This window comes from Afifella sp. JA880 (assembly GCF_025379905.1).
GTDB lineage: Bacteria > Pseudomonadota > Alphaproteobacteria > Rhizobiales > Afifellaceae > Afifella > Afifella aestuarii.
This window is the reverse complement of sequence record NZ_JAOANH010000001.1, coordinates 795367-851872: the sequence shown is the minus strand read 5'-3', so window position 1 is coordinate 851872 and position 56506 is coordinate 795367. Positions and strand designations below refer to the sequence as shown.

Annotated in this window: 54 protein-coding genes and 1 riboswitch (2 of these 55 running past the window's edge); of the genes, 31 read left to right on the top strand and 23 right to left on the bottom strand. The window is 62.7% G+C overall.

Annotation, left to right across the window (positions count from 1 at the left end; genetic code table 11):
- The 3 genes in view from NYQ83_RS03955 to NYQ83_RS03945 are tightly spaced (at most 1 nt apart) and all read left to right on the top strand, a layout consistent with a single transcriptional unit that may run on beyond the window.
- Positions 1-316: the 3' end of an ABC transporter permease gene (locus NYQ83_RS03955; RefSeq protein WP_261212619.1), read on the top strand. Its footprint begins 539 nt before the window's first position; the window shows 316 of its 855 coding nt (coding positions 540-855); the start codon falls outside the window, past its left edge; it ends in the stop codon at positions 314-316.
- Positions 313-1104: an ABC transporter permease gene (locus NYQ83_RS03950; RefSeq protein WP_261212618.1), complete on the top strand. Its 792-nt coding sequence runs from the start codon at positions 313-315 to the stop codon at positions 1102-1104. The genes NYQ83_RS03955 and NYQ83_RS03950 overlap by 4 nt, the downstream gene beginning before the upstream one ends.
- A gap of 1 nt (position 1105) precedes the next feature.
- Positions 1106-2173: an ABC transporter ATP-binding protein gene (locus tag NYQ83_RS03945; RefSeq protein WP_261212616.1), complete on the top strand. Its 1068-nt coding sequence runs from the start codon at positions 1106-1108 to the stop codon at positions 2171-2173.
- A 44-nt stretch (positions 2174-2217) separates the two neighbouring features.
- Here NYQ83_RS03945 and NYQ83_RS03940 read toward each other — a convergent pair whose 3' ends face one another.
- Positions 2218-3612, bottom strand: a complete 1395-nt coding sequence (locus tag NYQ83_RS03940) for a hypothetical protein (RefSeq protein WP_261212614.1) — start codon at positions 3610-3612, stop codon at positions 2218-2220.
- Positions 3613-3835: 223 nt separating this feature from the next.
- Between NYQ83_RS03940 and NYQ83_RS03935 the strand changes: the two genes are divergently transcribed.
- Positions 3836-4795: a complex I NDUFA9 subunit family protein gene (locus NYQ83_RS03935; RefSeq protein WP_261212612.1), complete on the top strand. Its 960-nt coding sequence runs from the start codon at positions 3836-3838 to the stop codon at positions 4793-4795.
- Between the two features lie 70 nt (positions 4796-4865).
- Here the strand turns inward: NYQ83_RS03935 and NYQ83_RS03930 are convergent, their stop codons facing one another.
- The 6 genes from NYQ83_RS03930 to NYQ83_RS03905 all read right to left on the bottom strand — a co-directional run bounded on the left by NYQ83_RS03930 (position 4866) and on the right by NYQ83_RS03905 (position 10865).
- The gene (locus NYQ83_RS03930; RefSeq protein WP_261212610.1) at positions 4866-6311 is read right to left on the bottom strand and encodes an aldehyde dehydrogenase family protein; all 1446 of its coding nucleotides are present in this window, start codon (positions 6309-6311) and stop codon (positions 4866-4868) included.
- Positions 6312-6338: 27 nt separating this feature from the next.
- On the bottom strand, positions 6339-7508 hold the full coding sequence (locus NYQ83_RS03925; protein WP_261212609.1) for a M20 aminoacylase family protein: 1170 nt from the start codon (positions 7506-7508) through the stop codon (positions 6339-6341).
- Positions 7509-8351: an ABC transporter permease gene (locus NYQ83_RS03920; RefSeq protein ID WP_409976953.1), complete on the bottom strand. Its 843-nt coding sequence runs from the start codon at positions 8349-8351 to the stop codon at positions 7509-7511.
- Complete coding sequence (locus NYQ83_RS03915) at positions 8348-9061, bottom strand: ABC transporter permease (protein WP_128293568.1); 714 nt, start codon at positions 9059-9061, stop codon at positions 8348-8350. The genes NYQ83_RS03920 and NYQ83_RS03915 overlap by 4 nt, the downstream gene beginning before the upstream one ends.
- 166 nt (positions 9062-9227) lie before the next feature.
- The gene (locus tag NYQ83_RS03910; protein WP_261212607.1) at positions 9228-10001 is read right to left on the bottom strand and encodes a transporter substrate-binding domain-containing protein; all 774 of its coding nucleotides are present in this window, start codon (positions 9999-10001) and stop codon (positions 9228-9230) included.
- A 60-nt stretch (positions 10002-10061) separates the two neighbouring features.
- A complete protein-coding gene (locus NYQ83_RS03905) occupies positions 10062-10865 on the bottom strand; it encodes an ATP-binding cassette domain-containing protein (protein ID WP_261213933.1) in 804 nt (267 codons plus the stop codon).
- 381 nt (positions 10866-11246) lie between these two features.
- Here NYQ83_RS03905 and NYQ83_RS03900 point away from each other — a divergent pair, with 381 nt between their 5' ends.
- Genes NYQ83_RS03900 through NYQ83_RS03890 form a run of 3 tightly spaced genes read left to right on the top strand, consistent with a single transcriptional unit; the run spans position 11247 to position 14746 of the window.
- Positions 11247-11876 carry a TetR family transcriptional regulator C-terminal domain-containing protein gene (locus NYQ83_RS03900; RefSeq protein WP_261213932.1) on the top strand — a complete coding sequence of 210 codons (630 nt, stop codon included), beginning with the start codon at positions 11247-11249 and terminating at the stop codon, positions 11874-11876.
- 45 nt (positions 11877-11921) lie between these two features.
- Positions 11922-13121: a pyridoxal phosphate-dependent aminotransferase gene (locus NYQ83_RS03895; protein ID WP_261212605.1), complete on the top strand. Its 1200-nt coding sequence runs from the start codon at positions 11922-11924 to the stop codon at positions 13119-13121.
- Positions 13118-14746, top strand: coding sequence for a 5-guanidino-2-oxopentanoate decarboxylase (locus NYQ83_RS03890; RefSeq protein ID WP_409976952.1), 1629 nt, complete (start codon positions 13118-13120; stop codon positions 14744-14746). The genes NYQ83_RS03895 and NYQ83_RS03890 overlap by 4 nt, the downstream gene beginning before the upstream one ends.
- A gap of 59 nt (positions 14747-14805) precedes the next feature.
- On the opposite strand, the gene NYQ83_RS03885 is transcribed toward NYQ83_RS03890, so the two are convergent.
- The 3 genes from NYQ83_RS03885 to NYQ83_RS03875 are packed head-to-tail and all read right to left on the bottom strand — an operon-like array spanning position 14806 to position 17928.
- Complete coding sequence (locus NYQ83_RS03885; RefSeq protein WP_261212603.1) at positions 14806-15624, bottom strand: ABC transporter permease; 819 nt, start codon at positions 15622-15624, stop codon at positions 14806-14808.
- Positions 15621-16874, bottom strand: a complete 1254-nt coding sequence (locus NYQ83_RS03880) for an ABC transporter permease (protein WP_261212600.1) — start codon at positions 16872-16874, stop codon at positions 15621-15623. The genes NYQ83_RS03885 and NYQ83_RS03880 overlap by 4 nt, the downstream gene beginning before the upstream one ends.
- 7 nt (positions 16875-16881) lie before the next feature.
- Positions 16882-17928 carry an ABC transporter substrate-binding protein gene (locus NYQ83_RS03875; protein ID WP_261212598.1) on the bottom strand — a complete coding sequence of 349 codons (1047 nt, stop codon included), beginning with the start codon at positions 17926-17928 and terminating at the stop codon, positions 16882-16884.
- A gap of 316 nt (positions 17929-18244) precedes the next feature.
- Between NYQ83_RS03875 and NYQ83_RS03870 the strand changes: the two genes are divergently transcribed.
- Entirely contained in the window at positions 18245-20026 is a 1782-nt protein-coding gene (locus tag NYQ83_RS03870) for a M10 family metallopeptidase C-terminal domain-containing protein (protein WP_261212595.1), read from the top strand.
- 106 nt (positions 20027-20132) lie between these two features.
- On the opposite strand, the gene NYQ83_RS03865 is transcribed toward NYQ83_RS03870, so the two are convergent.
- On the bottom strand, positions 20133-22133 hold the full coding sequence (locus NYQ83_RS03865) for a DUF1565 domain-containing protein (RefSeq protein ID WP_261212592.1): 2001 nt from the start codon (positions 22131-22133) through the stop codon (positions 20133-20135).
- Positions 22134-22658: 525 nt separating this feature from the next.
- On the opposite strand from NYQ83_RS03865, the gene NYQ83_RS03860 reads away from it, so the two are divergent.
- Complete coding sequence (locus NYQ83_RS03860; RefSeq protein ID WP_261212590.1) at positions 22659-22898, top strand: hypothetical protein; 240 nt, start codon at positions 22659-22661, stop codon at positions 22896-22898.
- A 61-nt stretch (positions 22899-22959) separates the two neighbouring features.
- Here the strand turns inward: NYQ83_RS03860 and NYQ83_RS03855 are convergent, their stop codons facing one another.
- Together NYQ83_RS03855 and ald are read right to left on the bottom strand one after the other, a co-directional pair.
- Positions 22960-23736, bottom strand: a complete 777-nt coding sequence (locus NYQ83_RS03855; RefSeq protein ID WP_261212588.1) for a Crp/Fnr family transcriptional regulator — start codon at positions 23734-23736, stop codon at positions 22960-22962.
- Between the two features lie 579 nt (positions 23737-24315).
- Entirely contained in the window at positions 24316-25431 is a 1116-nt protein-coding gene (gene ald, locus NYQ83_RS03850) for an alanine dehydrogenase (protein ID WP_261212586.1), read from the bottom strand.
- Positions 25432-25562: 131 nt separating this feature from the next.
- On the opposite strand from ald, the gene NYQ83_RS03845 reads away from it, so the two are divergent.
- Positions 25563-26045: an Lrp/AsnC family transcriptional regulator gene (locus NYQ83_RS03845; RefSeq protein WP_128293591.1), complete on the top strand. Its 483-nt coding sequence runs from the start codon at positions 25563-25565 to the stop codon at positions 26043-26045.
- 30 nt (positions 26046-26075) lie between these two features.
- Here NYQ83_RS03845 and pncA read toward each other — a convergent pair whose 3' ends face one another.
- The 5 genes from pncA to NYQ83_RS03820 form a co-directional block, all read right to left on the bottom strand.
- Positions 26076-26708, bottom strand: a complete 633-nt coding sequence (gene pncA, locus NYQ83_RS03840; RefSeq protein ID WP_261212582.1) for a bifunctional nicotinamidase/pyrazinamidase — start codon at positions 26706-26708, stop codon at positions 26076-26078.
- Between the two features lie 123 nt (positions 26709-26831).
- Positions 26832-27677 carry a carbohydrate ABC transporter permease gene (locus tag NYQ83_RS03835; protein WP_092814194.1) on the bottom strand — a complete coding sequence of 282 codons (846 nt, stop codon included), beginning with the start codon at positions 27675-27677 and terminating at the stop codon, positions 26832-26834.
- Positions 27674-28567: a carbohydrate ABC transporter permease gene (locus NYQ83_RS03830; RefSeq protein ID WP_092814191.1), complete on the bottom strand. Its 894-nt coding sequence runs from the start codon at positions 28565-28567 to the stop codon at positions 27674-27676. Before NYQ83_RS03830 ends, NYQ83_RS03835 begins: the two co-directional genes overlap by 4 nt.
- Before the next feature lie 12 nt (positions 28568-28579).
- A complete protein-coding gene (locus tag NYQ83_RS03825; RefSeq protein WP_409976976.1) occupies positions 28580-29833 on the bottom strand; it encodes an extracellular solute-binding protein in 1254 nt (417 codons plus the stop codon).
- Positions 29834-30097: 264 nt separating this feature from the next.
- Positions 30098-31279 carry an ROK family transcriptional regulator gene (locus NYQ83_RS03820; RefSeq protein ID WP_261212579.1) on the bottom strand — a complete coding sequence of 394 codons (1182 nt, stop codon included), beginning with the start codon at positions 31277-31279 and terminating at the stop codon, positions 30098-30100.
- Between the two features lie 155 nt (positions 31280-31434).
- Here NYQ83_RS03820 and NYQ83_RS03815 point away from each other — a divergent pair, with 155 nt between their 5' ends.
- From NYQ83_RS03815 to NYQ83_RS03795, 5 genes are all read left to right on the top strand, one after another.
- Positions 31435-32478, top strand: a complete 1044-nt coding sequence (locus NYQ83_RS03815; RefSeq protein ID WP_261212578.1) for an SIS domain-containing protein — start codon at positions 31435-31437, stop codon at positions 32476-32478.
- Positions 32475-33449 (top strand): ROK family protein, encoded by a 975-nt coding sequence (locus NYQ83_RS03810; RefSeq protein WP_234627530.1) that lies wholly within the window; start codon positions 32475-32477, stop codon positions 33447-33449. Before NYQ83_RS03815 ends, NYQ83_RS03810 begins: the two co-directional genes overlap by 4 nt.
- 14 nt (positions 33450-33463) lie before the next feature.
- Positions 33464-34552, top strand: coding sequence for an ABC transporter ATP-binding protein (locus tag NYQ83_RS03805; RefSeq protein ID WP_261212576.1), 1089 nt, complete (start codon positions 33464-33466; stop codon positions 34550-34552).
- A 418-nt stretch (positions 34553-34970) separates the two neighbouring features.
- A riboswitch (cobalamin riboswitch) is annotated at positions 34971-35183 on the top strand.
- A gap of 119 nt (positions 35184-35302) precedes the next feature.
- On the top strand, positions 35303-36553 hold the full coding sequence (locus NYQ83_RS03800; protein ID WP_128293614.1) for a PocR ligand-binding domain-containing protein: 1251 nt from the start codon (positions 35303-35305) through the stop codon (positions 36551-36553).
- Between the two features lie 79 nt (positions 36554-36632).
- Positions 36633-37415, top strand: coding sequence for a response regulator (locus NYQ83_RS03795; RefSeq protein WP_261212575.1), 783 nt, complete (start codon positions 36633-36635; stop codon positions 37413-37415).
- A gap of 12 nt (positions 37416-37427) precedes the next feature.
- Here the strand turns inward: NYQ83_RS03795 and eutJ are convergent, their stop codons facing one another.
- The 3 genes from eutJ to NYQ83_RS03780 form a co-directional block, all read right to left on the bottom strand.
- Positions 37428-38276, bottom strand: coding sequence for an ethanolamine utilization protein EutJ (gene eutJ, locus NYQ83_RS03790; protein ID WP_261212574.1), 849 nt, complete (start codon positions 38274-38276; stop codon positions 37428-37430).
- A gap of 10 nt (positions 38277-38286) precedes the next feature.
- Complete coding sequence (locus NYQ83_RS03785) at positions 38287-39495, bottom strand: acetate/propionate family kinase (RefSeq protein WP_261212573.1); 1209 nt, start codon at positions 39493-39495, stop codon at positions 38287-38289.
- Between the two features lie 98 nt (positions 39496-39593).
- Complete coding sequence (locus NYQ83_RS03780) at positions 39594-40715, bottom strand: zinc-binding dehydrogenase (protein ID WP_261212572.1); 1122 nt, start codon at positions 40713-40715, stop codon at positions 39594-39596.
- Positions 40716-41129: 414 nt separating this feature from the next.
- Here NYQ83_RS03780 and eutS point away from each other — a divergent pair, with 414 nt between their 5' ends.
- From eutS to NYQ83_RS03700, 16 genes are all read left to right on the top strand, one after another.
- On the top strand, positions 41130-41492 hold the full coding sequence (eutS, locus tag NYQ83_RS03775) for an ethanolamine utilization microcompartment protein EutS (RefSeq protein ID WP_128293627.1): 363 nt from the start codon (positions 41130-41132) through the stop codon (positions 41490-41492).
- Between the two features lie 17 nt (positions 41493-41509).
- Positions 41510-42001 carry a EutP/PduV family microcompartment system protein gene (locus NYQ83_RS03770; protein WP_261212571.1) on the top strand — a complete coding sequence of 164 codons (492 nt, stop codon included), beginning with the start codon at positions 41510-41512 and terminating at the stop codon, positions 41999-42001.
- Positions 42002-42007: 6 nt separating this feature from the next.
- Positions 42008-42307 carry an ethanolamine utilization microcompartment protein EutM gene (eutM, locus tag NYQ83_RS03765; protein WP_128293632.1) on the top strand — a complete coding sequence of 100 codons (300 nt, stop codon included), beginning with the start codon at positions 42008-42010 and terminating at the stop codon, positions 42305-42307.
- 34 nt (positions 42308-42341) lie between these two features.
- Positions 42342-43139, top strand: a complete 798-nt coding sequence (gene pduB / locus NYQ83_RS03760; protein WP_092814152.1) for a propanediol utilization microcompartment protein PduB — start codon at positions 42342-42344, stop codon at positions 43137-43139.
- A 31-nt stretch (positions 43140-43170) separates the two neighbouring features.
- Complete coding sequence (locus NYQ83_RS03755; protein ID WP_261212566.1) at positions 43171-44838, top strand: propanediol/glycerol family dehydratase large subunit; 1668 nt, start codon at positions 43171-43173, stop codon at positions 44836-44838.
- A gap of 24 nt (positions 44839-44862) precedes the next feature.
- Entirely contained in the window at positions 44863-45543 is a 681-nt protein-coding gene (locus NYQ83_RS03750) for a propanediol/glycerol family dehydratase medium subunit (protein WP_128293640.1), read from the top strand.
- A gap of 19 nt (positions 45544-45562) precedes the next feature.
- Entirely contained in the window at positions 45563-46078 is a 516-nt protein-coding gene (locus NYQ83_RS03745; RefSeq protein WP_128293643.1) for a diol dehydratase small subunit, read from the top strand.
- Positions 46079-46207: 129 nt separating this feature from the next.
- Positions 46208-48046, top strand: a complete 1839-nt coding sequence (locus NYQ83_RS03740) for a diol dehydratase reactivase subunit alpha (RefSeq protein WP_261212563.1) — start codon at positions 46208-46210, stop codon at positions 48044-48046.
- A 3-nt stretch (positions 48047-48049) separates the two neighbouring features.
- Complete coding sequence (locus tag NYQ83_RS03735) at positions 48050-48712, top strand: glycerol dehydratase reactivase beta/small subunit family protein (RefSeq protein WP_261212554.1); 663 nt, start codon at positions 48050-48052, stop codon at positions 48710-48712.
- Positions 48703-49395, top strand: coding sequence for a BMC domain-containing protein (locus NYQ83_RS03730; RefSeq protein WP_261212553.1), 693 nt, complete (start codon positions 48703-48705; stop codon positions 49393-49395). Before NYQ83_RS03735 ends, NYQ83_RS03730 begins: the two co-directional genes overlap by 10 nt.
- A gap of 79 nt (positions 49396-49474) precedes the next feature.
- Positions 49475-50257 (top strand): PduL/EutD family phosphate acyltransferase, encoded by a 783-nt coding sequence (locus NYQ83_RS03725; protein WP_128293653.1) that lies wholly within the window; start codon positions 49475-49477, stop codon positions 50255-50257.
- 21 nt (positions 50258-50278) lie between these two features.
- The gene (locus NYQ83_RS03720; protein WP_261212550.1) at positions 50279-51094 is read left to right on the top strand and encodes a flavoprotein; all 816 of its coding nucleotides are present in this window, start codon (positions 50279-50281) and stop codon (positions 51092-51094) included.
- Positions 51095-51113: 19 nt separating this feature from the next.
- Complete coding sequence (locus NYQ83_RS03715; RefSeq protein WP_261212548.1) at positions 51114-51362, top strand: EutN/CcmL family microcompartment protein; 249 nt, start codon at positions 51114-51116, stop codon at positions 51360-51362.
- The gene (locus tag NYQ83_RS03710) at positions 51359-52339 is read left to right on the top strand and encodes a cob(I)yrinic acid a,c-diamide adenosyltransferase (protein ID WP_261212546.1); all 981 of its coding nucleotides are present in this window, start codon (positions 51359-51361) and stop codon (positions 52337-52339) included. Before NYQ83_RS03715 ends, NYQ83_RS03710 begins: the two co-directional genes overlap by 4 nt.
- Positions 52340-52366: 27 nt before the next feature.
- Positions 52367-53791, top strand: a complete 1425-nt coding sequence (locus tag NYQ83_RS03705) for an aldehyde dehydrogenase family protein (RefSeq protein WP_128293663.1) — start codon at positions 52367-52369, stop codon at positions 53789-53791.
- A 414-nt stretch (positions 53792-54205) separates the two neighbouring features.
- Positions 54206-55117 (top strand): permease, encoded by a 912-nt coding sequence (locus NYQ83_RS03700; protein WP_261212543.1) that lies wholly within the window; start codon positions 54206-54208, stop codon positions 55115-55117.
- Positions 55118-55383: 266 nt separating this feature from the next.
- On the opposite strand, the gene pflA is transcribed toward NYQ83_RS03700, so the two are convergent.
- Both pflA and pflB read right to left on the bottom strand, forming a co-directional pair.
- A complete protein-coding gene (gene pflA / locus NYQ83_RS03695; RefSeq protein WP_261212541.1) occupies positions 55384-56202 on the bottom strand; it encodes a pyruvate formate-lyase-activating protein in 819 nt (272 codons plus the stop codon).
- A protein-coding gene (pflB, locus tag NYQ83_RS03690; RefSeq protein ID WP_261213926.1) for a formate C-acetyltransferase crosses the window boundary here: on the bottom strand, positions 56165-56506 show its end. 1929 nt of this gene lie beyond the right edge of the window; only the last 342 of its 2271 coding nucleotides appear in the window; its start codon lies off the right edge, out of view; the stop codon is at positions 56165-56167. Before pflB ends, pflA begins: the two co-directional genes overlap by 38 nt.

Genomic DNA, 56506 nt, shown 5'->3' with positions numbered 1-56506 from the left:
TGAAGCGGCGGAGACGCTCGGCGCCTCCACCTGGCAGTTCTGGCGTTATGTCGGGCTGCCGGTCTTGTGGCCGAACCTTCTCGGCACGCTCTCCTTGTTGTTCGCCAACGCGTTCGGGGCGATTGCGACGGCCTATGCGCTCACCGGTTCCTCGCTCAACATCGTTCCGATCCTGCTTTACGCGCAGATCCGAGGCGACGTGCTGCAGAACCAGCAGCTCGGGGCGGCTCTTGCCGTCGGCATGATCGCGATCACCGCTCTTGCCAACGTCGTCTATCTGGTCGTGCGCACCCGCGCTGAAAGGTGGCTCAAATGAGAGGCAATCGCTTCTGGTCGTGGGTCGTCTTCGGTCTGGGAGCGGCCTATTTCCTGCTGCCGCTGCTTGCGACCTTCGAATTTTCGCTGAGCATCCGGCGCGAGGGATATACGCTCGACGCCTATCGCAATGTCTTCGCCGATCCGGGCTTCCAGCAGACCTTCACCTATTCGCTGGTGATCGGCCTTTGCACCATCGTCGTCGGCATCGTCATCATCATGCCGGCCGCCTATTTCGTGCGGCTCAGGATGCCGCAGATCAGGCCTATCGTGGAATTCCTCACGCTGATGCCCCTGATCATACCGCCGATCATCCTCGTTTTCGGCTATATCCGGCTCTACAACTCGTCGTCTTTTCTGCCGCTCACCGGTTCGGTGATGGGCACCAATATCCTGCTGACGCTCGGCTATGTGGCGCTCGCCATGCCCTATATGTACCGGGCGATCGACACGGGTCTCAGGACCATCGACGTGCAGACGTTGACGGAAGCGGCGACCATTCTTGGCGCCAGCCGCCTCAAGATCCTGACACGGATCATCTTTCCGAATGTCATTACGGCCGTGTTGTCGGGTGCCTTCCTGACGCTCGCCATCGTCATGGGCGAGTTCGTCCTGGCGAGCCTGCTCAACCGTCCGGGCTTCGGCCCTTACATGCAGAATATCGGTGCCAACCGGGCCTACGAGCCCTCGGCGCTCGCAATCATTTCCTTCGTCTTCACCTGGAGCGCGATGGTCGCGATCCAGCTCCTCGCGCGCTTCGCCCCGAAGAGCAGCGCCAGAAAAGATTAATATGGCCGAAGAATTTCTCAATCTCGAAGCGATCACCAAGACCTTTGGCACCAATACGGTGATCAAGGACCTGGATCTCTCGTTCAACAGCGGCGAGTTTGTCTCGCTGCTCGGTCCGTCCGGATGCGGTAAGACAACGGTTCTGCGCATGATCGCGGGTTTCGAAAAACCCACGAAGGGCCGCATCTTTGCCGACGGGCGAGAGATCACCCACCTGAAGCCCTCGCAGCGAAATGTTGGAATGGTTTTCCAGTCTTACGCGCTTTTTCCGAATCTGAATGTGAGGGACAATATCGGCTTCGGGCTGAAGGTCGCCGGCGTGCCGCGGGCGAAGGCGCGCGAGCGTGTGGCCGAGATGCTGGAGCTCATCGGTCTGCCCGATCTCGGCCGGCGCTATGCGTTCGAGCTGTCCGGCGGCCAGCAGCAGCGTGTGGCGCTTGCTCGCGCACTCGCGCCGAGCCCACGGATGTTGCTTCTCGACGAACCGCTCTCCGCACTCGATGCGAAAATCCGCGTGTCGCTGCGTGAGCAGATCCGCAACATTCAACGCGAGCTCGGCATCACCACGATCTTCGTGACGCACGATCAGGAGGAGGCGCTGTCGATCTCCGATCGGATCGTGGTCATGAATTCCGGGCGCATCGAGCAGGTCGGCGCGCCGTTTGAGGTCTACAACCGGCCGGCAACGCCTTTCGTCGCCAACTTCGTCGGCACGCTCAACCGTGTCGAGGCGAGGGTGAGGAATGCCGCTGCGCAGGAGGTTGCGATCGGTGAGCAATCCGTGGTCCTGAGAAAGCTCCCGGCGACCGCCCGTGACGGAGAGCCGATCGTGCTGGCGCTCCGCCCCGAGACGCTCAACCTCGTCAACGGCGCCGATGACGGCATCTGCCTCAATGCCCGTGTCGAAGCGGTGAGCTTCCTTGGCTCGGTGATCCGCATCGGGGTCGCGGTCGGCGACACGCGTCTCCATGTCGATCTCTTCAACGACCGTCGCTCCGCCCCGCCGCAGCCGGGGGAGACGCTGCGGGTCGGTTTCAAGGACGAGGACGTCATTTCCGTCACCGCGTGAGATGCACCGATCGCCGGCGCGGAACGTGCGCGCCGGGCACTTGCTCACCAGAACGCGAGAAATGCGACCCAGGCCGAGAGCGCGAGCCCCGTCACGACGACATAAAGGCCGTTCCAGACCAGCCCGACATAACGGGCGGTGACACTGCCGAAACCGCCCACGACGAGGGTGCTTGCGGTAAAGGGCGAACTTGCGGCCGCAAGGGCCCAGCCGGCGGTCATCGCCACGGCGATATCGCTTGGGTCGATCCCGACCTCTCTGGCTTCAGGAAGGAGCGGCGCGATCAGCGAGACGGCCAGGATCGGGTTCATGCCGAGCTGGCCGGCGGCCGGAATGATCCAGAGAAGCCCGATGAGAAGCAGCCAGCCCGGAAGCGAAGACAGATCGAAGCCGGCGCCGAGGACGAACGGGCTCAGAAGATGTCCCCCAAGGCCGCCAATGAAGCCGGCCATGGTGAGGAGGACGAGCTCGTTGCGGTAGCCGAGGAGCTGGCGTGTCACGAAGAGGCCGGTGCGCTTGCGCACGTGGCGCATCGGGGCATCATCCCTGTTCTGGAAGGCGATCCAGGCGAGTGAGATGATCGGCACGACCAGAATGACGGCGGCGGTCGCCCGCACGCCCGTGGCGAGATGAATGCCGCCGACGCTCACCCCGAGCACGACGAGCAGGACGGGAAGCGGCCAGATGCTGGTCCAGCTCAACTCCGTCACCACGGGCGTCGACGGCGAGGCCGAGACTTTGGGCTTGATGAGAGTGTCGAGAAGCCAGCCACCTACAGCCAGGATGAGGGAGCTGACGAGGCTCGGCCCCAGAATCTCCTTCCACGTCGTATCCGGCACGAACGAGATCGAGATCGCTGTGGCGAAGGCGAGTGGCGACCAGGTGAGGGCCGAGGCGAAGCCACGCTGAATGGCGAGCAACATGCGCCGCAGGCGAATTGCGCGGATATGCGGGTTGTCTTCCCGGCGGGAGCTCTCTTCCGCGAGCGCCCCGAGAAGCGCGATCGAGCCGTAATTGAGGACGAGCGTGAAGAGATGTCCGCCGGTTGTCAGCGCGAGATAACGCCGACCCGGAGGCTGCTCGGCGAGAAGGCGGCCGCATTCGATGACCGCAGGCGAACTCGTGGCCGCGTAGCGGAGCGCCGTCGTCGCGGTGAAAAAGGCGGCGATGAAGGCCGTCGTTTTCAAGGCCGATGCGGTGAGCGTCAGCCAGTCGGCCCGGGTTGCAAGCGCCACGGCGAAGAGGATGCATCCGACCGAAAGGAACACGGTCTGCATGCGACCCGTGCGGCGTGCTAAAAGAAGCACGGCAGGAATGACGGTGACGATCTCCGCGCCGACCAGGATGCTCTCGCCCGACCATTGAGCCAGGAAGACGAAAAAACATGTGGCGATCAGCAGCCAGCCGGCGAGACGGTCGGGAAGGGGGGAGGTGTTCATCGACAAAATTCTGCGGGCAATGAACCCACTTTAAGCTCCGACGGGGCGATGAACAGCCCACTCCACCGATCGATCAGCATCATCCGTCCAGACGAGCCTGGAAACCACCTATGCGGCCATTTGCAGGGAGGCCGTCATCGGATGTGGCAATTGCGCAGGGAGCAAAGTCCATCATCGGCAGTTGTGCTCCCCAAAGACGAAGATCGCGACGGGGAGGTTCGACATGCCCGAAGATGGCACCTTTGCAGGGAAGGAAGCACCCGTCGTTGTTTTTGGCGGCGGCGGTTTTCTCGGGCACCGGATCTGCCGGCGCCTGCTGGAGAAGGGCAGGAGCGTGCGGGCGGTCTCCCGCCATCCGAACAAGATCACCGATCTCCTCGGAAGGCCGCCTGGGCTCGCCGCCGTGGAAGGCGACATCGAGAGGCCGGAGGATGTGGCAAGGCTTGTCGAGGGCGCAGGTGCGGTCGTCAATGCCGTCAGCCTCTATGTGGAGCGGGGTGGCAAGACCTTCCGCAACATCCATGTGGAGGCGGCCGGCCAGCTTGCTGCTCTGGCGCATCGACAGGGCGTACCGCTTCTCGTCCAGCTCTCTGGCGTGGGCGCTGATCCGAACTCTCCTTCCCGCTACATCGCGGCGCGGGGTGCAGGAGAGGTCGCGGTGCGCCGCGCCTTTGGAAACGCAGTCATCGCGAGGCCAGCCGTCATGTTCGGTCCGCAGGATGGCTTCATCTGCACGTTCTCCGATCTTCTGCGGAGATATCCCGTCTTTCCTCTCTTCGGGAGTGGCGAGACGCGGCTGCAGCCGACCTTCGTCGGAGATGTGGCCGAGGCGATCGCGTGTATTGTGGTGGCGGGACCGGCTCCCGAGCCGCGCACTTACGAGTTTGGCGGCCCGCGCACATACACCTACCGCGAGCTCGTCGGGATCGTGGCAGACGAGGTCGGTGTCCGGCGCTTGCTCATCCCATTGCCGATCGGCATTTGGAAAGCCCTGGCTGCAGCAGCCGAGCGGCTGCCGAAGCCGCCGGTGACCTCCACCGAAGTGGAATTGATGGAGGCGCCCAATGTCGCGACCGAGGAGCCAGGCTTTGCGGCCTGGGGCGTGACGCCGACTTCCGTTGAAGACTTCCTGCGGGAGCGGGAGGACAGAAAGGCGGCGCAGGCCCGGCATTCGGTCGAATAGCCGGCGGCAAACGCCGCGCGGCCGCAGTCGCAAAAGGGCCGCGGCCGGAGACTGATTCAATACAGTGGCCTCAAGACAGCATGTCGCCAAACGCGACCGTCTTGATCTCGAGAAAATCGTCCAGACCGAAAATTCCGCCTTCGCGGCCGTTGCCGGATTGCTTGTAGCCCCCGAAGGGGCTGCCCTGCGCGAAGGGGGCACGGTTGACGCGCACCATGCCGGCCCGCAGCTGCAACGCGACGTGGCGGGCGCGCTCCGTGTCCTGGGTGCTGAGATAGGCGGCGAGGCCGTAGGGCGTGTCGTTGGCAAGGCGGATCGCCTCCGCCTCGTCCTTGAACGGCGTCATCACAAGCACCGGTCCGAAGATTTCCTCGCGCCAGATGCGCATCTCGGGCGTGACATCGGCAAAGACGGTCGGTCGGGCATAATAGCCGCGATTGAAGCCGGCCGGCCGGCCCGTTCCGCCAGTGACGAGACGCGCGCCTTCCGCAATGCCGGCCCCGATCAGATCCTGCACCTTGTCGAACTGGGTCTGCGAGACGAGCGGGCCGATATGGTCGCCCTCCTCATGCGGATCGTCGACGGCGACCTTCTCCGCCGTCTTCTTGGCGATCGAGATCGCATCCTCGTAGACCGAGGCTTCGATGAGCATGCGTGTCGGCGCGTTGCAGGACTGGCCGGTGTTTTCCATGCAGAAGCGGACGCCGCCCTCGACCTGTGATGCGAGATCGCAATCGGCGAAGAGAATGTTCGGCGACTTACCGCCAAGTTCGAGCGTCACGCGCTTGATCGTGTCGGCGGCCGCCTTGGTGACTGCGGAGCCGGCTCGTGTCGATCCCGTGAACGACATCATGTCGACGTCGGGATGGGCGGACAGCGCCGCGCCGACGCCCGGCCCGTCTCCATTGACGAGATTGAAGACGCCAGGCGGTACCCCTGCGGCGTCGATCATTTCGGCGAAGAGGAGCGAGGAGAGGGGTGCGATTTCCGACGGCTTCAACACGACCGTGCAACCGGTGAGAAGCGCGGGCACGACCTTGAGCGTCACCTGGTTCATCGGCCAGTTCCACGGCGTGATGAGCCCGCACACGCCGATCGGCTCCTTGATGATGCGTTCGCTCGGTGCATTGGCGCGCAGCGGCCGCTCCCATTCGATCTCGTGGATGGCCTTCAGAAACCCTTCGATGTGCCAGTCGCCGGCGCCGACCTGTTCGTCGCGTGAGAACGACATCGGTGCACCCATTTCGGTGCTGATCGCCTTGGCCATCTCCTCGGCGCCAGCCCGGTAGATCGTCAGGAGCCGTTCGATCACGGCGATGCGTTCGGTGACGTCTGTTGCGCTCCAGGTCGGGAAGGCGGCCCGCGCCGCCGCCACGGCCTTGTCGATATCGGCGGAACTCCCGAGCGAGATCTCGGCAATCTCGCTTTCGCTCGCCGGGTCGATGACGGGAAACGGGTTCGGCTCGGCCGGGGCCACCCAGCTGCCGTTGATGTAGAAATCGGTCTTTTTCGGCATTGAGATCTCGTCGGTGTGCGCTCGGGCTCAGGCCCGGCTCAGAAAGGCTTCGGCGAATTCCGTCCAGAAGGCGACGCCTGTCGCCAGAATATCATCGTTGAAGTCGAAGGACGGGTGATGCAGCGGCGGATCATCCGGCCCGCGCCCAGTCCCCAGAAAGAAATAGCTGCCCGGACAAGCCTTCAACATATAGGCAAAATCCTCCGAGCCCATAAAAGGACGGGCAAGGTCGGTGACATTCTCGGCACCCGCGAAACGGATCGCCTGGGCGCGGAGGAAGTCCGTTTCCGCCGGATCGTTGATGGTGGCGTCGTAGCTTCGGAGATAGTCGACGTTTGCGCGCGCGCCAAAACTCTCCGCCTGGCGCGTCGCGATCAAGCGGATCTTCTCTTCCAGAAGGTCGCGCGTCGCATCGTCGAAAGAGCGGACGCCGATGACGAGTTCCACGCTCTCAGGGATGATGTTGCTCGCCGAGCCGCCATGGATGGAGCCGACCGTGACGACGGCGGGATCGATCGGATGCGTGTTGCGGGCGACGATCGTCTGCAGGGTCATGACGATGGAAGAGGCAGCAACGATCGGATCGATCGTGTCCTCGGGATGCGCCCCATGGCCCCCGCGGCCTGTGACGACAATCCGAGCCTCGTCGACGGCCGCCATGATTGGCCCGTCTCTGAGTGCGAACTGCCCGAACGGAAGCTGCGGCTCGTTATGAAGCGCAAAGACGGCGTCGCAGGGAAAGAGCTCAAAGAGACCTTCGTCGACCATCATCTTGGCGCCGCCGAAATTCTCCTCCGCCGGCTGGAAAATGAGATGCACGGTGCCGTCGAAATTTTTCCGCTCCGCGAGCCGCTTCGCCGCGCCGAGAAGTATGGCGGTGTGGCCGTCATGGCCGCAGGCGTGCATGCGATCGGGAATTTCGCTCTGGTAGGAAAGGCCGGTCTTTTCCTGGATCGGTAAGGCGTCGAAATCGGCGCGAAGGCCGACCGCACGCTTTCCCGAGCCGTTCTTCAAGGTCGCAACGACGCCCGTCTTCGCAAGCCCGCGATGCACCTCGTAACCGAGAGCCTGGAGTTTTTCGGCGACGTAGGCGGACGTCCATTCCTCTTCGAGGCCGAGCTCAGGGTGACGATGCAGCTCATGCCGCATCGCGACAATGTCGGGCAGATCGTTGCTGAGGTCACGGGCGATACCCATTCACACTCCTCGGGTGGGGATGCGATTTTCGAGATAGCGGAAGCCGGCGACGAGGAGGCCGGTCAGGCAGAGATAGATGAAAGCCAGAAAGAGGAGTGGCTCGTAGATGATGTAGGTGTCCTGGCGCACGTCGCTGATGACCGCATAAAGGTCGATGACGGTGATCGTCGCCACCAGCGGCGTCGCCTTCAATTGCAGGACGATCTCGCCATTCAAGGTCGGCAGAGCGCGCTGGATCGCGCGCGGCAGCCAGATGCGGCGTAGCACGGTGAAGCGGCTCATACCGTAAGCGCGGGCGGCTTCGAGCTCGCCTTTCGGCACGCCGGCAAGCGCCCCGCGCATCACCTCGCCCTCATAACCCGCAAAGGAGATGGTGAGCGAGGCGAGCGCGTAGGGCCACGCCTCGCGCAGATAAGGCCAGATGAAGGAGCCGCGGATCCACGGGATCTGGGGAAACAGCGAGCCGAGCCCATAATAGAGAAGCCAGAGCTGTAGGAGCAGGGGCGTACCGCGGATCACGGTGCAGAAGCCGCGGGCGGCCCATGCCAAAGGAGCGGGACCAGAGACTTGTGCGAGGCCGAGAGGCACCGCCATCGCAAAGCCGAGGATGCTGCTGCTGACGAGAAGGGCGAGCGTTACCCACAATCCGCCCAGCATTTCCGGCCAATAAAGCGGCAGCCAATCCCAGCGCATATTGAACGCCATGAGGGTGACCATGAGAGCGGCCAGCAGAAGCAGCACGATGCGGTGCGGCTTCAGCCAGTTTTCGCGCTTCGCCGCCTTCTCTTGCGGGTCGATGAGGTCGGCCATGGCGTGCACGGCATCCGCATTGTCCCCGCTCATGAGGAGAAACCAGGCATGCCGCGCCTTGCCCGTCGCTCGATGAGCGCGATGACGACATTGGAGACGAGGCTCACCATCAGATAGAGCAGCCCCGCGGCGCAGAAGAAGAGCATGTACTCCCGCGTTGCCCCGCCGGCCTGGCGTGTCGCGAGCGTCAGCTCCGTGAAGCCGACGACGGCGAGAAGGGCCGTGTCCTTGGTGGCGATAAGCCAGAGATTGGCAAGTCCCGGAATGGCGTGCGGAAGCATGGCGGGCAGGGTGATGCGGCGCACGAGGAGAAACGGCGGCATGCCGTAAGCGCGCGCGGTCTCGATCTGGCCGGCCGGTACGGCCTTGATGGCACCACGGAGCACCTCCGTCGAGTAGGCGCCCTGGACGAGGCCGATGACGGCGATGCCGGCCGCCATGCCCGAGACGTCGAGGCGCGCATAGCCAAGCGCTGCCATCAGACGGTTCAAGAGGTCGGTGCCGGCGTAATAGACGAGGACGATGAGGACGAGCTCGGGAACGGCGCGGATAATCGTTGTGTAGGCTTCAAGGAGATCGCGCAGGATCGGCCCGCCGTAGAGCTTTCCGAAAGCGCCGCCGACGCCGATCAGGAGCCCCACCAGGTAGCCGCCGGCAGCGACTTCGAGCGAGGTCAGGAGAGCGCGCAAGAGGACTCCGCCCCAGCCGGGCGGAGAAAAAGCAAGAAGTTCTAAAGGACCCATTACATTACGGTTGGATGTGGCGCATCGATGCTGGCGCGGCCGCGTGACCGCACCTGGCTTCTAGCAAGCGGCGTGCCTTTTCAGGCGTCGAGCGACCTGCGTGGACAGAAGCCGGGCGGAAAAGGGGAGGGGCGGTTGCCCGCTCCCCGAGCTGCGAGCGAGCCGCTCACTTTCCGTAGATGTCGAAGTCGAAATATTTCTCGGAGATCTTCTCGTAAGTGCCGTTCTCGCGGATCGCGGCAATTGCCTTGTTGAGCTTCTCCTTGAGCTCGGTGTCGCCTTGGCGGATGCCCACACCAACGCCCGGTCCGAGAATCTCCTTGTCGGGCTCGACCTCGCCCTTCATCTCGCAGCACGCCTTGCCGGAATCGGATTCCAGGAACGTTGCGAGCGCGAGGGAATCCGCCTGGACGGCATCGAGGCGGCCGGCCACGAGATCCTGGTTGGCCTCATCCTGCGTCTGATAGGTTTTCACCTCGGCGTCGGGAAAATGCTTGCGGACGTAGTTCTCGTGGATGGTCGAGCGCTGCACGCCGAGAAGCTTGCCCGAAAGGCTCTCATTGGTGGGCTCGATCTCCACCTCCTTGAGGCCGATGATGGCCGTCGGCGTGTTGTAGTACTTGTCGCTGAAATCGATCACCTTGAGACGCTCTTCGGTGATCGACATGGAGCCGATGATCATGTCGATCTTGCCGGACGTTAGAGCCGGAATGATGCCGTCCCACGCTGTCGGCACGATGGTGCAATCGAGCTTTGCCTCTTCGCACAGCGCATCCATGATTTCGATCTCCCATCCGGACCAATTGCCGGCGGCATCTGGAACCGTGAATGGTGGATAGGGTTCGGCGGCGATGCCGACCTTGGTCTCGGCGCTGGCAGCGCCCGCTCCAAGGACGATGACGGCCGCGGCTGCGGCGATGCGTGTGAGAATACGGTGCATGAGGAGTTCCCTTCTTGCTTGGTGCGATGACGGCCGGCGTGAAGCGCCGGCACATCGCCGCTATTGAATTGATCCGATGAACTTTTGCAGACGCTCAGATTTTGGATTGTCGAAGATGGCTTCTGGCGGGCCTTCTTCTTCGATCTCGCCGTCCGCAAGAAAGATGATGTGACTGGCCACCTCACGGGCGAAGCTCATCTCGTGGGTGACGAGGACCATCGTGCGGCGCTCATGCGCGAGGTCGCGAATGACGGACAGGACTTCGCCGACGAGCTCCGGATCGAGTGCTGAGGTGGGTTCGTCGAAAAGCATCACCTCCGGCTGAATGGCGAGCGCGCGTGCGATTGCGGCACGCTGCTGCTGACCACCGGAGAGAAAGGCCGGATAGACGTCTTCCTTGTCGCTCAGACCGACGCGATCGAGGAGAGCGCGGGCTCGCTCCACGGCTTCGCCTCTGGGGACGCCGAGAACGTGGACAGGCACTTCGATGACGTTGCCGAGAAGCGTCATGTGCTGCCAGAGATTGAAGCTCTGGAAGACCATGGCGAGACGCGTACGGATGCGCTGCACCTGGCGCCGGTCGGCGGGCATGAGGCCGCCATCGCCGTTGCTCTTCATGGCGATGGTTTCGCCGTGCACGCTGACGCTGCCTGCAGTCGGGTGCTCCAGCATGTTGATGCAGCGAAGAAGCGTCGATTTTCCCGATCCCGAGCCGCCGATGATGGCGATCACGTCGCCTTCGTGGGCCGTGAACGAAATCCCCTTCAGAACTTCGAGGCTGCCGAAGGATTTGTGCAGGTTTTCGACGCGGACGACTTCAGCACGCTCCGCGGATGGCGCTGCTGTCGTGCCCGATGCTGGCACGGCTTCCTGGATCACTGGCCTGTCCCCCAAACCGCATTCGAAGCGGGGATCAGATCTTCAAACCGGGGCGGCGTCAAACGCCGAAACCGCCGCGAGGCTCGTATGAGCACGTTCGAGAAGCCAGTGATTGGTCCATTCCTTTCATGAGAGATCGGAGTGTGTCCAGGCCGAAGCCGAGGACCGAATTGATACACTTGCGCGATAGTTATGCAAGTGCATAAATGCGCTCATGGCCAAACGGGCGGCGGTGGATTCGCCGAGATCGACATGTACCGGACGGATAAAAATGCGCTCTTCACCCAGGATGGGGCGGCTCGCGACGGCGATAGCGTGCCCGCCGGTGGCGAGGTCTCGGAGCCTTCCGGCAAACGGTCGGGCCCCATGACCCGGCGAAGCTTCAGGCGTGGGACGCAGGACGAGCGGCGCCATGCTTTGATCCAGGCGACGCTCGATCTCATCGCGGAAAAGGGCCTCAAGGGGATCACCGTGCGCGAGGTCGCAGCCCGCGCCGGCGTCACCAATGGCCTCATCCGGCATTATTTCTCCGGCAAGACCCAGCTGATCGAAGCGGCCTATCAATCCGTCATGGAGGGCATGACGGAAGCCGCGAAAGCCGCGGTCGCCGACACCGAGGGCGACGCGAAAAGCCGGCTGCGCCACTTCATTGCCGCCAATTTGACGCCCCCGGTCGCCGATCCGCGCGCCTTGTCGCTCTGGGCCACGTTCATCAGCCTCATCCATGTCGATCCCGCCATGGCGGCAATTCACCGGGCCGGCTATCTGCAGTTTCGCCGCGAGCTGGAGGACCTCATTGCCTCCTTGTTCGCCGAAATCGGGCGCGAAGCGGAGACTGCGCAGCGCGTGCGCCTCGCGATCCAGATCAATGCCGTCATCGATGGACTTTGGGTCGAGCGCTGCCTGGCGGAAGACATGTTCGCCGAGGACGAATTGGTCGCTGCCGGTGTCGAAGCCGTCGAGGCGCTCCTCGGCCTCAGTCTCTCTCAGTCATGACTCCAGCAAGCCAGCCATAACGCCAAACAAGAAGGTAGAAACGACATGCGCTACGCCTCCATCACGGAGCGGCTCGCCGATCTCGGCTCGGGCAAATGGGCCGTCCACTTCCGCGCCCGGGCCATGGCGGCAGAAGGTGCCGAGGTTTTGGAGTTGACGATCGGAGAGCCTGACATCCCGCCGGAGAAGGAGCTCTTGGACGAGTGCAGCCGCGCCATGCATGCCGGCCGCACGCGCTATTCGGCCGGGCGTGGCGATCCGGCGCTTCTCGACGTCCTGGCAGAGAAATACACAAGAAGGTCCGGGCGTACGGTCACGCCGGAAAATGTTCTGTGCTTTCCGGGTACACAGACGGCGCTCTTCGCGGTGATGACCGGGCTCGTCGAAACAGGCGACGAGGTCCTTGTCGCCGATCCGCTCTACGCGACCTATGAGGGCGTCATCCGGGCGAACGGAGCTGAGCTGCGGTCGGTCCCGCTTTATGCGCGCAACCGCTTTCATCTTGATCCGGCGGATCTCGAAAAGGCGATCACGCCGCGCTGCCGGGTTCTCCTTCTCAACTCGCCCCACAATCCGACGGGTGCCGTTCTGAGCCGCGACGAGCTTGAGGCGATCGGCGAGGTCTGCCGCCGCCACGATCTCTGGGTCGTCTCTGACGAAGTCTACGAGGAGCTCGTCTTCGAAGGAGCATTTGCCTCGCCCTTCGACATCCCCGAACTGGCAGAGCGCACCATTGCGCTTTCCTCGATTTCCAAATCGCATGCCGCGCCGGGCTTTCGCAGCGGCTGGGCCATCGGCCCGAAGGAATTCTGCTCTCGCCTTCTGCCCGTCTCCGAAACGATGCTTTTCGGCGGCCAGCCCTTTATCGCCGATATGACGGCCTATGCGTTGTCACGCCCGTCGCCCGCGGCAGCACGGATGCGCGAGGCGTATCACCGCCGGGCGCAATTCGTGACGACCTTCCTCGGGAATACGGCCGGTGCGCGCCCGATCATGCCGGAGGGTGGCATGTTCATTCTGCTCGACGTGCGCGACAGCGGCCTGACCGGCGAGGATTTTGCCTGGGGACTCCTGGAGAGCGAAGGTGTGGCCGTCATGCCCGGAGCCTCGTTCGGCGAGGAAGCGCGCGGCTTCGTGCGTGTGAGCCTGACCGTGCCCGACGAGCGGATGGAAGAGGCCTGTGCGCGCATTGCCCGCTTCGCCGCGAATGCGGTGGCACCGAAAAGGGCAGGCGGTTGGGCATGAACGCTGGGATGACGCAAGACGCGATGGAAGCAAGCACGGGCGAGGCGCTGATAACGCTTCTCGAAAAGTACGACGTTGACGTCGTCTTCGGCATTCCCGGTGTCCATACGGCCGAGCTCTACCGCGGACTTGCTGGCTCGAAGGTCCGGCACGTGACGCCGCGTCACGAGCAGGGCGCAGGCTTCATGGCGGATGGCTATGCCAGGGTCAGCGGCAAGCCCGGCGTCTGCCTCGTTATCACCGGGCCGGGCCTGACAAATACCATCACGGCGATGGCGCAGGCCCGAGCCGATTCCGTCCCGATGCTCGTGATTTCCGGCGTCGGCCGCCGTGGGTCGCTTGGTCATGGCCGCGGCGCATTGCACGAATTGCCGGATCAGCGGGCGATGATGGCAAGCTTCGCGCTCTTCTCCCACACGCTTCTGTCGGCCTCCGATCTTCCGGGCGTCATGGCGCGTGCTTTCGCGATCCTCAATTCCGGCCGGCCGGGACCGGTCCATATCGAGATTCCCGTCGATGTCATGCAGGAGAGGGTTGCGGCGCTTCCGGCTCGCGTGCCGGCCCTGCCGTCAAATCCGCATCCCGGGCGGGGCGATCTTGAAGCGGCTGCACGTCTCTTGTCCGAGGCGCGGCGGCCGGCGATCATCGTGGGCGGAGGGGCAAGACGCGCCAACGACGACGTGACAGCGCTGGCGGAACGTCTCGACGCGCCGGTGGTGACGACGGCGAATGCGCGCGGGCTTCTCGCCGGCCACCCCTTGCGCGTGCCGGCAAGCCCGAGCCTCAAAGCCGTGCGCGCCTTCCTGGCCGAATGCGATGCGGTCCTGGCGCTCGGCACCGAGATGGGACCGACGGATTTCGACGTCTATGAGGACGGCGGCTTTCCCACTCTCAAAGGGCTCGTGCGCGTCGATATCGATGCGGGTCAGCTCGCTCGCGGCCCCCGTGCCGAGATGGCGATTCTCGGAGATGCGCGCGCAACGGCGGCCGAGCTGTGTGGAGCTCTCGGCGCGGCAAAGATCGGCGGCGAGCGAAGAGGCGAGGACATGGCGCGCAGGCTCCGAGCGGCAGCCTTCGAAGAAATCGGAGACGCCTATCGGGGAGAGGTCGCGATCCTCGATGCGATCCGCGAGACTTTGCCGGGCGCTCTTTTCGTCGGCGACAGCACGCAGCCCGTCTATGCCGGCAATCTTTATTGCGACATCGATACGCCCGCAGGCTGGTTCAATTCCGCAACCGGCTTCGGCGCTCTCGGCTATGGCGTGCCCGCCGCGATCGGCGCCGCGATCGCCGATCCTGATCGGCTGGTCGTGGCGCTTCTGGGCGACGGCGGCCTGCAATTCTCGCTCGCCGAGCTCGGCTCCGCCATCGATGCCGGAACGCCCGTCATCTTCATCGTCTGGAACAATTTCGGCTTCCGCGAGATCGAGACGTTCATGATCGAGCGTGGCATCGCGCCGGAAGGGGTGAAGCCGACTCCGCCCGATTTTGACTCTGTCGCAAAGGCTTATGGCCTCGCTTTCGAGCGCCCAATGAAACTCTCCGATCTGCCGGCATCGCTGCGGCGTGCCCGCGACAGCGGCCGTGCGGCCCTCATCGAGCTGCGCATGCCTTTCGACATGTGAGGGGCGGTGCCCGAGCGATCTGATCGCTCGGGCGTCGCCTCGTTCTTGCTCGTCACACGTCAGCCTTTCGCCTGCAGCCGCGAGGAGCGCCGGCGCAAAAACTCCGCAGTGAGGAGGAGAAGCACGGCGAGCACGATCATGATGGTGGCGGCCGCCGCGATCGTCGGCGAGATGTTTTCGCGGATGCCGGAGAACATCTCGCGCGGCAGGGTCCGCTGGTTGGGCCCGCCGATGAAGAGCACGGTGATGACCTCTTCGAGCGACAGGGAGAAGGCGAAGAGCCCGCCGAAGATGACGCCGGGCGCGATCAGCGGAAAGACGACGCTTCGGGCCACGCGGACTGGCGAAGCCCCGAGACTGAGGCCCGCGCGGATGAGCGTGCGGTCGAAGCCGGAAAGCGTCGCGGTGACCGTGATGACGACGAAAGGCGTGCCGAGAACGGCATGAGCCAGGATGAGGCCGGTGAAGGTCGCCGTCAGATCGAAGGGCGCGAAATAGAAGTAGAGCCCGACCGCATAGATCACCATCGGCACGATCATTGGAGCGAGCAGGAAGGCGCTGATGAAGCGCTTGCCCGGGAAATCCGCAAGCCAGAGCCCGGCGGCGGCAAGCGTGCCGAGAAAGGTGGCGATCGTGGCGGCGACGACGCCGATGATCAGGCTGTTGCGGATCGACGACATCCACGTGCCGGAGAAGAAGAAATCCTCATACCACCGCAGGGAGATGCCGCGCAGCGGGTAGGTGAGGAACTGGCCGTCGTTGAAGGAGAGAGGCACGATGGCGAGGATCGGCGCGACGAGAAAGAAGAAGCCGCCGATCGCCACCACGTAAAGGACGACACGCCACGCCTTTTCCGTGCCAGTGACAGCGCCGCTCACATCACCCCCCGAACGCCGCCGACGAGACGGCTGTAGATCGCATAAAGGATGAGCGTCGCGGCGAAGAGGCCGGTGCCGAGCGCCGCCGCAAGGCCCCAGTTCACCGTGTCGGTGGTGTAGAAGGCGATGTAGTAGGAGATCATCTGGTCGGCAGCTCCGCCCACGAGCGCCGGTGTGATGTAATAGCCGAGCGCGATGATGAAGACGAGGATCGAGCCGGCGGCGATCCCGGGCATCACCTGCGGAATGTAGACGCGGCGGAAGGCCGTGAAGGGCGGCGCTCCGAGCGAGCGGGCGGCACGCATGTAATCTTTCGGCACCGTGCGCATCACCGCGTAGAGCGGCAGGATCATGAATGGCAGAAGCACATGGGTCATGGAGATGATGACGCCGGAACGGTTGTAGACGAGGCGGATCGGCCCATTCGTCAGATGCAGGAATTGCAGCATCTGGTTGACGAGGCCATGCTCCTGCAGGACCACGACCCACGCCGCAGTGCGCACGAGAAGCGGCGTCCAGAACGGCAAAAGGACCAGGATCATCAAAAGGTTGGCGAGGTTCTCCCGCAGCCCTGCCAGGAGGAAGGCGATCGGAAAGCCGATCATGAGGCATAGAAGCGTGACGGTGAGTGCGATGGCGAATGTGCGCGCATAGATCTGCAGATAGACGGCGCGCTCCGTCGGCACCGGCACGATCGAGCCGTCGATATCGCGCTGGTGGTCGATCGTCTGCAGGAGGAAGAAATCGGTGAGAGGCCCTGCCGCACGGCGCACGGCGGCCCAGGTTTCGGCGCGGCCCCAATCCGGCTCTGTCTCGATGAGTGTATCGCGCCAGGAGGCGGGAGGTTGATCGAGGCGCGCGATCTTTCGCGCCGTTCCCATGACGAGCGAACGCCCGCCCGAAATATCGTAATTGAGACGCCTGGCGACCGCTGCGGCGGTGCGGTCGTCGTAGGAGCGGATGAGGTCCTGCGCGAGCGCCGAAAAGACCGCCTCGTCGGGCACGGCGTCTTTCTCCCAATCATAGGTCCGCACGGCCTCGGCCGTCTTCGGCCAGGTCTCCATGAGGTCCGTATCGACGACGCTCCGCTCCAGCATGCCGGCGATCGGCGCGACGAAGAAGATGAGGACGAAGACGATGAGAGGCAGGACGAGCAGGAAGGCGTTGCGCTTGCGCTTGCGTTCGGCGCGCGCCAGATCCCGCTTCAGGGACCGCGTTTGACGCGGCCCCGCGAGCATTGTCTCGGCCATCGGACCGCTAATTCGTAGAGGCCCAGCGGCTCCAGCGCTCGGTCAGCCGATCGATATTGTCGAGCCAGAAGGTATCCGAGATCTTGAGCGCATTCTTCATGTTCTCGTCCGCCGTCGGCAGCTCCTTGAGGCGCTCCGGCTCGATCATGGCGCTCGCATCGGGATTGGTGACGCCGTACGCGATCTTCATCGGCAGCTTGGCCTGATTTTCCGCCTCTCCGACGAAGTCGAGATATTTGTAGGCGGCGTCGAGGTTCTTGGAGCCTGCGAGGATGACCCAGGAATCGAGTGTATAGAGGCTCTCGTTCCAGACGATGCCGAAATTGCGCCCATCCGCCTTGTTGGCGGCGTCGACGCGGCCGTTGTAGATCGAGGTGAGGGCGACTTCGCCGGAGGCGAGAAGCTGCGGCGGCTGCGCACCCGCCTCCCAGAAAACGAGATCCGATTTGATCGTGTCGAGCTTCTTGAACGCCCGCTCCACGCCCTCGTCTGTGGCAAGCACGTCATAGACTTCCGCAGGCGGCACGCCGTCGGCCATCAGCGCGATCTCGAGATTGGTTTTCGGCCCGTTCCGCAGTGCGCGCTTGCCCGGATATTTGTCGAGATCGAAGAAATCTTCCCAGCCGGCGGGTGCATCCGAGATCTTGTCCTTGTCGTAGCCGAGGACGAAATTGTAGACGATCGCACCCACGCCGCAGGGGCTGACGGCCGCCTCGATGTAGCGGTCCTTGCCGCCGATCTTGTCCCAGTCGAGTTCTTCGAAGAGGCCTTCATCGCAGCCGAGCTGCAGCTCTTCCGATTCCACCTGCACCACGTCCCAGGTGGCGTTGCCGCCTTCAACCTGCGCGCGGAGCACGCCGATGCCGCCGTCCCAGCTCTCTTCGACGAGGTCGATGTCGGTCTGCTCTTCGAAGGGTTTGAAATACACTTCACGTTGAGCGTCCTGATAGGCGCCGCCCCATGATGTGACGGTGACTTGTTCGGCAGCGGCCATGCTGCTGCCGGTCATCAAGATGACGCTCAAAGCCACGGCGACTTTGATTCTGGACCTCATATTCCCCTCCTGTGCCTTGTTCTGGCTCGAAGCGTTAACCGCTTCCTACCAATGCTTGCCGAGACGGAGGGCTTTCGCAATGGGCTTGAAGTCGTAGAGCGGCAACTTCTTCGAATTTCTGAAAAGTTTGCTCCCGCGTCAGCTCCTGAAAGCTTCCGATTGCCGGCCGACGAGGCGCGCATCCGAACGCAGTGATCCCGATTGAGCGCACTGATTTTGCGCTGCACTTTTTAGTCGTTCAAATCCAAACTTTCTGCTCAAGCTCCACTCAAGCCCCGGTCGTTAGGCAACCCCCGCAACTGGCGAGGGAGCCGCGATGTTCTTTTCAAGCGACGAGATCGGTTTCGCCGCGACGGCAGAAAAGGCAGGCAACGGGACGGGCGGAGGCGTCGCATCAGCAACCAGCACCGCCACCATTATCGACCAGCTTCAGACCTCGTGGACGCACGAAGCCTCACCGAGCCCGATCTCCTGGGCCGGTGACACCATCACCTACAGCATCCTTTCCTCCGCATCGGGAAGCGGCGAAGCTGCGGGTTTCCAGCCGCTCTCCGCCTACAAGGCGGCAATGGCCGACCAGGCCTTTGCGCTCTGGGACGATGTCATCGCCCCGGATATCGTGCGCACCGCGTCGGGGGGCGGCATCTCGATCGGCGAGAGTTCGACCACGTCCGGCAACGGCACCTACACGTCCTACAGTTTTCGCTATGACGGCCTCGGCTCCGGCCACGATTCCTTCATCAGCGCGGATGTCTGGCTGAACAGCTTTTGGAGCAGCCTCAACGACGACAGCGACATCGCCTACGGCAAATATGGTTTCCTCACCTATCTCCACGAGATCGGCCATTCGCTGGGGTTGAGCCATCCCGGCACCTATGATGCGGCCCGCGGAGCGGTCACCTATGCCGGTGCCGCCGAGTTCGCTGAAGACACGCGCCGCTTCACCATCATGTCCTATTTCGATGCCGACGAGGACGGCAGCGGCACCAACCATGTCGGCGCCGATGGGCTCATGCATTACGCCCAGACGCCGATGCTCTACGACATCCTCGCCATTCAAGACCTCTACGGCGCGGACTATTCCACACGCGCCGGAGATACGACCTATGGCTTCGGCGCCTCGGGCCTCGGTTCCTATGATGCCGCCTTCGACTTCACCCTCAATTCCGAGCCGATCGTGACGATCTGGGACGGCGGTGGCATCGATACGTTGAATGTCTCGGGTTTTGCCGACAACGCCGTCATCGATTTGCGTGAAGGCGCCTGGTCGTCAATCGGTGGCATGAGCAACAATCTTGCGGTCGCTTATGGTGCCGAGATCGAGAATGCCGCTGGCGGTGCGGGCGATGAGGTCATCAACGGCAACGGCCTCGACAACACGCTCTTCGGAGGGGGCGGATCGGACATTCTTTCCGGCTTTTCCGGCGACGATCTCGTCTTCGGCGGGCGCGGCGCCAGCAACGACACGCTTTATGGCGGCGACGGCGACGACAGGCTTTTCTCCGGCGGCGGCGACGACCGGGTCGACGGAGGCGCCGGCAATGATTTCATCGGCTCCGGCATCGGCAGCGACATCGTCAATGGCAATGCCGGCAACGATACGATCTTCGGTGGCGCCGTGCCGGGCAGCGATCGCATCGACGGCGGCGACGGCGACGACGTGATCTGGGGCGGGGGCGGCCATGACAGCCTCTACGGGCAGACCGGCAACGACGAGATCGGCGCCGGCGGCGGCAACGATATCATTGACGGCGGCGCGGGCGATGACACGCTCTTCGGCGGTGAGGGCAACGACACCGTGACGGTGGGCGCCGGGCGCGACCTCGTCTATGGCTCCGGCGGCGACGACGTCTTCATCTTCGGCGCCGACGGCGAGCGCGATGTCTATGCCGCCGTCTCCGGCAACGGCCACGACGCCATCGATGGGTTTGAGGTCGGCACCGATGTCCTCGACGTGTCTGCTTATGCCGGGAGTTTCGCCGAGCTCACTTTCGCCGATACGGCGGCGGGGCTCGTGATCACGCTTGCGCCCGATGCGAGCCTGACGCTCGAGGATGTGACGCGCGACATGCTGAGCGAGGAGAATTTCGTCTTCTGATCGCCAGCGAAAATCGCAGGCGCTGATGCAAAAAGGCCGGCCGCTTTGGGCGACCGGCCGGGGGATTGGGGCGGTGAGCGGCCGCCCCCAACGATCTGAAAAAGCCTCAGAAGAGGAAGTCGGAGGCGTCGAGCTCGGAGGCTGCGACGCCGTTGAGCGTCAGGACGTTGCCGCCGCCGAGATCGATCGTGGCGTTGCCTTCGCCATCCTCGCTGATCGTCAGCTCGGCAAACGAGGTGAAGCCGTTCGCGCGAACGTCGAGATGGTCGGTGCCGTTCTCGAAGCCGAAGACGACATCGGTACCGTTGTCGGCCACGGAGGCATAGATGTCCGCCGCGCCGTCATTGTCGCCGAAATAGATCTGGTCGTTGCCGCTGCCGCCATAGACCGTGTCAGCATCGGCCCCGCCATAGAGCATGTCGTCGCCGGCGCCCCCGTAGAGGAGGTCGTTGCCGTTGCCGCCGCCGACCGTGTCGTTGCCGGAGCCGCCGCCGATTTCATCGGCTCCGTTGCCGCCGGTTGCGATATCATCGCCGTCGCCGGCAAAGCCCTGATCGTCGCCGTCGCCGGCATAAAAGGCATCATTGGCATCGGCGCCCAGGCCAGGCCGGCCACCGAAGAGAACGTCGTTGCCGGCCCCGCCGATGATCGTGTCGTTGCCTTCGCCGCCGCCGAGGAAATCGTCTCCGTCGCCGCCGTCGATATCGTCGTTGCCGGTGCCGCCATAGGCCTGATCGTTGCCGGCCCCGCCGGTGACGACGTCGTCGCCCACGCCGCCGAAGACCATATCGTCTCCGTCGCCGCCATCGACCGTGTCGTTGCCTTCGCCGGAGAACAGCGTGTCGTTGCCGCCGCCGCCTTCGATCTCATCATTGCCGCCGCCGCCCGACATGGTGTCGGCATTGTCGGTGCCCGTAAGCTTATCGTCTTCCTCGCCGCCGGTGGTGCCGCCGCCGATGTCGCCATCATCGCCACCGCCGCCGGTTGGGGCAGCCTTGAAGGTGATTGTGCCGTCGTCGTCGATGGAGAACGTGCCATTCAGCCCGCTCTTCAAAGTCATAGTGGCGTCGATGCTATCATCGCCATTCGCATCTATGGCGAGCATGCCTGTCTTCGCATCGTATTCGACGCTTGCGGTGGAATCTGCGTCCGTGACCATGATGACGTCGGACTTCTCAAAATCCGGGATCAGATCGCCCGACAGCCAGTCCGCTTTGCCGCTGATCGTGTCAGCTCCGCTACCGCCATAAATCGTATCGGCCGCGAAACCGCTGTCGATCAAGTCACTGCCACCTTCACCATAAAAGATGAAAGTGTTCTCTCCGGATTTAACGTATTCTTGCCTTGCCCAGAGATTTTCTGCAACGTCAGTTCCATGTATTGTCTGAGTATCGTCATTTGAGTATTTGTATATGCTGATGGGCCGCGCCCTGGAGTCGTCGAATTCGTTGTTGGAAACGAAATTGCGTAGATCGTAGTCTGTTCCTTCTACGCCAATGGCAATGTAAGCCCCGTCGAGATTCTCGAGAGTATTTCCAGTAATCTGCACGCCGTCTGTATCGACCGACATCCCATAACCGCTATTGCGAATGAGATTGCCTGAGATTGACCCCTCTACACCTGGATTGACATAGATGGCGCTTGTGTAATTCTCGATGAGGTTGTCCGAAATATTCAGGCCCGTCACATTGCCGCCGACGACAATCGGGCGGGAGGCGCCGGTACTATCGTCGGCACCTCCGTCGAACACGGAGTTCGTGATTGAAGTGTTGTCACCCCGCACGCTGACGATGGTCTTATCGACGTCATTGGCGAATTCGAGCCCGTCGATTGTAACGTTGTCCGCTCGAATGAGGAAAGTCCCGGTGACGGAGCTCTCGTCTCCGCGCGTGGTGTCATCGCCGTCAATGCCGTGATTTGCCGCGAGAATCGTCAAATTAGTCAGTTGGGCAGGTATCTCGACGTTGCCAGAATACTCGCCTGCAGCAATGATAATTGTATCTCCGCTGGAAGCTACATTAATAGCCGCCTGAATCGTCGTGTACGGCTTATCTTCGCTTCCGGTGGCGTCGTCAGATCCATTGGCGTCTACGTAGATATCAGTCATTATCGTAATCCCCCATACTCAACGCTGTGGGGATCCGCCTGACCCGGCGTCAGGTAAATCCCTAACGAAGGATTAATGGTAAGCATAGGATTTCAATTAAGAGCAATCCAAATTTGCGGAAAAAAGTTAATGCACGCGGAGGTGGCTGCGGCTGGCGCAAAAAAAGTCTTGCAGAATCACAAAATTGGCTCGGCAAACGCAGTGCAATTTTTTTCGCCTGCGACGACGGGTTGCAGGAGAGTGTCGTGAGACGGGTTTTGAGACGAGGCCGCTCCGCCCGGCGTGCTCGATGTCCCGTCGAGGGCCGTCATTCCTATGTGTGGTCGACCCTTCGAGGCGGTGGGGGGCGGCCGTCCCTGGTGATTTTTCACATCACCGCTTTCTCGCCATTGTCGCCTGGATATTCGGCGTTCGCGGCCGCGCACTAACCTGCTTTAGTGCCGTCCCGGGCACGATCGCGGAAACCTTCGCCGTCTGCCGGGGCTGTCGGGGCCGCCTGCAGGAATATGAAAAGGTTCAGGAAAGATGCTGGATGACGCCTACAATCCGGCCCGAAGCGCCGTGTTCGAGGAAATCCGCCGGGTGGTCGCCGAGGCGATCGAAAGCGGCATTTGCGTCGATACCGGCAGGCAGGCAGAGCGGATCGACCGCATCTGGCCGCAAAGCGGTCTGAGCGCCGACGATATCGCCAGCGCGCTGTCGGAAGCTGCGGTGAGCGCGCGCATTACCGTCAAGATGAGCAGGCCGCGCCCGAGCCCGCACTAGAAGATATTTTCGGAGGGATCCGACACCTTGGGAGAGGTCGTCACCTTTGATTTGGCGTTGCTCAGCGCAGATGGGCCTCCGTGCCGAGATGCAGATAAACAGGGTCGAACATGGCCATCTCGGCAAGAGTGTCCGGCTTCAACAGCGCCAATCGTCCGCCCTGGAGCCGGATAAGCCCGGTCGCGCGCAGATCCTGCACGACGCGGTTGATATGAACCGCAGAGAGACCGAGAGCGTGCCCCAGGTCCTGCTGCGTAATCGGAAAATCGAAACCTTCGGGCTGCTCGAGCCCCGCCGCCCGCAACCGCCAGGCCAATTCGCAAAAAAGATTGGCCACGCGCTGATGTGCCGGACGCTGGCCGACATTGACGAGCCATTCGCGCAGCACCGATTCCTCCACGAGGTTCGCCCACCACAAGGCGCGGGCGATGCGGCTCCGCGTGGCGATGAGCTCCTCCAGAGCGCTGCCTGACGCCTGTGCGACAGCGCAGGGCGTGAGTGTCGAAATGTTGTGGTCCATCTGTCCGAGGATGGCGACATTGAGGTCGCAAAAATCTCCGGGCAGCAGGTAGGCCATGATCTGTCGGCGTCCGTTGGGCAGGATCTTATAGCGGCAGGCGAAACCCGAAAGGATGAGCTGCACCCGACCCGGCCTGTCGCCCTGCGAGATGAGATCGATATGGCCTTTGATCTGACGGATGCTTCCGTTGAAGAGTTCCGTCAGGGCGGCTTCATCCTCGATGTCCAGCGCCGCCCCGCGCCGCAACCGCGTCAGGAGAGGAAGAATCGCGTTCCCGATGGTCTCTCGCGAGCGGCCTGTTGCCTCTCTCTTGCTCATGTCGGCCGCCTGGATGAGAGCGACGTAAGGTCGGGCCCCGGTCGGGCGGCGAGAACGGAAAAATTCGATGCCTTTGCATCAGGCACAGAAATGCCGGCCTCGCATATCTTGGAGCGGTGGCGGGGCATGATCTCTTCTTTCTTTCCGGTCTGTTACCAGCCCGTCTCGCGAGGCACGGGGCAGCCGAATCTATAAGATCAAATTCCTAGCTCTGCGCCAGCAAGATGTGTTTCGGTAGCTTACGACCTCGCTGTGCTCGTCATGTGCTTGAGGGATCGTGCAATGGGCATGAGAGCCGGGATCCCAACACGTCGGCGGCCGTTGTTGGCTGACTGAGGTGGGGGGATGCGTCCTGCTTTCGCTGCCTGAGCGCGGCGCTGTGCCTGCCTTGGCAGTGGCGGCAGGGCGATGTCACGCAGGGACGGTGTAAGCCGGCGTCGTGTCTTGGGGCCGGATCGCCGAGGGTAGAGGCGATTGCGGGCGCAAAAATAGGTTGGGTTGCGCCCGCCTGGTTTTCAGATGTTCGTCAGGCCGTCGAAAGAGGCCCCGTCTGTGTGGAGGTCTGCCGCCCGCGAGGCGTCAGGCATTCAGAGCTTCAACCGCATCCACGAACGGCTTGCCGAGTGCTTCCGCAACGGCCCGATTGGTGACCTTGCCGCGATGCACGTTGAGGCCGGCGAGAAGATGCGGATCGCTGGTCAATGCCGCAAGGCCGCGGTCGGCGAGCGCCAGGCCGAAGGGCAGGGTGGCGTTGTTCAAGGCATTGGTCGAGGTGATCGGAACGGCGCCCGGCATGTTGGCGACGCAGTAATGCACGATGCCTTCCACCTCGAAGGTCGGCTCCGCATGGGTGGTGGCATGCGAGGTCTCGAAACAGCCGCCCTGGTCGATGGCGACATCGACGAGCACCGCTCCCTTCTTCATGCCTGACAGCATCTCGCGCGTGACGAGTTTCGGCGTCGTCGCGCCCGGAATGAGGACGGCGCCGATGACGAGATCCGCGGCGAAAACGGCCTCTTCGACGGCCGTCGGCGTGGAGAAAGCGGTCTTCACCCGACCCTCGAACAGGTCGTCGAGTTCGCGCAGTCGCGGGATGGAACGGTCGAGAATGGTGACGTCGGCCCCAAGGCCGAGGGCCATCTTCGCGGCCTGCTTGCCGACGACGCCACCGCCGATGATGGCGACCCGCCCGGAGGCAACGCCCGCGACGCCGCCGAGAAGCACGCCCCGCCCGCCGCAGGCTTTCTCGAGCGCGCGAGCGCCGGCCTGCACGGAGAGGCGGCCGGCGACCTCCGACATCGGCGCAAGCAGCGGCAACCCGCCATGGGCGTCGGTCACCGTCTCGTAGGCAACGCCGGTGACGCCGGAGGCGATGAGCCCTTCGGTCTGCTTCGGATCCGGAGCAAGGTGCAGGTAGGTGTAGAGGATCTGACCTTCCTTGAGCTGCGCCCACTCGCTGGGCTGTGGCTCCTTCACCTTCACGATCATCTCGGCTGCTGAGAAAACCTCTTCGGCCGTTGCTGCAATCGACGCTCCGACCGCCGCATAATCTTCATCGGATGCATCGATGCCGGCGCCGGCGCCGCTTTCGATCATCACCTGATGGCCATGCGCCACGTATTCGCGCGCCGCCGCCGGTGTCAGGCCGACGCGATATTCGTGGTTCTTGATTTCCTTGGGACATCCAACACGCATTCTTCTCTCCTCTTGGTGGGAAGGAAAAGAAAGCGCAGCAGATGCGCAATGTCCTTGCAGAACGGGGCAGGCCATCCGCCCACGACGCAAATATCTTGCAGAAGAGCCTCGATCCGCGCAATCATCCACACATGTACGAGGTTGATCATTTTGATCTTGCCATCATGCGGGCGCTGGAGCGGGAGGGGCGGCTCTCCAACACGGCGCTGGCGGAGCGCGTCGGGCTGTCGCCCTCTGCATGCTCGCGGCGTCTTGACCGTCTGGAGAAAGAGGGCGCCATCAGGGGCTACCATGCCCGGCTGTCGCACCGCCATCTCGGGCGGCCCGTGACAGTTCTCGTCAACATCGCGCTTTCCGGCCAGAGCGAACGGCATCTGTCGGAGTTCGAAGCAGCGGCGCGGCGCTGCCCGAACGTGCTGTTCTGTTTTCTGATGTCGGGGGAGTACGATTATCTTCTGCGTGTTGCGGCGCGCGATCTCCAGGATTTCGAGCGCCTTCACAAGACGGTGCTGTCGGCCTTCCCGCATGTCGCGCGGCTGAACTCGTCCTTCGCGCTGCGGGAGGTGGTCGACCGACCGGTGCGTTTCTCCGATTTTCTGGACGGCGACGACTGAATGCTACCGGGATTGCCGCCGCGTTGGGGGCTAGATTGCCTGCGAGGTGACGAAGCTTACACCGGCCGCAGCCATTTCGGCGCGCGCCTTGTCCAGTGAACCGTCGAGATTGATCGCCCGGCACGCATCTTCCACGAGCACGGCCGTAAAGCCTTCCCGGCGGGCATCGAGCGCCGACCAGGCGACGCAGAAATCGGTGGCGAGACCTGTGAGAAACAGACGGGCGAAGCCGCGCTCGCGCAGATAGCCCGCAAGACCAGTCTCCGTCGTCCGGTCGTTCTCGTAGAAGGCGGAATAGGAATCGATGCCGGGGCGAAAGCCTTTGCGCAGAATGAGCTCGGCCGGCACCGTATCGAGCTTGGGGTGGAACGCCGCGCCGGCGCTTCCCTGTACGCAATGCTCAGGCCAAAGAACCTGTTCGCCGTATTCGGCGGCAAAGGTCTGGAAAGGGTCGCTGCCGGGATGCGCGCTGGCGAAAGACTGGTGCCCCGCCGGGTGCCAGTCCTGGGTCAGCACCACATGCTGAAAACGCGGCATCAGCGCGTTGATGACCGGCACGACCGCGTCGCCATCGGGCACGGCGAGCGCGCCTCCCGGGCAGAAATCGTTCTGGACGTCGATGACGAGAAGGAGGTCTTTTGCCCCGATGCTGAAGTCGCCCATGTCGCCGTCTCCGTTCTTACCCTCACTGTGGCGCGGCGCCGGGCGAACACAAGGCCTGAGTGTCAGGCGCGAGGGAGAGACGGGGGACGCAAAGGAGAAATGCGTCCCTTGAAGATCGCCGTCTCAGCCCTTCACTCCGCCCTGTGCAAGACCGGAAACGAGCGCACGCTGCAAGAGAATGCCGATGATGAGCGGCGGCAGGGCCGTCAAAATACCGGCGGTCGCGAGCAGGCCGTAATCGGAGACGCGGCCGCTGGCGAGATTTGCGATCGCCACGGTGAGCGTCTGGCTGCGGTCGTCGTTGGTCAGGATGAAGGCGTAGAAGAATTCGTCCCAGACGAGGAGGATGGAGAAGAGCACGACGGTCGCGAGCGCCGGCTTTGCCATCGGCAGCGTGACGCTGCGCAGGACCGTCAGCATGCTGGCCCCGTCGACGAAGGCGGCTTCTTCGATCTCATGCGAGATGTTGTCGAAATTGCTCTTCAGAAGCCAGGTGGTGAAGGGCAGGACGATGGAACAGTCGACCAGCATCAGCCCGGTCTTGGTGTTCAAAAGACCGAGGCCGTTCAAAAAGGCGAAGAGCGGCACGATGAGAGCGACCGGCGGCAGCATGTAGGTCGCGACGACGACGTAGAGAAGGTTGCTCTGCCCGCCCTTGGAGCGGGAGAAGGACCAGGCCGCAGGGACCGCCGCGCAAAGCGCGATCGCTGTCGCGCCGAAGGCGACGAGTGCCGTATTGCGCATGGCGTAGAGGAACATCTCGCCGCGGCTGTTGGGCTCGAGCGTCGTGAGCTTGGCGTAATTGTCGAAATTCAGCTTCTCGGGAATCCACTCGAAGGGGAGGGTCGTCAGATGCGTCGTCGTGCTGACGCTGACGAGGAGCAGCCAGAGGATCGGCGCCAGGATGATGACGGCGACGAGGATCGCCAGAGCGTGCAGGACGACGCGGAGGGCAAGAGGTTGTTTCATTGTGCCCCCTGGCGGCGCAGAAGCGCCACGTAGACGTTGATGAGGATGAGGCTGACGAGCACGATCAACAGGCCTTGCGAGGCGCCGGATCCGGCCCGGAAATTCGAGAAGGCTTCCTGGTAGACCTGAATGCTCATGGTCTTGGTGCTGTTGGCGGGGCCACCCCGCGTCATCACCCAGACGATATCGAAGACCTTGACGCCCTCGATGGTTCGAAGGACGGCCGCGACCATCAATGGTCCGACGATCGCTGGCATGGTGACGGTCTTGAAGCGCGACCATGGCGAGGCGCCATCGATATGGGCGGCTTCCAGCTGTTCGCGCGGTACGCCTTGCAGGGCGGCGAGCGTGATCATCGCCACGAGCGGCACCGTCTTCCAGATGTCGGCGACGGCGATCGCGTAGATCGCAGTCGCGGGCGAGCCGAGCCAGCTCTGATAGGAATCGAGGAGGCCGATCTGCGTCAGAACCGCGTTGAGGCCACCGAAATCGGGATTGTAGATCAGCCGCCACGACATGGCGTTCACCACTGTCGGCAGCGCCCAGGGGAGGATCAGGAGCGCGCGAAAGAAGCGCCTGCCGTAAAGCGGCTGATCAAGCAGCAAAGCCACCAAGACGCCGAGAACGAGTTCCAGCGAAACGGTGAGGGCGACGAAGAAGATTGTCGTCGCAAGCGCGCCGCGAACCTGCGGCGAGCGGAAGGCACGGATGTAATTGTCGAGGCCGACCCAGTCGCCTGTGTACTGGGTCAGCTGTGCCGAGGTGAAACTCATCCATATCGTGTCGAGGAACGGCCATCCGACGATGATCAGGACACCGACCGCGAGAGGCGCGATCATGAGCCAGGCAGTCAGACGCTGCCTGGAATGATACGATAGGGATGAGCGCATCGAAGGAAGGCCTTACTGGTCGGTCAGGGATTTAAGCTGATCGGCGGCCGAGCCGAGGGCGTCTTCCGGGGAGGAGGCGCCGAGAAGGGCTTCCTGGATCGACACCTGCAGGATGTTCGACGCTTCCTGGTAGTTCGGCAGGGTCGGACGCGCGATCATCGCGGTGAAGGCGTTGCTTGCAGCCTTCATGAGATCCTCGCGACCCGAGATGACCTCGGAATTCTCGAAAGAAGCCTTCCAGATCGGCAGGCTGCGCTCTGCGTGGCTGTTCTGCATCTCCGGCGAGGACATGTGCTGGACATACTTCCAGGCGATGTCGGCGTTGTCGGTGTTGGCGGTGACGCCGAGACCCATGGAGCCGTTCACGCCGGACGCTTCGGTGCGGTCTTCGACACCGAGCGGTGCCATGACGCCGACCTTGCCGCTGATGTCGGATTCCTTCGGATCGTTGGCGAGGTTGTACATATAAGGCCAGTTGAGAGCGAACGCGGCCTGGCCGCTCGAGAACACCCGGCGCACATCCTCTTCGAGATATTCCGTCGAATTCGGATTGGTGATGCCGTCGTCGAGCGTGGAGACCATGAACTTCAGCGCTTCAAGGCCACCATCCTCCTGGAAGACCGGAGCGCCGTCCTTGTCGAGGAACTTGCCGTCGAAGGCGTCGAGAAGCACGGTGTAGTCGCAGATCACGGCTTCCGCCTGCGCCCAGCTCCACACGATCGGGTATTCGACGATACCCTGCTCCTTCATCGCCTTGGCCTGCTCGACGAGTTCGCTCCAGGTCTGCGGAGCGTGATCGAAGCCGGCCTTCTCGACCATTTCCTTGTTGTAGAAGAAGAGCTTGGAGCTGTTCGTCCACGGCATGCCGTAATAGTGGCCGTTATATTCCACGGTCGTCCAGGCGCCGGGGAAAATCTCGTCTTTGACGTCGGCGGAGATGTTGTCGGTCTCATCGGCGAGGATGCCGCGCTTGGCATATTCCGCGGTCCAGATCACGTCGAAGAGGACGACGTCGTAACCCTGGCTGGAACTGCTGGCGAGGAGGGTCTTGTCGCGCAGGCCTTCGTAGGGGACGAACTCGAGATTGACTTTGACGTCGGGGTTCGCCTTCTCAAAGGCCTCTGTCATGCTGCGGACATCGGCCTCGTTGTAGGAGGCCTGCGACATGTAGAGAGCATTGATGGTCGTCTCCGCTGAGGCGGGGCCGGCCATGCCCAGGCCGAGCGATGATGCGACCAAGGCGGTGGCCGCACTGAGGCGTAAAATGTTCATGCTCTTGGACTCCATTTCAGTTGCGGACAGTTCCAGCGACATCGAAACCGCAAGGATTAATAATTCAAATTGTTTTGCTAAATAGATCAAGGGCAAAATTGTCTGTCAACGGGCGTTAGCCTGGCCTGTCGCCCTTATTGCGCTGCAAAAATCTGCGGATAGGGCTTGAGTAGGTGCACCCTTTGGACGGCGGCGCGCACTCTTTCGAGTGAGGTGCGAGCGCCCGTTCCGAGCCCGCACAGCGCCCCACTTCGGCGCTCAAAGCGCTCCGAAAAGGCCGGCTCCTGCGGCATTCTCCAGCTCTGGCCCGTCTTCCTTCGCAAGCGGATGCAGAAGGCGCGACATCGGTAGTGCCGCAGCTCCTGCCGCCGGCGTATCGAAGCGGACTTCGCCCTTGATGAGCCGCGCGCCTCGGGTCCCTGGATCCGCCGCGGAGCTCGGCAACAGTGGAAAAGTCTTCTCCACGAGGGCGGTCAGGATCGGGTCGGGAAGCAAGCCTCCCACGACGATGCCGCTCGGGTCGAAGAGATTCTCAAGCCCGTTGACGGCGATGCGCAGATAGTAGGCGGCGTCGTCGAGCCACTTTACGAGCGCGTTATTGCCCGTCTGAAAGGCTTTCAGGAGGAGGTCGGGGCTTGCGCCCTGCCATTCGTTCTCTGTTTGAAGGATCGCCTCGTAGGCGCTGTGCAGCGAGACGTAGCGCTCCAGACAGCCCCGATTGCCGCAGGCGCAGGGCTTGCCGCCGGGATTGACGATGAGATGGCCGAGTTCCGCCGCTCTTTGCCGCACGCCGGTAAAGGGACGTCCGTCGATGACGATGCCACCGCCGAGGCCGAGGCCGAAATAGATGTAAATGAAGGTCGGATGGGTCTGGCCGAAGCCGTAGAGGCTTTCGCCGATCGCCGCGGCTGTCGCGTCGTTATCCACAAAAACCGGCAGGTTGAGACGTTCGGAAAGCTCTTGGGCGAGCGGAAAATCGAGCCAGCCTTCCATCGTGAGGGGGCCGCGCGATGCGAAGGTGCCGCTCTCGAAAAAGCCCGGCATCACCGCGCCGAGCCCGAGAAGGCGTCGCCGGATTTCGTCGTTTCCGTTGACCAGGCCATCGACGGCCCGCTCCACGAGAGGCAAGACCTCGCCCGGATTTTGGCGGGCGATCGGAAGTGCGGTGCGTGCAACGATGTGCCCCAGAACGTCGACGAGCAGGCCGACCAGCTGGTTCTGATCAAGGTGGATGCCGATCGTGTAGGCGCCTTCCTCGTCGACCACATATTCGGTGGCGGGCTGGCCCTTGCGACCGAGGCGACGCCCGGTCTCCTTGATGAGGCCGAGTGCGATCAATTCCCCGGCGATGTTGGAGGCGGTCTGCGATGTGAGGCCCGTCATCCGGGCGATCTCTGAGCGCGACAGCGGGCCGTGCTTCAGAACCGCTTCGAATGCCACGCGGCGATTGCGTCTTCTCGCATGTTCGAGGTTTGTGCCCTGAAGCGACATCGCACTCCGTCTCGCTGTAAATGGTTGAGTTTTCCAAAACGTTTTGATTAATAGGGACCCATCACGTCAATCAACTTCCTCGATACGGACCCTCAGGCTGCGTTATGACCATGAAAATCAGTGACTTTATCGCCCAACAACCGGCGACGGTCGAGAAAGTCCTGTCCGACTTGCCGTCACAGATCGAAGCGGCGCTCCCGGAATCGGAGCCTGAACGCGTCATTTTGATCGGCACCGGCAGTTCGATGAATGCGCTCCTTGCCGCCTCCGACAGCTTTTCCGGTCTCCCTGCCGAGCTTGCGTTGCGCAGCCCGCTGACCTTCCTGGCCGAGGCCGGCGAGCGCCGCGTCGCCAAGAGCCTTGCCATCGTCTTGTCCCAGTCGGGCAACAGCAGCGATACGATCGCAGCGACGAAACAGGCCCGCAAAGAGGGCATGGATGTCATCGTGGTGACGGCCGGACGAGATGCGCCGCTTGCCGCCTGTGATGTGAAGCTCGTCTGGCTTCCGGTCGAGGACGAGACCGTTGGGCCGAAGACCAAGGGCTACACGGCGAGCGTTCTGGCGCTTCGCTTGATCGGCATGGCGCTGAGCGGCAAGAAGATGCCGACAGCGGCGCGTGGTTTCGTCGACGGTTATGCGCAGCTGATCGAAACGGCGCGCATCTGGTCGACCAACATGGCACCGAAGCTCGCCGGTGCCGATGTGATCGCAGTGCTGGGGCAGGGACGGCATTACGGTTCTGCCCTGGAGGGCTCGTTGAAAGTGGCGGAAATGGCCGGCATTCCCTCCTTCGGCCTCGAAACCGAGGAGGCGAGCCACGGCCGTCTGCACGGCCTCACTAAGAAGAGCGTGACGATTGCGCTTGCTTCGAACGCGGACGAGCTTGATCTGGCACGCCGTGTCGTGGCGGCAATGGCGCATTACGGCCTGACCGGCTTCATCTTCGATCTCGCCGGCAAGGAGCCTGAGGGGATCGTCTGGCCGGCGTCGGAAGAGCCGACGCAAGGTCTCGATACCTTGAGCGCCGTCGTGCCGTTTCAGTGGCTCGCAGTCGATCTTGCCGCGGAACGCGGTCTCGTGCCGGAGGATATGCCTTATCCGGGCATGACGCAGCGGCTCGGCATCAAGGTCGGAGAGGCCGTTTGACGCCCGAGTTCCTTTTTGCGGTCGATGTCGGTGGATCCTCGGTAAAGCTTGGTATCGTCGACGGCAACGGCGTCGTCGTTGCCAAGAGCGCGCTTCCCTTTCGTTCGCTGGCAAGCTTCGAAGCCCTCGTGGAGGGGGCTGCCGAAAGCCTCGATGCTTTGGCGCGTACGGTCTCAGCCGCGCCCGAAGCGATCGGGATCGCAGCACCGGGCTATGCCGATCCCGCCACCGGCCTGCCGCTCGACGGCACCGGAAATGTTCCGCTTCTTAAGGGCGGCTCGCTTGCGGCTGAGCTCGCCAGACGTCTGAACGTGCCCGCGGCAACGGACAACGACGCAATCTCTGCCACGCTCGGCGAATTGGAGTTCGGTGTCGGCAGGCGCGTTTCGAGCTTTGCCCTCATCACGGTCGGCACCGGTATTGGCGGCGCCCTCGTCATCGATCGACGTATCGTGCGCGGCCGTGATGGCAAGCCGCCGGAATTCGGCGCCATGGTTTTAGAGCCCGGTCATCCGTATGAACGCTATGGTCTTCACGGTACGTTTGAGGATCTCGCCGGTGGCAAGGCCGTCATCGCCGCCTATGCCGCGGAGACCGGAGAAGCGGCCGAAGATCTCAACATGAGCCTTTTACGCGAACGCGCTCTGGCCGGTGATGCACGAGCCGACGCGGCGTTCGAGACGATGGGGCGCTACATCGCCCAGGCATTCGGGACGATGATCAACCTCACCGCCATCGAGCTTTGCGTCGTCGGCGGGGGCATCTCGCTCGCCGGAGGCTTTCTGCTGGACCGTATCCGTCGCCACCTTCGGGCAAACACCTGGCCGTATCTGTTTGATGATGCCCGGATCTTGGCGACCGAGCATGGTAACGATTCCGGCCTCATCGGAGCGGCGGCCATGGTGCGCCGCCGTCTCAATCCTGTGGCGGGCGAAAACGTCCCCGTCATCAAACCATCGGCATTCGGTTGAACGAGGTGACCGCCATGGCCCGAGAGCTGCAAGTTGAACTTCGAGGCGTGCGTAAGAAGTTCGGGGCCGCGGAGGTGATCCGCGGTGTCGACCTTGGTGTCGAGCCCGGAGAATTCGTCGTCTTCGTCGGACCGTCGGGATGCGGGAAGTCGACGCTCCTGCGCTTGATTGCGGGGCTGGAGGAGATCACCTCCGGCGACCTTTTGATCGAGGGGCGTTCGGTGAAGGATTTGTCGCCTGCCAAGCGCGGCATCTCGATGGTGTTCCAGTCCTACGCGCTCTATCCGCATCTGAGCGTGGAAAAGAATATGGGCTTCGGCCTGAAGCAGGCGAAGGTCGAGAAGTCGGAGATCAAGCGGCAGGTCACGGAAGCGGCAGAAATGCTGCGCCTGTCGGAGCTTCTCCAGCGCAAGCCGCGGCAATTGTCCGGCGGCCAACGTCAGCGTGTCGCCATCGGCCGTGCGATTGTGCGCGATCCGAAGGTCTTCCTGTTCGACGAGCCTTTGTCCAACCTCGACGCAGCTCTGCGCGCCCAGATGCGCATCGAGATCGCGCGCCTGCATCGCGACATGGACGCCACGATGATCTACGTCACGCACGACCAGACCGAGGCGATGACGCTCGCCGACCGCATCGTGGTGTTGAACGAGGGGCGCATCGAGCAGGTGGGCACGCCGCTCGAACTCTATGGCAAGCCGAAGACCCGTTTCGTGGCGAGCTTCATCGGCAGCCCGCAGATGAACTTCCTGCCGGTGCGCGTCGCCGGAGCGTCGGAGGGAGGTCCTCGCCTCAAGCTCCCAAACGGGGTCGAAATGGCTTTTCCGGAAGCGCCGGCAGCGGCGATCGATCAGGACGAAATCGCACTTGGCATCCGCCCCCATGAGATCGAGTTCAGCCGCGAGAAAACCGAGGGCATTGCGGCCGAGATCGTGGTTGTCGAGGCTTTCGGCAACCATACGCTTCTCTATGCCAATATCGGCGAGGATGATCTTGTGACCGTCGAGACGGCCGGGATCAGCGATGTGACGACGGGCGAGCGCGTTTGGCTGAGTTTCGATCCCGCCCATTGTCATTTCTTCGACAAGGACGGGCAGGCTTTATAGCTCAGGCGGATGCTTTGACGGTATCGCCCGTCCCTGTGTTCGAAGAGGCGGTGCCGAGGAGGTCGCGAGCAGGTGCGGTGGCAGTCCGCCTCTGTTGCGGAAACCCTGTACTAAAAGGCGCTATCCGTCCCACTGGGCGGTGCATCTGACGCCTCACGGAGAGGTTATCGCGGCCGGCAATATGCGGCGTTATGGCCGGGTGTATGCCCAAGTATCTGTAGATATCGTCATGCATCAAAGTATTGGGCTTAGATGTTGATGTAAATATTACGGATATTGGAGCGCGGCGTGGCCATTCTATGGCAAAAAGCAACCTATGCGCGCTGTTAATAAACCAAAGATAGAATTTTTTCCTGTTACACGTGGGTAACGAAAGCGTTAGCGGCCTTGCCGACTTGACATATGCCTCTCTTGGCGCCAGTAAAAGCCCGTTACCGGTTTCCGAGCGCGAGAGTGCAAGGATGAAAAGGGAATACGGTGAGGCCTGCCAAAAAGGGACCGAAACCGTAGCTGCCCCCGCAACTGTGAGCGGAGAGCAGGGCTGGGAGTGCCACTGGCGCGAAAGTGCTGGGAAGGTAGCCCTTGCTTGGTGCCGCGAGCCAGGAGACCTGCCGGTGATGTGCGTCGGGCTGTGTGGGCTGTCGGCGTACAACGAGGGATGTCGGGGTTTGCATCCAGCGACGAAAATCACGGTGGGCAGCGCTTGCGCTTGCTTGTCATCTTTCGGCGTTGGGCAGGTCGGTCATCCTGATGGAAGAGCATTTCCCAACTCATAAGTGGCGGATCCAGGACTTCGTCGACGTCCCGACGTTGCAGAGGATCCAGGACACTTTTGCCAAGGCCATGGATATGGCGGCGGTGACAGTTGGTCGCGACGGGGTTCCCGTCACCAAAACAAGCAATTTCCAGCCTGTGTGTCGTTTGATGCGCTCCACCCCCGAAGGGTTGCGGCGCTGTCATGCATGCGATGCCTGCGGGGGCCTCGCCGCCTACCGGTCTGGCCGGCCGGCAACCTATGTCTGCCATGCCGGGCTCGTCGACGTCGCCGCGCCGATCATCATCGAGGATGAATATCTCGGCTGCCTCTTGTGCGGCCAGGTGATGCTCGAAAGTGAACGCGAGCGCACGATCCAGAACGTGCTCGACCGAAACGGTTCAATTGGCATTGCTCCGGCTGAACTCGAGGAAGCCGTCTATGCCATGCCGGCGGCCGATCGAGATCGCCTCGATTCCGCTGTCGAGATGCTGATGCTGGCGGCGAGCCACATCATCGAGATTGGCAAGACGAACCTGATCCAGGCGCGCCTCCTCAAAGAGGTGAAAGCCAAAGCCGCGACGGAAAAGGCGCTGCAGGATGCGCAGTTGCGGGCGTTGCAGGCGCGCGTCAATCCGCATTTCCTGTTCAATTCCTTGACGCTCATTGGCTACACGGCTTTCGAGGAGAAGGCGGTGAAGACCGAGGAGGTCGCTTACATGCTGAGCGACATCCTCCGCTACAGCCTGCGCAATCTCGCCACTTCGGTGCCGCTCAGCGAAGAATTCGACATGATCGAACGCTGCTTGCGCCTCCACCAGCTTCGCTTCGGCGACCACCTGAGCATCGAAGTCGATCTCGACGAAAGCCTGCGCAATTGGCCGGTCCCGTGCATGGTTCTGCAGCCGCTTGCCGAGAACGCTATCGTGCATGGGGTGGAAGCGCTCTCGCGGCCGGTGCGTGTGCGCGTTTCGGCCCGGAGGGTAGGCGATCGCGGCTTGATCGAGGTTTATGACAACGGCGCGGGGATGAGCGAGGCTCAGGTCGCCGCGCTCAACAACGATCGTTGTGTCCTGCAGCAGGCGGAGCGCAGCCGCGCGGCTCTCGGACTGCAAAGTGTCATCACCCGGCTCGACAGCGAGTACGGCAACGACTTCGATCTAAAAGTAACAAGCAGATTGAATGAGGGAACCCGAATTGAGCTTTCCTGGCCACTCGGCGACTATGCGCAGCTCGAAAATGCTTGAGCTCGCACGCACTGAGCGTTTTGCGTCCATGTTTCAAGGCGCTTTTCAACAGGAGTCCTCGGTTCGGCCCGGCCTTTTGGTGGCCGACGACACGCCCATCATTCGCTCGACGGTCAGCCGCGTCGTGGCGGCTGAGGCGCTCGACTTCGCCAATGTCTGGGAGGCCAAGAACGGCTCCGAGGCGGTGGAGCTGGCGCGGCGCGAGCGGCCTGAGCTTATTCTGATCGACATCAAGATGCCCGGCGTGGACGGGTTGGAAGCGGCGGCGATCATCAAGGCCGAGCTGCCGCGCACGCGGCTCATCTTCCTCACGGCTTATGATGAATTTGCCTATGTGCAACGCGCTCTCAAGATCGGTGCGCTCGACTATCTTCTGAAGCCGATCCGTCCGGCGAAGCTTGGCGAATTGTTGCGGAAGCTCCACGGTGAGATCTGCACGGAATTGAGTGCGTCCTCGTCCGCCGCCGATGCGGAGATCGCGCGGGACGTGACGTCGGCTGCCACGCCCTGTGCGCCGGAGAGAGATCCGGTCAAGCGTGCGATCGCCTTCATTTCCGAAAACTATGCCGATGAAAACATGTCGCTCTCGGCTGTCGCCAATGTCGCGCATCTCAGCCCGTCGCACCTCGCGCACCGTTTTCGCGAATGTGTCGGCATCAGCTACAAGCAGTTTCTCACCGAGAAGCGCATCGAGGCGGCCAAGGATCTGCTCTTGACGACCGACACGACCAACGAAGCGGTCGCCGAGCAGGTCGGCTATGCCAACGTCACCAATTTCTATCGCCTGTTCCAGCGCGAGACGGGGATGACGCCGGCGCAGTTCCGCCGAAGCGAGAAGGAGCCGGTGCCGGACGCGCAATGATCTTCGCGCCGCCTATTTCTGGGGCGGCGCGCCTGTTTTGTCTTCACGATCATGCATGGCGATGCCAATCGGCGTCACGAACATCGGGTGAGACGGCAGCTTCGTCGGGATTCCGGTCATCTCGGCCACGATGTCGGCCATGCCGGGCATCCCGCTGGTGCCGCCCACCAGATGGATGGTCTTGACGTCGTAAGGGGCGATGTGGCGGGCGACGATGCTACCGACCTTCTGCATCACCGGTCTGACCAGCGGATAAAGTGAACGGGCCCTTTTCGGGTCCTTTTTGATGTCCTCCGCCTCCTCGAAAGAAACGCCGAGAGCGCCTGAAAGCACCAGCGTGAACTGGGTCCCGCCAGTCGCCTCGTCGGCCGTATAGACGACTTCGCCATCCTTGAAGATCGCAACGCCCGTCGTGCCGCCGCCGACGTCGACCACCGCCCCGTTCTTGATCTGCAGGAGGGCATTGGCCGCTGTTGGCTCATCGACGAAATGCTCGCATTCGAGCCCTGCACCGATGACGACATTCTGCGTTGCCTTAACCTCCGCCGGCGCAACGCCAGGAGGGTAGGAGGTCGCCGCACTCTCGAGCGCGAAGCCGAGATCCGCCTCAACCTCCGCCTTCATGCGCGAAAGGATCTGCATGGCGCCGATGAAATCCACCACGAGGCCGTCCCGCACGATCTGCGCGAATTGATAGCGCCCGGCGAGCGGCTGTCCGTCCTCGTCGAGAACGACGAGGACGGTATAGGCCGTGCCGAGGTCGACCCCAACATGAACCCGGCCCTTGTAACCCTGCCGAGCCGGCGTCTTGTTGAAGACGCTGACTGCACGGGCGAGGATGTCGTCGGCGTGGCTGTTCATCGTTCCTGCCTCACGCGGCTTCCGCTCTGGCCTTTTCGGTCAGGCGAAGTGTGTCGATGGCGATCATTTTTTCCTCGTCGGTCGGCACGACCATTGCCGCCGTCCTGGAATCACGGGTGCTGATCCGCCCGTCGTCGCCCGGCGCCTCGTTGGCGTCGCTATCGATGGCAATGCCGAGGAAGCCGAGCTTCTCGCAGATCCGCGCTCGCATTGAGGGGCTGTTCTCGCCGATGCCTGCGGTGAAGACCAACGCATCGAGCCCGCCCAAGGCGGCTGCATAAGACCCGATATATTTCCGCGTCATGTAGGCGAACATCTCGAGCGCGAGCTCGCAACGTTCGCAGCCACCCTCGGCGCGTTCCTCAACTTCTCGCATATCGTTGCTAATGCCTGAGACGCCGAGGAGACCGCTCCTTTTGTAGAGCATGGCCTCGATATCATCGAGGCTCATGCCGAGTTGCTTGTTGAGATAGAAGATCAGCCCCGGATCGACGTCACCAGAGCGCGTGCCCATCATAACCCCGGAAAATGTGGCGAAGCCGATGCTCGTATCGATCGAGCGTCCGTTCTCGATCGCGTCGATCGTGACGCCGTTGCCGAGATGGCAGATGACCATTTTGAGCTCGTCCACCGGTCTGCCGAGCATATCCGCCGCCCTCTGATTGACGAAGCGGCACGACGTTCCGTGGAAACCGTAGCGACGAATCCGGTGCTCGCTATAGAGCTCGTATGGCAGGGCGTAGACATGCGCATATTCGGGCATGGTCTGGTGGAAGGCGGTGTCGAAGACGACCACCTGCGGTACGTCCGGCAGCAATCTGCGCGCCTCCACGATGCCGACGAGATTCGGCGGGTTGTGAAGCGGGGCGAGCGGGACGCATTCTTCCAGCTTGGCGATGACTTCGTCATTGATCACCGAGGATTTGACGAAGGTGTCAGCGCCATGAACAGCGCGGTGGCCGACCGCCGTGACATCGCTGATGTCGTCGATGACCCCGACCTCCGGGTCGAGCAGGAGGTCGATCATGGCCGTGAAGGCCGTGTGATGGTCCGGCACGGGCACCACGCGGACACGTTTCTCTCCGTGAGCGGTATGTTCCAGCCGTGAGCCCTCTTCGCCGATCCTGCTGACGAGACCTTTGGCGGTGACGATCATGAGATCGGTGGTGTAGAGCTGGTATTTCAGCGTCGAGCTGCCGCAATTGATAACCAAAATCACCGGTGAACACTCCGCAAGCATGGCCGCACTGCCTCTGCGAGGCGTGGGGCGCCGGTTTTCGTTGAGCCGTGCCGCATCGCGGCCGTTGGCGAGGGATGTCAGAGGCTGGCCAGGACGCGCCCCACGATCTGGCGAATGAACTCGTTGTCGTTGGAGACGCCGCTGCCAGCTTTCTTGGCCGCATCGGTGGAGAGGACGACCTTGATTGCCTGCTCCTCGGCCGCGTTCTTGAAGATCTCGTAGGCGTCGAGGATCTGGTTGATGTGGAAGTGGTGAGAGACGAGGCTCGTCGGGTCGAGTCTTCCCGCCTGGACCATCTTCAAAAGGACCGGCACCGTGCTGTTGTCGACGACGCCCATGCGCAGAGTGATGTTGCGCGTCCAAAGCGTTTCGCTGTGCAGTTCGGTGCTCTTGTGGAAGATGCCGATATTGGCCATGCGGCCGCCGGCGGCGAGGATCTCCTGCGCCAGCTGGAAGGTCGCCGGATTGCCGATCACCTCGATGACCGCGTCCGCGCCGCGCCCTTCGGTGAGCGCCATAACCTTCTCGCGCGCCTTGCCGTCTTTGTTGTTGATGATATCCGTGGCGCCGATTTCGAGAGCCTTGGCCAGGCGATTGTCGTCCAGGTCGATGGCGATGATCCGGGCCGGCGAGTAGAATTCCGCGGCGAGGATGGTCGCCAGTCCGACGGGCCCCGCACCGATGACGACGAGCGCGTCGCCGAGGCCCACCTCCGCGCGTTTGACACCGACTTCGAGGCCGGTCGGCAGAATGTCGGCCAGCATCAAAGCGGCCTCTTCGTCGACGCCGTCCGGAATGCGAAAGAGGCTCGAATCGGCAAGCGGAATGCGCGCATATTCGGCCTGCACGCCGTCGATCGTGTTGCCGAGTAGCCAGCCGCCGCGTTCGCAGCTCGAATGAAGCCCCCTGCGACACGACTCGCAACGCCCGCAGGACGTGTTGCAGGGAATGATGACGTGATCACCGACCTTGAGATCCTGGACAGCGGCCCCGACCTCGGTGATGTAGCCGGTGGCCTCATGGCCAATCGTGCGGCCAGGCTGAACGGTGGGCACGCCGCCGCGCAGAATCGCAAGATCGGTGCCGCAAAGCGTCGTCTTGCTGATCCGGACAATAACGTCGGCCGGGTGCTCGATCTTCGGGAGGGGTTTGTCTTCCCAGGAGATCTTTCCAGAGCCGTAATAAACTAAAGCTTTCACAATAGACGCTCCAGATGGGCCCATTTGTCCGGGCGCGACGCGGGTTCCACGGGTCACGCTACGCATTGTCCGGCCTATAGCAAAACCGGCACGTATCTCTGGTTGTATTTTTGGAGCAGAGAGTATCGTCGGCCATTGCTGGCGTAATCAGCACCCTCACGCACAACACAACTGGCGACCGCAAACCCTTATGAATGCGGCAGAACCAGCTTTCTTAGCTGGTACTTTCTTATGGGGCGGGAGAGGGCGCGGCAATGCAAATAGCCGCTATGGTTGTGCACTTTTCGGCTGAATTCGTACACGATCAAGCGGAACAAAAGCCGATTTGTGGAGTGCATTCGCCGGTCCGTGCATTGAAGGCGTGACCCCCGCCGTCTAAAACCGCGACTGTCTCAAAAGGAAGAACAACTAAGCATGTCGCGGACGCAGTTCGACCAGGAAGAAGTATCGACACGTATTATTCAAGAATACGTGCCTGGCCGGCAGGTAACGATTGCTCATATTATCGCAAATCCGGATGCCGCTTTGTGCCAAAGGGTCGGTCTGGAGGATGCGGAAGCGGTTGGGATCCTAACCGTGACGCCGGGCGAGGGCACGATCATAGCGGGCGATCTGGCGATGAAGGCGGCTGATGTCACCATCGGTTTCCTGGACCGCTTCAGTGGCACGCTGGTGGTGTGCGGCAGCCTAGATAGCGTCGAGGTCGCCGTCGAGGCGGCCAATCGTGGGCTCCAAAGTGTCCTTGCCTTCTTCCCGGCCAAGGTCACGCGGACATGAGGCGGGGCGGAGTGGCAATGGCTGCAGCGGAAACTCCCTCCGAGCGGCGCTTCATGGTGCTCGGCTCCGTCGGCTTCGGCAAGACGACCCTGCTGCGTGCTCTTGAGGGTGCGGGTGAGGCGGCACGCAAGACCCAGATGGTCGACTACGCCGGCTGGGGCATCGACACCCCCGGGGAATATTCCGAGATGGGGATGTTCCGGAACCATCTGATCACGGCAGCGAACGACGCGGCAGTGCTCCTGGTGATCCAGGATGCCACACGCGCGCGCTCCAGCTTTCCGCCTGGGTTCTTCCTGATGTTTTCCCAGACCGTCATCGGCCTGGTCACAAAGATTGATCGTCCCGACGCCGACATCGCTCATGCCTCACGGCTGCTTCGCGATGCCGGGGTGCGTGGGGACATCTACCCCGTCTCTGCGGTTGAAGGCACCGGCATTGAGGAATTGCGCCAACGTCTTCTTGCCCTGGGACTGGTTCACCACAGCGCTTCTAACACAGAGGAGTGAAGCAACATGGCAAATACACCGGGTGAAGCCCTTGGCCTGCTGGAGACGAAGGGTCTTGTCGCGATGGTCGAGGCGGCCGACGCGATGGTCAAAGCGGCCAACGTCACGCTGATTGGCACGGAGAAGATCGGCTCTGGTCTCGTGACCGTCATGGTCCGTGGCGATGTCGGCGCCGTGAAGGCTGCCACCGATGCCGGTGCCGCTGCGGCACAGCGCGTCGGTGAAGTGGTTTCGGTCCACGTCATTCCGCGGCCGCACATGGATACGGAAAAGCTGCTGCCGAAGCTTCCGGGCGCCTCCAGCTGATCTGTACGCACTAGTCATTAAAGGATGACACGCCATGGACGATAAACTCCTCGACCAGATGGTGCAGCAGGTGATGCAGAAGATCGGCGGCAACGCCGGTGCTGCTCCGGCTGCTCCGGCTGCGTCGCAGCCCGCCACCAAGCATCCCGGCCTGACGGAATTCGTCGGGACTGCGGTCGGCGATTCGATCGGCATCGTGATCGCCAACCTCGATCCGAAGCTCCACGAAATGCTGGGCTACGACCCGAAGTACCGCTCGATCGGCATCCTGAGCTCACGCACGGGCGCCGGCCCGCACATCCTCGCCGTCGACGAGGCCGTGAAGGCCACCAACACCGAAGTCATCTCGATCGAGCTTGCTCGTGACACCAAGGGCGGGGCGGGCCACGGCTCCCTGATCATCCTCGGCGCCGAAGAGGTGTCGGATGCCCGTCGTGGTATCGAGGTTGCCCTTAAGGATCTGCAGCGCACGTTCGGCGACGTCTATGCCAATGACGCCGGCCACATCGAGCTGCAGTACACGGCACGTGCCAGCTACGCCTGCAACAAGGCCTTCGGTGCCCCGATCGGGCGCGCGTTCGGTCTTTGCGTCGGTGCTCCCGCCGGTATCGGTGTCGAGATGGTCGATGCCGCTGTGAAGTCGGCAGACGTCGATCTTCTGGGCATTTCTTCGCCGGCCAAGGGCACGTCTTTCTCGAACGAGGTCATCGGCTTCTTCAGCGGTGATGCCGGCGCGGTCCGCCAGGCTGTCGTCACGGCGCGCGAGATCGGCGTGAAGCTCCTCGGAACGCTTGGCTCGGAGCCGAAGACGGACGGAACTCCGTACATCTGATCGAGAGCCAGCCTTAGCGAGGAATAAAAGTATGGCCAAAAGGCATAAAAGATTTGAGGCTCTGGAGAAGCGGCCCGTCAACCAAGACGGGTATGTGACGGAATGGCCCGAAGTCGGCATGATTGCCATGGGCAGCCCGAACGATCCGAAGCCGAGCATCAAAGTCAAAGACGGTGTGATCGTCGAAATGGACGGTCGCACGGTTGACGAGTTCGACTTCAACGAGCTCTTCATCGCCAAATATGGCATCAACGCCAAGGTCGCCGAAGAGATGATGGCGATGTCGGCTGTTGATATCGCCAGGATGATCGTCGACATCAACGTGCCGCGCGAGAAGGTCGTTCGCGTCTTCTCGGGTCTCACGCCTGCCAAAATCGCAGCGGTGATCGACGAGCTCAACGTCGTCGAGATGATGATGGGCGTGCAGAAGATGCGTGCCCGCCGCACCCCGGCGAACCAGGCCCACGTGACCAACACCCAGGACAATCCCGTCCTGATGGCGGCCGACGCGGCCGAGGCGACCTGCTACGGCTTCGCCGAGATCGAGACGACCGTTGCGGTGTTCAACTATGGCCCGTTCAACGCGCTTGCGCTTCTGATCGGTGGCCAGGTCGGCCGTCCGGGCGTCCTCTGGCAGGACTCTCTGGAGGAATCGATCGAGCTCGAGCTCGGCATGCGCGGTCTGACCGCCTATGCGGAAACGGTCTCGGTCTACGGCACGGAGCGGGTGTTCATCGACGGCGACGATACGCCGTGGTCGAAGGGCTTCCTGGCTTCCGCCTACGCCTCACGCGGCATCAAGATGCGCTTCACCTCCGGCACCGGTTCGGAAGTGCAGATGGGTTACGCCGAAGGCAAGTCGATGCTGTACTTGGAGATCAAGTGCATCATGCTGACCAAGGCGGCCGGCGTGCAGGGCCTGCAGAACGGCTCCATCTCGTGCATCGGCGTTCCGGCCGGCGTCCCGGGTGGTATCCGTGCTGTCCTCGGTGAGAACCTCGTCACGGCGTGCCTCGACCTCGAGAACGCGTCGGGCAACGACCAGACCTTCTCGCATTCCGACATGCGCCGGACGGCCCGCCTGTTGATGCAGTTCCTTCCGGGAACCGACTTCATCACCTCTGGCTATTCGGCCACGCCGAACAAGGACAACATGTTCGCCGGTTCCAATGTCGACATCGACGACATTGACGATTGGCTGATCATTCAGCGCGACCTCAAGGTCGATGCTGGTCTCGTCCCGAGCTCGGAAGAGAAGATCGTGGAAGTCCGCAGCAAGGCCGCCCGCGCCATGCAGGCTGTCTTTACGGAACTCGGTCTGCCGACGATCACCGACGAGGAAGTCGAAGCCGCGACCTACGCCCATTCGAGCGACGACATGCCGCCGCGCGATAAGGTGCGGGACACCAAGGCTGCGCAGGACATCCTGAAGCGGGGCATCACCGGTCTCGATGTGATCAAGGCTCTTGCCAAGCAAGGCTTTGCGGATGTGGCGAACTCCGTTCTGTCCATCCAGAAGCAGCGCGTGGCGGGTGACTACCTGCACACTTCGACGATCTTCGACACCGACTTCAACCCGATCGCTGCCGTCAATGACCTGAACGATTACCAGGGCCCTGGCACTGGATATCGGGCCGAAGGCGAGCGCTGGAAACAGTTGCAGACGATCCGTCAGGCCATTCGGCCTGAAGATCTCTAAGCCGCGGTCAGGAGATAGACAGAAATGGCACAGATCACAGAAGCAGCTGTCCGTGACGCGGTTCGGGAAGTCCTGGCCCAGATGCAGCTGGCGGAAGACAAGAGTGCGAAAAGCACTCCGGTTTCCGCCTTTGCACCGGTCGACAACTCCGCCGCCAAGATGACACTGCGTGAGGTCGGCCCTGCCAAGCAGGGTACGGAGCCGAACGAAGTCGTCGTGGCTCTTGCCCCGGCCTTCGGCGACAAGCTGAAGGAACAGACGATCACTGGCATCCCCCATGCCAAGGTGTTGCGCGAAATTCTCGCCGGCATCGAGGAAGAGGGCTGCAAGGGACGCGTCATCCGGGTCAAGCACACCTCCGACGTCGCTTTCGCCGGCAATGTCGGTGCGAAGCTCGCCGGTTCGGGCATCGCCATCGGCATCCAGTCGCGGGGCACTTCGGTCATCCACCAGCGAGACCTGTTCCCGCTTCAGAACCTGGAGCTGTTCCCGCAGGCGCCGGTGCTCGACCTTGAAACCTACCGCTCAATCGGCCGCAACGCTGCGCGCTACGCGAAGGGCGAGACGCCCGATCCCGTGCGCCAGAAGAACGACCAGATGGCCCGGCCGAAATACCAGGCCATCGCTGCGGTCCTCCACATCCGTGAAACCAGCTTCGTCGATCGCAATGCGAAGCCGGTCGATCTGGAAGTGAAGTTCAGCTGAGCGGACAGGGAGAAAAACAATGTCACAGCAAGACCTGATCAACTCCATTGTTCGCGAAGTGCTCGCGGAGCTGGGCAACGGCGGTTCCGCCGCTGCCCCCAGCAAGGCATCGGCAAGCGGAAAGCTCGACCACACGAAGGACTATCCGCTCGCCAAGAATCGCCCTGAGCTGGTCAAGACGCCGGGCGGCAAGTCGCTTGAGGACATCACTCTTGAGGATGTGCTCAACGGCAAGATCGGCCCGAACGACATCCGCATCACGGCTGATACTCTGGAATACCAGGCTCAGATTGGTGAGAGCGTCGGTCGCCCGCAGTTCGCGGCGAACCTTCGGCGTGCTGCCGAGATGACCCGGGTTCCCGACGACCGGATCCTGCAGATGTACAACGCTCTGCGTCCGAACCGTTCGACGAAAGCCGAACTGCTGGCGATCGCGGACGAGTTGGAGAGCAAGTTCGACGCACAGATTTGCGCGGGCTTCGTTCGTGAGGCGGCCGACGTTTACGAGCGTCGCGACGTCCTCCGTAAGGACTGACGAAAACGGACCGACCAAACTCCTGCACGTTGCTCCCCCTTGGAGTTTGGTTCTCTGCGAAACGGCGGGTGTACCCCCAATTGGCCCGCCGTTTCGCACCTTCCTCAAAGCAAACCTATTGGAAGAAAAATGAAGGTCGCGGGCGTCGATATCGGAAACTCGACCACGGAAGTTGCCCTGGCCGAATTGGGCGCATCAGGTGGAGTGCCGAATTTCCTGGCCTCCAGCCGCATGCCGACGACGGGCATCAAAGGCACCCTGGCGAATGTGCCGGGTGTGGTGCGCGCGCTTGAGACGGCTGTGCAGCAGGCTGGGCTCGCGTTGGGCGACATCGACCTCGTTCTTCTGAATGAAGCGACCCCGGTGATCGGCGATATCGCCATGGAAACGATCACCGAGACGATCATCACCGAATCCTCGATGATCGGTCACAATCCGAATTCCCCGGGCGGGCTCGGCATCGGTGTCGGCGTAACGCACGACATCAGTGAGCTTGAGACAGCCCCGACGGACGAGGCGATCATCGCGGTCGTCCCGAAGACCTACGATTTCACCCGCGCCGCACTGATGCTGGCAGCGGCGATCAAGCGCGGCGTCGATGTGACGGCTGCGATCGTGCAGGGCGACGACGGTGTTCTGATCGCCAACCGCCTTCCGAAGAAGTTGCCGATCGTCGATGAAGTGAAGCTCATCGATCAGGTGCCGCTCGGCATGCTCGCGGCTGTCGAAGTGGCCGATCATGGCCAGGCGATCCAGCAGCTCAGCAATCCGTACGGCATTGCGACGCTCTTCAAGCTGACGCCGCAAGAAACGACGATGATCATTCCGATCGCCAAGGCCCTCATCGGCCTGCGCTCGGCCGTGGTCATCCGCACCCCCGCCGGCGACGTCCAGACCCGGCACATTCCGGCTGGTTCGCTGAAGCTTATCGGCGAGCGCCGCACGGTCGACGCGCCGATGGATTCCGGCGCTGACGCGATCATGGATGCGCTCGCCGAGGCTTTTCCGCTCAAGGATGTGGAAGGCGAATCCGGCACCAATGTCGGCGGCATGGTGGCGCGTGTGCGTCAGACCATGAGCAACATGACGAAGAAGCCGGCGTCGGAGGTGCATATCCGCGACGTGCTGGCGGTCGATTGCCTCGTGCCGCAGCGGGTTTCGGGTGGCCTCGCCCAGGAATTCTCGATGGAGAATGCCGTCGGGCTTGCGGCCATGGTCAACACTGACAAGCTTCTGATGGAGCAGCTTGCCGAAGGTCTACACAAGGAACTCGGCATCAAGGTGCAGCTCGGTGGTGTCGAAGCCAATATGGCGATCCTCGGCACGCTCACGACGCCCGGTCTCGACACGCCTTTGGCGATCCTCGACCTCGGTGCCGGCTCGACCGACGCAGCGATCCTCGAAAAGGATCGTGACGTGCGCTCCGTCCATCTTGCCGGCGCCGGCGACATGGTCACGCTCCTCATCCAGCGTGAGCTCGATTTGCCGGGCGGCAACGAGACGGACATCGCCGAGCAGATCAAGCGCTTCCCGCTGGTGCGTGTGGAAAGTCTGTTCCACGTCCGCCACGAGGACAACACCGTGCGCTTCTTCGAGGAGCCGCTCGATCCGAAGCTCTTCGGCCGTGTTGCCCTGATCACCCCGGACGGGCTTTCGCCGATCCCGACACACCACACGCTGGACCGCATCCGCGAGGTGCGCCGCGAGGCCAAGCGCCGCGTTTTCGTGCGCAATGCCATGCGGGCGCTCTCCGCCGTCGCGCCGGCGGGCAACATCCGTGAGATCCAATTCGTCGCCGTCGTTGGCGGGTCGGGGCTCGACTTCGAAGTCGCCCGGATGCTGACCGATCAGCTCGCACACTACGGCACGGTGATCGGCACCGCCAATATCCGCGGCGCTCTCGGCCCGGTGAACGCCGTGGCAACCGGCCTCGTCCTCAGCCATGCGCGGCGTCAGGGAGCGGTCTGAGCTATGGCCGAGAAGTCCGAACGTCCCACCATCAACGTCGCGGTCGTCCGCGGAGCAACGCCGTCGCTTTACGAATGGGTGTTGATCGGCGCTGAGGAAGAGGGCGTCCCGACCAAGATGGCCGAGGCGGCTTCCGGCGATGTCGTGGATGCGGCTTATGCGGCCGCGATCAGTTCGCGGATCGATATCGGTGTCGCGATCGGCGCTGACGCGATCGTTCTGCACGAACGGCACATGCCGCCCGAAAAGCCGGTCTTGACGATTCCCTACGAAGGCAAAGCCGAAGCGGTGTGTCGCCGGGCCGGCGCCAATGCCGCCCGCATGGTGGCACGTCTTCCGCTTCTTTTCGAAGACGCGGTCGAGGATGTCGACGAGCGCGTTCGGCCGGCCGCCGAACGACGCGCCGCAGCACAATCGGCGGCATCCGTTCCGGCTAAGACTGCTGCCGCCCTTCGGGACGGCAACGGCGGGGGCGTCCCGACACAAAGCCGGGCGCGCGCCGAAGGCGGTGCTGGGGGCAACTGCACAAATCAACAAGCGGCTGAGACAGCAAGACGGCCGGCCGGCGAGGCCTCTCCCGAGCTTGCTCTGAGCGAGGCCGACATACGCAAGATCGTCAAAATCGTCGTGGCGATCATCAAAGAACGAGGAACACAATGGCGCTGAAGGCTCTGGGATTGATCGAGGCCATTGGCCTGCCGACTGCGATCGCAGCGGCGGACGCAGCGGTGAAATCCGCCAATGTCGTGCTGCTCGGCTCCGAGACCGCAAAAGGCGGTGGACGTATCACCATCAAGCTCGCTGGAGACGTCGGTGCGATCCGCGCGGCGGTGGCGGCGGGAACGGCCGCTGGTGCCAAGGTCGGGCGGATCGATGGTCAGCTGATCATTCCGCGCCCGCACGACACGCTCGAAAGCCTGATCCTGCAGGCCGGCGGCAAGCCGAAGTCGGAGGCGCCGAGCGAGGCTGCTTCTGCGACGCCGGCGGCAGAGCCTGCGGCCGCTGAATCTGCGCCGGAAGAGGCGAGCTCCGAGGCCGCCGGTTCCGAGGACAGCGCCGAAGGCGAAAGCGACGCTGAAGACGACCAACCCAAGGCTTCGGAGGTGACCGCGCCGGTTGCTGAAGAAGCCTCCCAGGTCGAGACGTCCGCCGCAGCCGATGCAACCCCGCAAGAGGAAGCCCCGTCCGAGGCCGCGGCCGATAGCAACGATGAGGCGTCCGACGAAGCTGGTGATGAAGACGCCGATGACACCTCGGATGGCGAGACGGGCGACACGAATGCGACCGGTGAGCACGCGGCCTCAAACGGCCGGCCCCGCAAGGGACGGCGCTCCAGAAGAAAATACTGACGGTCGGTGAAGACCGCGTCGCCGACGATTGGAACGGACGAAGAAGACCGCGCCGAAGGCGCGACTGAGGAGTAACTCGATGGAAATCACCGCCGAAACGATCGAAGGGGTCACCAAAGAAGTGGTCCGGCGTCTTTCGCAAGCGGGAGCGGGCGCGGCTAAGTCGACGGCGAGTGCACCACCGGCTGCGGCCAAGACTGAGGTGACGCCGCCCAAGCCTGAGGCTGCCCAGAGCGAGGTGCCGACGAAGCCGGTCATTCGTAACGGCAATCTGGAACTGCCGGTCTACACCGGCGTCTCCGTCCGCCACATCCATCTCTGCGACGAACACGTGAAGGTGCTCTTCGGCGAGGGCTACGACCTGCAGGTCTACAACGAGCTTTATCAGAAGGGCTATTTCGCCGCGAAAGAGCAGCTGATCGTCGTCGGTCCGAAGCGGGCGATCGAAAAGGTTCGCGTTCTCGGTCCGACCCGGGCGTTCTCGCAGGTCGAATTGGCACAGACGGATGCCACCAACATCGGCCTGAAGCTGCCGGTGCGCACCGAAGGCAGCGAAGAGGGAACGCAGCCCGTCACCCTCGTCGGACCGCGGGGCACTGTGCGTTTGCCGGGCGGTAAGGGCGGCGGTGCCTTCCAGGCGCGGCGCCACATTCACCTCAGCGACGATGTTGCCCGCGAACTTCGCGTCAAGGCCGGTGACCTTCTCGATCTCCGGGTCGACGGTCCGAAGCCCACGACGCTGCACGGCATCTTTGTGCGCGTGAAGGCGGGCTGGCGCACCGAATTGCACGTCGACACGGATGAAGCGAATGCGGCCGGCATCCGGACCGGCCAGATGTGCACGCTCATCATTCCGCGCTGAGGAGGCTGAAGGGAGAGGGCGATGGACGAGGCAATCGTCGACATGGTCGTCGCCAGGGTGATGGCGCAGCTTGAGGGCGAGACGCTCGACACCTCGCCGCGGCGCGTCGTTATGCTGCTGAGCGGGGCTGCGAGTGGCTTTTACGCCGCGCGCGAAGGCATCCGCCGCCTGAGCGCCTCCAAGCATGACCTCAAAGTGCTGATGACGCCGGGTGCGCAGCATGTCCTGACCGAAGATCTGGTTCGCCAGGAGGGCGCGAAGACAATCCTTCCTTACGATCCCTGGCTCGATGTGCCCGAGCTCATCAAGGGGTGCGACCTGCTCCTCGTGCCGTGCCTGACGATGAACCTTGCCGGTCGTCTTGCCCTAGGACTCATGGATTCCCCGGCAACGACGCTGTTTCTGGGTGTCCTCCTTGCGGGCAAGCCGGTCATTGCCATTCGCAACGGTGCCGATCCTGCCGACAAGCGCGGCGAGGTCATGGGGTCAAAGCCGGACGGTTCGCCCGTTCTCTGGTCGCTTCTGCAGGAATACCTCGCTCGGCTCGCCGCCTTCGGCGCGGAGATGGTCGACAAGCAAGACTTCTTGATGCGGATGGAGCGGCACCTCGTGACGTCGCGCCACGTGACGGAGGCGCCTGCGGCGGTTCCTCAGCATTCGGCCACGGTCGCCGTTGGCATATCGAACACGGTGACGCCGACCTCGAAATTCGTGACCGCCAACGAGCTCCTGGGCCTTGCGCCTGGTTCTTCAATCAGCCTCGCGCCGGGGCAGGCTTTGACGGCCCAGGCCCGCGATGCTGTCGAGCGCCTGCATCTTAAGCTCGTTGCCGCGTGACAGTGAAAGGACGACTGAAATGCAACTTGCAACGGTAATCGGAACTGTCGTCGCCACGCGCAAGGATGATGCGCTCGTTGGCTACAAGCTCCTCGTCCTGGAAACCTCGGACGGCTCCCGTATCGTCGCCATCGACCTCGTCGGCGCCGGCGGCAGCGACACGGTTCTCTACGTCACTGGCGGCGCTGCGCGCGTGAAGCTGGATAAACCAAACCCCGTCGACGCGGCTGTCGTCGGCATCGTCGACACGGTGGATGTGCGGTCATGAGCGTCTACACAAAGGGCGGAGACAAGGGCGAAACCTCGCTTCTCGGCGGTCTGCGTGTCCCTAAGGACAGCCTGCGGGTGGAAGTCTACGGGACCCTCGATGAGGCCACCTCGGCTATGGGCCTCGGGCGTGCCTCCTGTGAGGATGACGAGCTGCGCGGCGACCTCCATTGCCTCCAGCGCGAGCTGATCGACGTGATGGCAGAGGTTGCCTCCGGCTTTGACCCCGACAAGCCGCGCAAAGGCAAAGTCTACCGCGTCGAGCCGCACCAGGTGGAACATCTGGAGAAACTGATCGACGCCTATCAGGAAGAGCGTGTCCCCCAGAGAGGCTTCGTGACGCCTGGTGGAACACCGGCTGCGGCAGCCCTCGACATGGCTCGCACCTTGGTGCGCCGTGGCGAGCGCCGGCTCATCGCCCTCGGCAGGGAAGAAGAGATCAATCCGGTTCTCTTCAAATATTTCAATCGCTTGTCTGACTATCTTTATATGGCGGCGCGCATCGACGAGCAGCGTGCGGTCGTTCGCGAAGTCACCAGGCAGATCAAGAAAGCCAAGGCCGAACCCGAGGAGGGGACGATGACGGAACTCTGCCTGTCAGATTGCGATCGGCTGGTGGAAGCCGGAATTGCCCGTGCGGACGCCATTTCCGTGCCGATGGTGCTGGTCGTCGTCGACGCGGCTGGCGATCTGATCGAGCTGCGCCGCATGAAGGGCTCGCTGGGCGTAAGCCTGAAGCTTGCGCCGCACAAAGCCTATACGGCCGCTGCCGTGCGCTCGCCGACCCATGAGATCGCGAAACTATCGCAGCCCGGCGGTCCGCTGTTCGGCATCGACAGCAACATTCCGAACTTCACGCTGGTCGGCGGGGGGCTGCCTCTTGAGCGCGGCGGCCGCGTCGTCGGCGCGGTGGGCGTAAGTGGTGGATCCGTCGAGGAAGATATCGATGTGGCCCGCGCGATGGTCGCGGCGCTGTGAGAATTCTGTGAAAGGAAAAGACACGCTATGGCTGTAGAAGACAACACAATCAGCGAGATCGTTCGCCGGGTTCTCGGTGAGATGGGTGGACGGCCAGACGCTGACCGTTCGGCTCTCCGGCCGCAGCCGGTCACGACCGGGCAACGTGGCGTCTTTGCGAATGCGGACGATGCCATCCTTGCCGTCGAGCGTGCCAATGCGGAGTTCCGTAGCGTCAGCCTCGCCAAGCGCAAGGCGATCGTCGACGCACTGCGAGAAGTGACGATCGAACATGCGCAGGAACTGGCTCAGATGGCCGTTTCCGAGAGCCGCATGGGCCGCGTCGAGGATAAGGTCAAAAAGCACCTGGCGATCGCTGAAAAGACGCCCGGTGTGGAAGGCCTGCCAACCAACGCCATGGTCGGCGATTTCGGCCTGTCGACGGAGGAGCCGGCGCCGTTCGGCACGATCCTCGCCGTGACGCCGACGACCAATCCCACGGCAACGCTGCTCAACAATGCCATCAGCATGCTGGCGGCTGGCAACACCGTGTATTTTGCGCCGCATCCGCGTGCCCTGAAGACATCCCTGCACTGCATCGACCTCATCAACGAGGCCGTGGAGAAGGCGGGCGGTCCGGCCAACACCTGCGTGACGACGAGCTCCGTCGATCTCAAGGTGGTTCAGGGCCTGATGCGCCATCCGAAGATTGCGATCCTGTGCATCACAGGCGGCACCGGCGTCGTCAGCGAAGCGATGACGAGCGGCAAGCGCGTGATCGGCGCCGCTGCGGGCAACCCACCGGTCTTGGTCGACAACAGCGCCGATCCGGCGAAGGCCGCCCGCGAAATCATCGCCGGCCATTCCTTCGACAACAACCTGCCTTGCATCGCCGAGAAGGAAGTCATCGCGACCTCCGGCATTGCCGACAACCTTATGGCGGCCTTCGGCCGTTGCGAAAATGCCGTCGTTCTCGGCGCAGACCGTCTGCCGGAGCTCGAGCGCATCGTGCTCAACGAAAAGCGGACGGGTGGCGCGCCGAAGATGATCGGCCAGAACGCCAACGTCATCCTTCGCGAGCTCGGCATCGATGCGGGCGACGACATCCGGGCCATCATCGTGGAGACCGACCGGAAGCATCCGTTCGTGGTGCACGAGCTGATGATCCCGGTTCTCGGCGTCGTGCGCGTCGGCAACTTCAAGGAAGCGGTGGATGTCGCCGTGGAGCTTGAGGGCGGCAACCGTCACTCGGCCATCATCCATTCCTCCGACGTCTATCACATGAGTGAGTTCGGCAGGGCAATCAACACGACGATCTACGTCAAGAACGCTCCCTCCTATGCCGGTATCGGCATCGGCGGCGAGGGACATACGGGCTTCACCATCGCTGGGCGGACCGGCGAGGGCATTGCGACCGTGCGCACCTTCACGCGTGTTCGCCGCTGTGCGCTCGTTGGGGCGTTCTCGCTCTAGACAAGACTGCGAAAATGCATGCGAGAACGGTATCGTCTTCGCCCGCTAAAGGGCTTCGCGACCGGGGCTGGGGCACAAAGGCGCCCGGTCGCTGAACCGTCTTGCAACCGTTGCCAGCCCTCAACGCGAGGGCTGGCCGCGGACGGGCGCCGCGACGCCATCAGCGCAGGCGGATGGGGTGTGGAGCCTTCTGTCCCAGAGCTGGGAAGCCAAATCGGAATCTGAAACAAAGAAATCTGCCGGAAACGGCGGAGCGGGGAAGATTTTCCCAAAAACTGCAGGCCGGCGGGGGATTGAGAAGCAAAGTACATCTTATGGAGCTCGGTATGGCAAGTGGCGGCAGCTTCATTCGTGCTTCGACTTTTGGCCAAGGCTTGGATCTTGTGAAACAGTGACGACCTCTTGGAGGGCAAAATGACGGTCCTAGGAATAATTGCCGCATTTGGCGGGGGGATATTTGGAGCTGCCATCGGCGCCTTGCCGGCGTTCGAGATGGTTGGCTTCCTCGTGATGATCGGTGTGGCGGTGCAGCTCGGTGTTGCGCCAGAGGCGACCGATTTCTTCGGTTTGCCGTTTGGTGCCTTCGGCCCCCATGTCGGCGGCTTTGCCTCAGGTGTCGCCGCAGCAGCCTATGCTGCGCGCCGCGGCAAGTTCGATTCGGGCAAGAACATCCTTGCCGGGATGATGGGTCTTAAGGCGCCGGACGTGCTTCTCGTCGGCGGCGCATTCGGTATCTTCGGTTATATCGTCCAGTACTATCTTGCTCTCGTGCCGGCTTTCGGCGAAGGGCTCGCCTGGACGGATACAGTCGCTCTGACGGTCGTCGTCAGCGCCATCGTCACCCGCCTCATGTTCGGCAAGGCCGGCCTGTTCGGAACGCCCAAAGAGGGCACGACCCGCTGGAACCCGGGAGAAGCCGATCGCTGGCTGCCCTTCCAGAGCACGCTCGGCCAGCTTGTCGTGATTGGCCTGGGTGTCGGCATCTTCGGCGGGTACCTCGGCGATCTCTACGGTGGCGCCGGATGCTTCCTCGCCTTCGGTATCTCCGCGGCCTCGTTGATCTTCCTTCAGTTCGGCGTTTCCGTTCCGGTCACCCACCACATCGCTCTGCCGGCCGCTTTGGCGGCTGCGGGGTCGGGTAGCCTTCTGTGGGCGGCAGTCGTTGGCGTGATCGGGGCGCTGCTCGGCGAGTTCTTCGCCCGGCTCTTCCACGATCATGGCGATACGCACTTTGATCCGCCGGCGACGACGATTGCCACCATGACCCTCACGGTGAACTATCTGTTGTCGATCGGCTTCTTCAGCCTGGTGCCGCTGCCCTACTAAGGTCAGCAACGAAAGCACCCGAATGATTTTGCCCTCCCGCCGGAGATCGGCGGGAGGGCTTTTTTCGTGGCCGATGAGATTGTGTGCCCGGTTCCAGCTTGAGCTGGATGAATGCACACGCGAAATCGTCGGGGGTGAGGTGGGGGAATGCCCGAGCACGAGCCTCATGCGAAGATGAGAATTATTGTCAGATCTCGGGCGGCTTGACGGGTGATCGCCGCCGTCAGGGCGAGACGCCGGCAAACAATGCGCGGCTCTCAGCCCCTCTATGTCGCGAGAAGACCCCGAGCCCGGAAAATGTTGCGCACCCGCTCTGTCTCTTCGAGCTTCGGTGGCTGTGTGCCTGCCAGACGATAGGCCTTGTCCAGGCGGGGCCATTTGTAGGCGCCGAGGTCGTGATAGGGCAGCACGTCGACGCGCTCGACATTCTTGAGATCGGCCACATAACGGGCGAGGGCTTCGATCTCTGCCGTATTGTCGGTGAAATCCGGCACGAGGACGTAACGAAGCCAAACGGGCTTCTTCATGGCGGAGAGCCGTTCGGCGAAATCGAGTGTCGGGCGTAGCCGCACGCCTGTGACATTGCGATAGGTGGCTTCCGAGAACGCCTTGATGTCGAGGAGAACGAGGTCGACATCCTCCAGGAACGCGTCATCGGCGCGCGCACCGAGAAAGCCGGATGTGTCGAGCGCCGTGTGCAGGCCGAGCTCTTTCGATGCCCGCAGGATCGCCCGGCAGAATTCGGGCTGCACAAGCGGTTCGCCGCCCGTCAAGGTAACGCCTCCGCGCCCGCGCTTCAGGAAGGGCGCGAAGGAGGCGATCTCCGTCGCGATGTCGTCTGAACTCTGCAGCTTCCCCTTGCGCATGTGCCACGTGTCGGGGTTGTGGCAGTAGCAGCAGCGCAAAGGGCAGCCGGAAAGAAACAGCACGTAACGCAGGCCCGGCCCGTCGAGCGTGCCGCCCGTTTCGAGCGAATGCACCCAGCCCTTGACGCAAGGCGCCGCCGCGGCTTCGGGTGCTTCGCTCTGCGTCACCTCCTGAATGAGATCAGTGGCGCTGGTGGAACGTGCGGCTGATGACGTCAAGCTGCTGCTCCCTGGTCAGCTTGATGAAGTTCACGGCATAGCCCGACACGCGGATGGTGAGCTGCGGATAGAGCTCCGGATGATCCATCGCGTGCAGAAGCGTCTCCTTGTCGAAGACGTTGACGTTCATGTGGTGACCGCCGGCCGCCACATAGCCGTCGAGCATCCCGACCAGATTTTCCGTCCGCTCCTCCTCGGTCGGCCCGAGGGCGGATGGGACGATCGTGAAGGTGTAGGAGATGCCGTCCTGGGCATGTTCGTAAGGCAGCTTCGCGACACTCGCCATGGAGGCGAGGGCGCCCTT

Bases quoted from the DNA above. Each gene is read 5' to 3' on its own strand.
- NYQ83_RS03835 (WP_092814194.1), bottom strand. From the start codon at position 27,677: ATGAAACAACCTCTTGCCCTCCGCGTCGTCCTGCACGCTCTGGCGATC.
- NYQ83_RS03755 (WP_261212566.1), top strand. From the start codon at position 43,171: ATGGCCAAAAGGCATAAAAGATTTGAGGCTCTGGAGAAGCGGCCCGTC.
- NYQ83_RS03715 (WP_261212548.1), top strand. From the start codon at position 51,114: ATGCAACTTGCAACGGTAATCGGAACTGTCGTCGCCACGCGCAAGGAT.
- NYQ83_RS03920 (WP_409976953.1), bottom strand. From the start codon at position 8,351: ATGAGCGGGGACAATGCGGATGCCGTGCACGCCATGGCCGACCTCATC.
- NYQ83_RS03815 (WP_261212578.1), top strand. From the start codon at position 31,435: ATGACCATGAAAATCAGTGACTTTATCGCCCAACAACCGGCGACGGTC.
- NYQ83_RS03865 (WP_261212592.1), bottom strand. From the start codon at position 22,133: ATGACTGATATCTACGTAGACGCCAATGGATCTGACGACGCCACCGGA.
- NYQ83_RS03915 (WP_128293568.1), bottom strand. From the start codon at position 9,061: ATGGGTCCTTTAGAACTTCTTGCTTTTTCTCCGCCCGGCTGGGGCGGA.
- eutJ (WP_261212574.1), bottom strand. From the start codon at position 38,276: ATGAACAGCCACGCCGACGACATCCTCGCCCGTGCAGTCAGCGTCTTC.
- NYQ83_RS03830 (WP_092814191.1), bottom strand. From the start codon at position 28,567: ATGCGCTCATCCCTATCGTATCATTCCAGGCAGCGTCTGACTGCCTGG.
- NYQ83_RS03880 (WP_261212600.1), bottom strand. From the start codon at position 16,874: ATGGCCGAGACAATGCTCGCGGGGCCGCGTCAAACGCGGTCCCTGAAG.
- NYQ83_RS03805 (WP_261212576.1), top strand. From the start codon at position 33,464: ATGGCCCGAGAGCTGCAAGTTGAACTTCGAGGCGTGCGTAAGAAGTTC.
- pncA (WP_261212582.1), bottom strand. From the start codon at position 26,708: ATGGGCGACTTCAGCATCGGGGCAAAAGACCTCCTTCTCGTCATCGAC.
- NYQ83_RS03910 (WP_261212607.1), bottom strand. From the start codon at position 10,001: ATGCACCGTATTCTCACACGCATCGCCGCAGCCGCGGCCGTCATCGTC.
- NYQ83_RS03870 (WP_261212595.1), top strand. From the start codon at position 18,245: ATGTTCTTTTCAAGCGACGAGATCGGTTTCGCCGCGACGGCAGAAAAG.
- NYQ83_RS03710 (WP_261212546.1), top strand. From the start codon at position 51,359: ATGAGCGTCTACACAAAGGGCGGAGACAAGGGCGAAACCTCGCTTCTC.
- NYQ83_RS03770 (WP_261212571.1), top strand. From the start codon at position 41,510: ATGGCTGCAGCGGAAACTCCCTCCGAGCGGCGCTTCATGGTGCTCGGC.
- NYQ83_RS03895 (WP_261212605.1), top strand. From the start codon at position 11,922: ATGCGCTACGCCTCCATCACGGAGCGGCTCGCCGATCTCGGCTCGGGC.
- eutM (WP_128293632.1), top strand. From the start codon at position 42,008: ATGGCAAATACACCGGGTGAAGCCCTTGGCCTGCTGGAGACGAAGGGT.
- NYQ83_RS03730 (WP_261212553.1), top strand. From the start codon at position 48,703: ATGGCGCTGAAGGCTCTGGGATTGATCGAGGCCATTGGCCTGCCGACT.
- NYQ83_RS03750 (WP_128293640.1), top strand. From the start codon at position 44,863: ATGGCACAGATCACAGAAGCAGCTGTCCGTGACGCGGTTCGGGAAGTC.
- eutS (WP_128293627.1), top strand. From the start codon at position 41,130: ATGTCGCGGACGCAGTTCGACCAGGAAGAAGTATCGACACGTATTATT.
- NYQ83_RS03720 (WP_261212550.1), top strand. From the start codon at position 50,279: ATGGACGAGGCAATCGTCGACATGGTCGTCGCCAGGGTGATGGCGCAG.
- NYQ83_RS03945 (WP_261212616.1), top strand. From the start codon at position 1,106: ATGGCCGAAGAATTTCTCAATCTCGAAGCGATCACCAAGACCTTTGGC.
- NYQ83_RS03875 (WP_261212598.1), bottom strand. From the start codon at position 17,928: ATGAGGTCCAGAATCAAAGTCGCCGTGGCTTTGAGCGTCATCTTGATG.
- NYQ83_RS03705 (WP_128293663.1), top strand. From the start codon at position 52,367: ATGGCTGTAGAAGACAACACAATCAGCGAGATCGTTCGCCGGGTTCTC.
- NYQ83_RS03930 (WP_261212610.1), bottom strand. From the start codon at position 6,311: ATGCCGAAAAAGACCGATTTCTACATCAACGGCAGCTGGGTGGCCCCG.
- NYQ83_RS03855 (WP_261212588.1), bottom strand. From the start codon at position 23,736: ATGAGCAAGAGAGAGGCAACAGGCCGCTCGCGAGAGACCATCGGGAAC.
- ald (WP_261212586.1), bottom strand. From the start codon at position 25,431: ATGCGTGTTGGATGTCCCAAGGAAATCAAGAACCACGAATATCGCGTC.
- NYQ83_RS03860 (WP_261212590.1), top strand. From the start codon at position 22,659: ATGCTGGATGACGCCTACAATCCGGCCCGAAGCGCCGTGTTCGAGGAA.
- NYQ83_RS03925 (WP_261212609.1), bottom strand. From the start codon at position 7,508: ATGGGTATCGCCCGTGACCTCAGCAACGATCTGCCCGACATTGTCGCG.
- pduB (WP_092814152.1), top strand. From the start codon at position 42,342: ATGGACGATAAACTCCTCGACCAGATGGTGCAGCAGGTGATGCAGAAG.
- NYQ83_RS03735 (WP_261212554.1), top strand. From the start codon at position 48,050: ATGGCCGAGAAGTCCGAACGTCCCACCATCAACGTCGCGGTCGTCCGC.
- NYQ83_RS03700 (WP_261212543.1), top strand. From the start codon at position 54,206: ATGACGGTCCTAGGAATAATTGCCGCATTTGGCGGGGGGATATTTGGA.
- NYQ83_RS03900 (WP_261213932.1), top strand. From the start codon at position 11,247: ATGACCCGGCGAAGCTTCAGGCGTGGGACGCAGGACGAGCGGCGCCAT.
- NYQ83_RS03725 (WP_128293653.1), top strand. From the start codon at position 49,475: ATGGAAATCACCGCCGAAACGATCGAAGGGGTCACCAAAGAAGTGGTC.
- NYQ83_RS03845 (WP_128293591.1), top strand. From the start codon at position 25,563: ATGTACGAGGTTGATCATTTTGATCTTGCCATCATGCGGGCGCTGGAG.
- NYQ83_RS03800 (WP_128293614.1), top strand. From the start codon at position 35,303: ATGGAAGAGCATTTCCCAACTCATAAGTGGCGGATCCAGGACTTCGTC.
- NYQ83_RS03950 (WP_261212618.1), top strand. From the start codon at position 313: ATGAGAGGCAATCGCTTCTGGTCGTGGGTCGTCTTCGGTCTGGGAGCG.
- NYQ83_RS03740 (WP_261212563.1), top strand. From the start codon at position 46,208: ATGAAGGTCGCGGGCGTCGATATCGGAAACTCGACCACGGAAGTTGCC.
- NYQ83_RS03890 (WP_409976952.1), top strand. From the start codon at position 13,118: ATGAACGCTGGGATGACGCAAGACGCGATGGAAGCAAGCACGGGCGAG.
- NYQ83_RS03745 (WP_128293643.1), top strand. From the start codon at position 45,563: ATGTCACAGCAAGACCTGATCAACTCCATTGTTCGCGAAGTGCTCGCG.
- NYQ83_RS03940 (WP_261212614.1), bottom strand. From the start codon at position 3,612: ATGAACACCTCCCCCCTTCCCGACCGTCTCGCCGGCTGGCTGCTGATC.
- NYQ83_RS03935 (WP_261212612.1), top strand. From the start codon at position 3,836: ATGCCCGAAGATGGCACCTTTGCAGGGAAGGAAGCACCCGTCGTTGTT.